Source organism: Sphingomonas sp. DC4900, assembly GCF_049896485.1.
Lineage (GTDB): Bacteria > Pseudomonadota > Alphaproteobacteria > Sphingomonadales > Sphingomonadaceae > Sphingomonas > Sphingomonas aquatilis.
On record NZ_JAFCUK010000017.1, the window covers coordinates 1 to 55,441 of the forward strand.

54 protein-coding genes, 1 tRNA gene and 1 pseudogene (1 of these 56 cut by a window edge) are annotated in these 55,441 nt (G+C 67.7%); 24 read left to right on the plus strand and 32 right to left on the minus strand.

The features are described from left to right. Positions 1 to 173: 173 nt before the first annotated feature. From lpdA to ACP690_RS15680, 4 genes are read right to left on the minus strand one after another with little or no spacing between them, the layout of a single operon-like run. Positions 174 to 1,568 (minus strand): dihydrolipoyl dehydrogenase, encoded by a 1,395-nt coding sequence (gene lpdA, locus ACP690_RS15665; protein ID WP_426261596.1) that lies wholly within the window; start codon positions 1,566 to 1,568, stop codon positions 174 to 176. Between the two features lie 47 nt (positions 1,569 to 1,615). Next, the gene (locus ACP690_RS15670) at positions 1,616 to 2,002 is read right to left on the minus strand and encodes an acyl-CoA thioesterase (RefSeq protein ID WP_063685853.1); all 387 of its coding nucleotides are present in this window, start codon (positions 2,000 to 2,002) and stop codon (positions 1,616 to 1,618) included. Then, positions 1,999 to 2,232, minus strand: coding sequence for a hypothetical protein (locus ACP690_RS15675; RefSeq protein ID WP_426261597.1), 234 nt, complete (start codon positions 2,230 to 2,232; stop codon positions 1,999 to 2,001). The genes ACP690_RS15670 and ACP690_RS15675 overlap by 4 nt, the downstream gene beginning before the upstream one ends. A 16-nt stretch (positions 2,233 to 2,248) precedes the next feature. Continuing rightward, positions 2,249 to 3,589 carry a pyruvate dehydrogenase complex dihydrolipoamide acetyltransferase gene (locus tag ACP690_RS15680; protein WP_426261598.1) on the minus strand — a complete coding sequence of 447 codons (1,341 nt, stop codon included), beginning with the start codon at positions 3,587 to 3,589 and terminating at the stop codon, positions 2,249 to 2,251. A gap of 110 nt (positions 3,590 to 3,699) precedes the next feature. Between ACP690_RS15680 and ACP690_RS15685 the strand changes: the two genes are divergently transcribed. The 3 genes from ACP690_RS15685 (at position 3,700) to ACP690_RS15695 (ending at position 5,781) form a co-directional block, all read left to right on the plus strand. Next, on the plus strand, positions 3,700 to 4,155 hold the full coding sequence (locus ACP690_RS15685) for a universal stress protein (RefSeq protein ID WP_426261599.1): 456 nt from the start codon (positions 3,700 to 3,702) through the stop codon (positions 4,153 to 4,155). A gap of 75 nt (positions 4,156 to 4,230) precedes the next feature. Further along, positions 4,231 to 4,380, plus strand: coding sequence for a hypothetical protein (locus ACP690_RS15690; RefSeq protein ID WP_426261633.1), 150 nt, complete (start codon positions 4,231 to 4,233; stop codon positions 4,378 to 4,380). 96 nt (positions 4,381 to 4,476) lie between these two features. Then, positions 4,477 to 5,781 carry a M28 family metallopeptidase gene (locus ACP690_RS15695; RefSeq protein WP_426261600.1) on the plus strand — a complete coding sequence of 435 codons (1,305 nt, stop codon included), beginning with the start codon at positions 4,477 to 4,479 and terminating at the stop codon, positions 5,779 to 5,781. Positions 5,782 to 5,796: 15 nt separating this feature from the next. On the opposite strand, the gene ACP690_RS15700 is transcribed toward ACP690_RS15695, so the two are convergent. The 4 genes from ACP690_RS15700 to ACP690_RS15715 form a co-directional block, all read right to left on the minus strand. Continuing rightward, entirely contained in the window at positions 5,797 to 6,648 is an 852-nt protein-coding gene (locus ACP690_RS15700) for a D-alanyl-D-alanine carboxypeptidase family protein (protein WP_244055987.1), read from the minus strand. A 14-nt stretch (positions 6,649 to 6,662) separates the two neighbouring features. Beyond that, positions 6,663 to 6,995: a hypothetical protein gene (locus ACP690_RS15705; protein WP_426261601.1), complete on the minus strand. Its 333-nt coding sequence runs from the start codon at positions 6,993 to 6,995 to the stop codon at positions 6,663 to 6,665. 15 nt (positions 6,996 to 7,010) lie between these two features. Next, a complete protein-coding gene (locus ACP690_RS15710; RefSeq protein ID WP_426261602.1) occupies positions 7,011 to 8,465 on the minus strand; it encodes a L,D-transpeptidase family protein in 1,455 nt (484 codons plus the stop codon). 267 nt (positions 8,466 to 8,732) lie between these two features. Then, positions 8,733 to 10,226 (minus strand): replicative DNA helicase, encoded by a 1,494-nt coding sequence (locus ACP690_RS15715; RefSeq protein WP_017979619.1) that lies wholly within the window; start codon positions 10,224 to 10,226, stop codon positions 8,733 to 8,735. Positions 10,227 to 10,300: 74 nt separating this feature from the next. On the opposite strand from ACP690_RS15715, the gene ACP690_RS15720 reads away from it, so the two are divergent. The 3 genes from ACP690_RS15720 to ACP690_RS15730 are packed head-to-tail and all read left to right on the plus strand — an operon-like array spanning position 10,301 to position 11,909. Next, entirely contained in the window at positions 10,301 to 10,783 is a 483-nt protein-coding gene (locus ACP690_RS15720; RefSeq protein WP_017979620.1) for a UPF0262 family protein, read from the plus strand. Positions 10,784 to 10,794: 11 nt separating this feature from the next. After that, a complete protein-coding gene (locus tag ACP690_RS15725; RefSeq protein ID WP_426289878.1) occupies positions 10,795 to 11,460 on the plus strand; it encodes a GH25 family lysozyme in 666 nt (221 codons plus the stop codon). Beyond that, positions 11,457 to 11,909 (plus strand): cytidine deaminase, encoded by a 453-nt coding sequence (locus tag ACP690_RS15730; RefSeq protein ID WP_063685871.1) that lies wholly within the window; start codon positions 11,457 to 11,459, stop codon positions 11,907 to 11,909. Before ACP690_RS15725 ends, ACP690_RS15730 begins: the two co-directional genes overlap by 4 nt. A 54-nt stretch (positions 11,910 to 11,963) precedes the next feature. On the opposite strand, the gene ACP690_RS15735 is transcribed toward ACP690_RS15730, so the two are convergent. The 4 genes from ACP690_RS15735 to ACP690_RS15750 all read right to left on the minus strand — a co-directional run bounded on the left by ACP690_RS15735 (position 11,964) and on the right by ACP690_RS15750 (position 14,911). Beyond that, positions 11,964 to 13,196 (minus strand): RcnB family protein, encoded by a 1,233-nt coding sequence (locus ACP690_RS15735; RefSeq protein WP_426261604.1) that lies wholly within the window; start codon positions 13,194 to 13,196, stop codon positions 11,964 to 11,966. A 111-nt stretch (positions 13,197 to 13,307) separates the two neighbouring features. Next, positions 13,308 to 13,790, minus strand: a complete 483-nt coding sequence (locus tag ACP690_RS15740; protein WP_426261605.1) for a GAF domain-containing protein — start codon at positions 13,788 to 13,790, stop codon at positions 13,308 to 13,310. 28 nt (positions 13,791 to 13,818) lie between these two features. Next, positions 13,819 to 14,244: an alternative ribosome rescue aminoacyl-tRNA hydrolase ArfB gene (gene arfB / locus ACP690_RS15745; RefSeq protein ID WP_426261606.1), complete on the minus strand. Its 426-nt coding sequence runs from the start codon at positions 14,242 to 14,244 to the stop codon at positions 13,819 to 13,821. A 10-nt stretch (positions 14,245 to 14,254) separates the two neighbouring features. Then, a complete protein-coding gene (locus ACP690_RS15750; RefSeq protein ID WP_063685876.1) occupies positions 14,255 to 14,911 on the minus strand; it encodes an RluA family pseudouridine synthase in 657 nt (218 codons plus the stop codon). 48 nt (positions 14,912 to 14,959) lie between these two features. Between ACP690_RS15750 and ACP690_RS15755 the strand changes: the two genes are divergently transcribed. Beyond that, positions 14,960 to 15,727, plus strand: a complete 768-nt coding sequence (locus ACP690_RS15755; protein ID WP_426261607.1) for a M15 family metallopeptidase — start codon at positions 14,960 to 14,962, stop codon at positions 15,725 to 15,727. 3 nt (positions 15,728 to 15,730) lie between these two features. Here ACP690_RS15755 and trmB read toward each other — a convergent pair whose 3' ends face one another. Further along, positions 15,731 to 16,411 carry a tRNA (guanine(46)-N(7))-methyltransferase TrmB gene (gene trmB, locus ACP690_RS15760; protein WP_426255242.1) on the minus strand — a complete coding sequence of 227 codons (681 nt, stop codon included), beginning with the start codon at positions 16,409 to 16,411 and terminating at the stop codon, positions 15,731 to 15,733. A 96-nt stretch (positions 16,412 to 16,507) separates the two neighbouring features. Between trmB and ACP690_RS15765 the strand changes: the two genes are divergently transcribed. The 3 genes from ACP690_RS15765 (at position 16,508) to ACP690_RS15775 (ending at position 18,108) form a co-directional block, all read left to right on the plus strand. Continuing rightward, a complete protein-coding gene (locus ACP690_RS15765; protein WP_426261608.1) occupies positions 16,508 to 17,323 on the plus strand; it encodes a formate/nitrite transporter family protein in 816 nt (271 codons plus the stop codon). After that, positions 17,320 to 17,685 carry a hypothetical protein gene (locus ACP690_RS15770; RefSeq protein ID WP_426255240.1) on the plus strand — a complete coding sequence of 122 codons (366 nt, stop codon included), beginning with the start codon at positions 17,320 to 17,322 and terminating at the stop codon, positions 17,683 to 17,685. The genes ACP690_RS15765 and ACP690_RS15770 overlap by 4 nt, the downstream gene beginning before the upstream one ends. An 81-nt stretch (positions 17,686 to 17,766) precedes the next feature. After that, on the plus strand, positions 17,767 to 18,108 hold the full coding sequence (locus ACP690_RS15775) for a PilZ domain-containing protein (RefSeq protein WP_017979631.1): 342 nt from the start codon (positions 17,767 to 17,769) through the stop codon (positions 18,106 to 18,108). 92 nt (positions 18,109 to 18,200) lie between these two features. Here ACP690_RS15775 and metK read toward each other — a convergent pair whose 3' ends face one another. Both metK and lnt read right to left on the minus strand, forming a co-directional pair. Then, complete coding sequence (gene metK, locus ACP690_RS15780; protein WP_063689693.1) at positions 18,201 to 19,418, minus strand: methionine adenosyltransferase; 1,218 nt, start codon at positions 19,416 to 19,418, stop codon at positions 18,201 to 18,203. 42 nt (positions 19,419 to 19,460) lie between these two features. Next, positions 19,461 to 21,002, minus strand: a complete 1,542-nt coding sequence (gene lnt / locus ACP690_RS15785; protein ID WP_426261609.1) for an apolipoprotein N-acyltransferase — start codon at positions 21,000 to 21,002, stop codon at positions 19,461 to 19,463. A 449-nt stretch (positions 21,003 to 21,451) separates the two neighbouring features. On the opposite strand from lnt, the gene ACP690_RS15790 reads away from it, so the two are divergent. Continuing rightward, on the plus strand, positions 21,452 to 24,208 hold the full coding sequence (locus tag ACP690_RS15790) for a [protein-PII] uridylyltransferase (RefSeq protein WP_426261610.1): 2,757 nt from the start codon (positions 21,452 to 21,454) through the stop codon (positions 24,206 to 24,208). Between the two features lie 140 nt (positions 24,209 to 24,348). On the opposite strand, the gene ACP690_RS15795 is transcribed toward ACP690_RS15790, so the two are convergent. The 5 genes from ACP690_RS15795 to ACP690_RS15815 form a co-directional block, all read right to left on the minus strand. Next, positions 24,349 to 26,112 carry a cation:proton antiporter gene (locus ACP690_RS15795; RefSeq protein WP_426261611.1) on the minus strand — a complete coding sequence of 588 codons (1,764 nt, stop codon included), beginning with the start codon at positions 26,110 to 26,112 and terminating at the stop codon, positions 24,349 to 24,351. A gap of 183 nt (positions 26,113 to 26,295) precedes the next feature. Continuing rightward, complete coding sequence (locus tag ACP690_RS15800; RefSeq protein ID WP_063685883.1) at positions 26,296 to 29,130, minus strand: TonB-dependent receptor; 2,835 nt, start codon at positions 29,128 to 29,130, stop codon at positions 26,296 to 26,298. Positions 29,131 to 29,347: 217 nt separating this feature from the next. After that, positions 29,348 to 29,881, minus strand: coding sequence for a translation initiation factor IF-3 (gene infC, locus ACP690_RS15805; protein WP_017979637.1), 534 nt, complete (start codon positions 29,879 to 29,881; stop codon positions 29,348 to 29,350). Positions 29,882 to 29,967: 86 nt separating this feature from the next. Continuing rightward, positions 29,968 to 31,965, minus strand: coding sequence for a threonine--tRNA ligase (gene thrS / locus ACP690_RS15810; protein WP_426261612.1), 1,998 nt, complete (start codon positions 31,963 to 31,965; stop codon positions 29,968 to 29,970). A 395-nt stretch (positions 31,966 to 32,360) separates the two neighbouring features. Beyond that, entirely contained in the window at positions 32,361 to 33,176 is an 816-nt protein-coding gene (locus tag ACP690_RS15815) for an LD-carboxypeptidase (RefSeq protein ID WP_294211926.1), read from the minus strand. 63 nt (positions 33,177 to 33,239) lie between these two features. Here ACP690_RS15815 and ACP690_RS15820 point away from each other — a divergent pair, with 63 nt between their 5' ends. The 9 genes from ACP690_RS15820 (at position 33,240) to ACP690_RS15860 (ending at position 41,323) form a co-directional block, all read left to right on the plus strand. Then, complete coding sequence (locus ACP690_RS15820) at positions 33,240 to 34,760, plus strand: glutamate ligase domain-containing protein (RefSeq protein ID WP_426261613.1); 1,521 nt, start codon at positions 33,240 to 33,242, stop codon at positions 34,758 to 34,760. Positions 34,761 to 34,782: 22 nt separating this feature from the next. After that, positions 34,783 to 35,019: a DUF6356 family protein gene (locus ACP690_RS15825; protein ID WP_426261614.1), complete on the plus strand. Its 237-nt coding sequence runs from the start codon at positions 34,783 to 34,785 to the stop codon at positions 35,017 to 35,019. A 68-nt stretch (positions 35,020 to 35,087) separates the two neighbouring features. Continuing rightward, on the plus strand, positions 35,088 to 35,522 hold the full coding sequence (locus ACP690_RS15830) for a hypothetical protein (protein ID WP_063685888.1): 435 nt from the start codon (positions 35,088 to 35,090) through the stop codon (positions 35,520 to 35,522). After that, positions 35,519 to 35,722, plus strand: a complete 204-nt coding sequence (locus ACP690_RS15835) for a helix-turn-helix transcriptional regulator (protein WP_017979643.1) — start codon at positions 35,519 to 35,521, stop codon at positions 35,720 to 35,722. The genes ACP690_RS15830 and ACP690_RS15835 overlap by 4 nt, the downstream gene beginning before the upstream one ends. A 1-nt stretch (position 35,723) precedes the next feature. After that, positions 35,724 to 36,626: an alpha/beta fold hydrolase gene (locus tag ACP690_RS15840; RefSeq protein ID WP_426261615.1), complete on the plus strand. Its 903-nt coding sequence runs from the start codon at positions 35,724 to 35,726 to the stop codon at positions 36,624 to 36,626. A 370-nt stretch (positions 36,627 to 36,996) separates the two neighbouring features. Next, the gene (locus tag ACP690_RS15845) at positions 36,997 to 38,091 is read left to right on the plus strand and encodes a YjgN family protein (RefSeq protein WP_017979645.1); all 1,095 of its coding nucleotides are present in this window, start codon (positions 36,997 to 36,999) and stop codon (positions 38,089 to 38,091) included. 4 nt (positions 38,092 to 38,095) lie between these two features. After that, positions 38,096 to 39,148 carry a M48 family metallopeptidase gene (locus ACP690_RS15850; RefSeq protein ID WP_426261616.1) on the plus strand — a complete coding sequence of 351 codons (1,053 nt, stop codon included), beginning with the start codon at positions 38,096 to 38,098 and terminating at the stop codon, positions 39,146 to 39,148. 361 nt (positions 39,149 to 39,509) lie between these two features. Beyond that, the gene (locus tag ACP690_RS15855; protein ID WP_426261617.1) at positions 39,510 to 40,790 is read left to right on the plus strand and encodes an ATP-binding protein; all 1,281 of its coding nucleotides are present in this window, start codon (positions 39,510 to 39,512) and stop codon (positions 40,788 to 40,790) included. Further along, positions 40,787 to 41,323, plus strand: a complete 537-nt coding sequence (locus tag ACP690_RS15860) for a response regulator transcription factor (RefSeq protein WP_426261618.1) — start codon at positions 40,787 to 40,789, stop codon at positions 41,321 to 41,323. Before ACP690_RS15855 ends, ACP690_RS15860 begins: the two co-directional genes overlap by 4 nt. A 264-nt stretch (positions 41,324 to 41,587) precedes the next feature. On the opposite strand, the gene ACP690_RS15865 is transcribed toward ACP690_RS15860, so the two are convergent. From ACP690_RS15865 to wrbA, 9 genes are all read right to left on the minus strand, one after another. After that, complete coding sequence (locus ACP690_RS15865) at positions 41,588 to 41,890, minus strand: polyhydroxyalkanoic acid system family protein (RefSeq protein WP_426261619.1); 303 nt, start codon at positions 41,888 to 41,890, stop codon at positions 41,588 to 41,590. Then, positions 41,887 to 42,318, minus strand: a complete 432-nt coding sequence (locus tag ACP690_RS15870; protein ID WP_426261620.1) for a VOC family protein — start codon at positions 42,316 to 42,318, stop codon at positions 41,887 to 41,889. Before ACP690_RS15870 ends, ACP690_RS15865 begins: the two co-directional genes overlap by 4 nt. Before the next feature lie 153 nt (positions 42,319 to 42,471). Further along, positions 42,472 to 42,834: a hypothetical protein gene (locus tag ACP690_RS15875; protein ID WP_426261621.1), complete on the minus strand. Its 363-nt coding sequence runs from the start codon at positions 42,832 to 42,834 to the stop codon at positions 42,472 to 42,474. Then, positions 42,831 to 43,250 carry a hypothetical protein gene (locus tag ACP690_RS15880; RefSeq protein ID WP_241769192.1) on the minus strand — a complete coding sequence of 140 codons (420 nt, stop codon included), beginning with the start codon at positions 43,248 to 43,250 and terminating at the stop codon, positions 42,831 to 42,833. Before ACP690_RS15880 ends, ACP690_RS15875 begins: the two co-directional genes overlap by 4 nt. Positions 43,251 to 43,279: 29 nt before the next feature. Next, the gene (gloB, locus tag ACP690_RS15885) at positions 43,280 to 44,008 is read right to left on the minus strand and encodes a hydroxyacylglutathione hydrolase (RefSeq protein WP_426261622.1); all 729 of its coding nucleotides are present in this window, start codon (positions 44,006 to 44,008) and stop codon (positions 43,280 to 43,282) included. Positions 44,009 to 44,012: 4 nt separating this feature from the next. Then, complete coding sequence (locus ACP690_RS15890; RefSeq protein ID WP_241890961.1) at positions 44,013 to 44,462, minus strand: VOC family protein; 450 nt, start codon at positions 44,460 to 44,462, stop codon at positions 44,013 to 44,015. A 406-nt stretch (positions 44,463 to 44,868) separates the two neighbouring features. Then, complete coding sequence (locus ACP690_RS15895) at positions 44,869 to 45,639, minus strand: tetratricopeptide repeat protein (protein WP_426261623.1); 771 nt, start codon at positions 45,637 to 45,639, stop codon at positions 44,869 to 44,871. After that, a complete protein-coding gene (locus tag ACP690_RS15900; protein WP_426261624.1) occupies positions 45,636 to 46,370 on the minus strand; it encodes an alpha/beta hydrolase in 735 nt (244 codons plus the stop codon). The genes ACP690_RS15895 and ACP690_RS15900 overlap by 4 nt, the downstream gene beginning before the upstream one ends. Before the next feature lie 254 nt (positions 46,371 to 46,624). Beyond that, positions 46,625 to 47,227, minus strand: a complete 603-nt coding sequence (wrbA, locus tag ACP690_RS15905; protein ID WP_024310391.1) for an NAD(P)H:quinone oxidoreductase — start codon at positions 47,225 to 47,227, stop codon at positions 46,625 to 46,627. Between the two features lie 135 nt (positions 47,228 to 47,362). On the opposite strand from wrbA, the gene ACP690_RS15910 reads away from it, so the two are divergent. Next, positions 47,363 to 48,268, plus strand: a complete 906-nt coding sequence (locus tag ACP690_RS15910) for a LysR family transcriptional regulator (protein ID WP_241890958.1) — start codon at positions 47,363 to 47,365, stop codon at positions 48,266 to 48,268. 240 nt (positions 48,269 to 48,508) lie between these two features. Here ACP690_RS15910 and ACP690_RS15915 read toward each other — a convergent pair whose 3' ends face one another. Beyond that, positions 48,509 to 49,258, minus strand: a complete 750-nt coding sequence (locus tag ACP690_RS15915) for an SDR family NAD(P)-dependent oxidoreductase (RefSeq protein ID WP_295562155.1) — start codon at positions 49,256 to 49,258, stop codon at positions 48,509 to 48,511. Positions 49,259 to 49,438: 180 nt separating this feature from the next. Between ACP690_RS15915 and ACP690_RS15920 the strand changes: the two are divergent. Then, a pseudogene (locus tag ACP690_RS15920) lies at positions 49,439 to 52,638 on the plus strand (TRCF domain-containing protein). Between the two features lie 105 nt (positions 52,639 to 52,743). Here ACP690_RS15920 and ACP690_RS15925 read toward each other — a convergent pair. Beyond that, complete coding sequence (locus tag ACP690_RS15925) at positions 52,744 to 53,553, minus strand: DUF1134 domain-containing protein (RefSeq protein WP_426261625.1); 810 nt, start codon at positions 53,551 to 53,553, stop codon at positions 52,744 to 52,746. Positions 53,554 to 53,715: 162 nt separating this feature from the next. On the opposite strand from ACP690_RS15925, the gene ACP690_RS15930 reads away from it, so the two are divergent. Together ACP690_RS15930 and ACP690_RS15935 are read left to right on the plus strand one after the other, a co-directional pair. Further along, positions 53,716 to 53,805: transfer RNA gene (locus tag ACP690_RS15930), tRNA-Ser, on the plus strand. Positions 53,806 to 53,944: 139 nt separating this feature from the next. Next, entirely contained in the window at positions 53,945 to 54,949 is a 1,005-nt protein-coding gene (locus ACP690_RS15935) for an HNH endonuclease (RefSeq protein ID WP_426261626.1), read from the plus strand. 316 nt (positions 54,950 to 55,265) lie between these two features. On the opposite strand, the gene ACP690_RS15940 is transcribed toward ACP690_RS15935, so the two are convergent. Further along, on the minus strand, positions 55,266 to 55,441 hold the 3' portion of the coding sequence (locus ACP690_RS15940) for a P-loop ATPase, Sll1717 family (protein WP_426261627.1). The gene runs 1,930 nt beyond the window's last position; 176 of the gene's 2,106 nt are visible here — the last part of the coding sequence; the start codon falls outside the window, past its right edge — the gene reads right to left on this strand; the stop codon is at positions 55,266 to 55,268.

Sequence of the window (55,441 nt, forward strand, 5' to 3'; positions counted from 1 at the left end):
TTATGAACGTCCAGACCAACGTATTTCACTGCCTCCGTCATGACTCGTCTCCGCTGCTGACAAATCCATCATCAGCATCTCAGATTCGAGCCTCCAAGGCTCCGGCAGTCATGGGGTCTCTGGATTGCTTCGCGTGCGCTCGCAATGACGGGAAATCTCGGCGTCTTACCGCCCTAGAAGTGCAGCGCGCGGCCGTAGGCGCTGAGCGTGCTTTCGTGCATCATTTCGCTCAGCGTGGGGTGCGCGAACACCGTTTCCATCAGTTCGTGCTCGGTCGTTTCCAGCTGGCGCGCGATGACATAGCCCTGGATCAGCTCGGTCACTTCCGCGCCGACCATGTGCGCACCCAGCAGCTCGCCGGTCTTGGCGTCGAACACCGTCTTGATGAAGCCTTCCGCCTCGCCCAGCGCGATCGCCTTGCCGTTGCCGATGAAGGGGAACTTGCCGACCTTCACGTCATGGCCCGCATCCTTGGCCTTCGCCTCGGTCAGGCCGACGCTGGCGACCTGCGGGCGGCTGTAGGTGCAGCCGGGGATGTTCCACGTCTCGAACGGATGCGGGTTCTGGCCGGCGATCTTCTCGACGCAGACGATGCCTTCGTGGCTCGCCTTGTGCGCCAGCCAGGGCGCGCCGGTGACGTCGCCGATCGCGTAGATGCCCTCGACGTTGGTGCGGCCGTAGCCGTCGACCTTGATGTGACCGCGCTCCGTCTCGACGCCCAGCGCCTCCAGCCCGATATTCTCGGTGTTCGGCACGATACCGATCGCGACGATCGCATGGCTGAATTCAGTGCTGGTGACCTTGCCGTCCGCGCCCTTGATCGCAGCGGTGACGCCGTTCGCGCCCGGCTCCAGCTTTTCGAGGCCCGACTTGGTGAGGATCTTGATCCCCTGCTTGGTCAGCGCCTTGGTCATGAATTCGCTGACTTCGGCATCCTCGACCGGCAGGATGCGGTCGAGCATTTCGACGATCGTCACGTCGGCGCCCATGTCGTTGTAGAAGCTGGCGAACTCGACGCCGATCGCGCCCGATCCGATGACCAGCAGCTTGGTCGGCATCACGTCGGGCACCATCGCATGGCGGTACGTCCAGATGCGCTTGCCGTCGGCCTTGGCGAACGGCAAGTCGCGCGCGCGGGCGCCGGTGGCGACCATGATGTGCTTGGCTTCCAGCTCGACGGTCTTGTCGCCCTGTTTGACCGACAGCTTGCCCTTGCCGGTCAGCGTGCCGAAGCCCTCGACCACCGTGACCTTGTTCTTCTTCATCAGGCCTTTGACGCCGGCATTGAGCTGCCCCGCCACCTTGCGGCTGCGATCGACGATCTTGCCAAGGTCGAAGCCGACATTGTCCGCCTTCAGCCCATAGGCATCGGCGTGGGTCATGTAATGATAGACCTCCGACGTGCGCAGCAGCGCCTTGGTCGGGATGCAGCCCCAGTTGAGGCAGATGCCGCCGAGCCGCTCACGCTCGACGATCGCGACCTTCATGCCGAGTTGGCTGGCACGGATCGCCGAGACATAGCCGCCGGGGCCGGAGCCGAGGACGATGAGATCGTAGGTGTCAGCCATGGTCGTTCCCTGGGGAAAGGAGTTTGGAGAGAGAAGAGATCAGAGTATCAGGCCGGCAACGGCGCGACGCGCCGGGGCTGGCGGTTGGTGTCGGTGGCGACGAAGACGAAGCGGGCCTGCGTCACCTTGCACGCGTCGTTGGCGTGCCGGGCGCGGCGCCAGGCCTCGACCTCGATCGTCATCGACGTGTTGCCGACCGCGACGAGGCGGGCATAGACCGACACCTCGTCGCCGACGAGCACCGGTGCGTGGAACTTCATCGCGTCGCAGGCGATCGTCACCGCCCGGCCGCCGGCATGGCGCGAGGCGACAGAGCCTGCGGCCAAGTCCATCTGTCCCATCAGCCAGCCACCGAAGATGTCGCCATAGGGATTGGCGTCGGCAGGCATTGCGGTGACGCGGATCGTCGGCGATCCGTCCGGCAGGCCGCTCATGCGCTCGCCCGATCGGCGGCGCGGGCACGGCGCAGCGGGCCGATGCCCATCAGCACCGTCGCGACCATCGCGGCGGCCCCGCACCACCAGATCACCTCACGGCCCAGCGGATAGGACCAGGCGGCGGCCCAGGTCATCGCCACGGCCGCGATCAGGCCCGCCACGATGGAGATCACCTCCATCGCCGCGCGCGAGATCGGCAGGCGGGACAGGAAAGCCAGACGCGTCATCGCAGGCGTTTCCCGGTCAGGCGAGCATGCCGAGCGGACGCTCGACCAGATCCTTGAACACCTTCATCAGCTCGGCGCCATCGGCCCCGTCAATCGCACGGTGATCGAAGCTGCCGGTCGCCGACATGACGGTCGCAACCGCCAGTTCGCCGTTGACGATATACGGGCGCTTCTCGCCCGCGCCGATCGCCATGATCATGCCCTGCGGCGGGTTGATGACCGCTTCGAACTGCTTGATGCCGAACATGCCCATGTTGCTGATCGACGCGGTGCCGCCCTGGAATTCCTCGGGCTTCAGCTTGTTGTCCTTGGCGCGCGCGGCGAGGTCCTTCACTTCCGTGGAGATCGCCGACAGGCTCTTGGTGTCCGCGCCGACGACGATCGGCGTGATCAGGCCCGACGGCGTCGACACCGCGACCGAAATGTCGGCGCGCTTGAAGCTGATCAGCTGATCGGGCGTGAACATCACGTTGCACTTGGGCACCGCGATCAGCGCCTGGGCCAGCGCCTTCACCAGCATGTCGTTGACCGACAGCTTGACGCCGCGGCTTTCCAGGCTGGCGTTCAGCTCGCCGCGCAGCTTCAGCAGCGCATCGAGCTGGATATCCACCGTCAGGTAGATATGCGGCACCGTCTGCTTCGATTCGGTCAGGCGGCGCGCAATCGTCTTGCGCATGTTGCTGAGCTTGGTCGCCTCGTGCGGGATATCCGGCACGGTGGCGGGCTTGGGCGCAGCGGCCGGCACCGGAGCGGCGGCGGTGGGGGCGGCGTCGGCCTTTGCGGCGGCAGGCGCAGCGCCGGGCTTGGCGCCCTCGACGTCCGCCTTCACGATGCGGCCGTTCGGCCCGGAACCGCTCAGGCCGGACAGGTCGATGCCCTTGTCCGCGGCGATACGGCGCGCGAGCGGGCTCGCCTTGACGCGACCGCCCTTGTCGGACGCGCCGGCATCGGCGGGACGGCCATGATCCTCCGCCTGCGTAACGGTGCGTTCGACGGGCTTCGCCTCGCTGCCGGTCTTGTTGGGATCGGCGGGGTTGGGCTTGGCCTCCGATTCCTTGGCGGCCGGCTGCGGCGTCTCGCTCTTCGTCGGGGCGGATACGGAGGCGGCGTCTTCGCCTTCTTCGGCCAGGATCGCGATCACCGCGCCGACCTTCACGCCGTCGGTGCCTTCGGCGATCAGGATCTTGGCGATCGTGCCTTCGTCGACCGCCTCGAATTCCATCGTCGCCTTGTCCGTCTCGATCTCGGCCATGATGTCACCGCTCTTGACGGTGTCGCCTTCCTTGACGAGCCATTTGGCCAGCGTACCCTCCTCCATCGTCGGCGACAGCGCGGGCATCTTGATCTCGATCGACATGCAGGTCCTCTTGCCTGGGGAGCGGATTGCTCCTTCGCGCCGCAAAGCCGGGGGGTCAACCCTTGCGCGCGCTTCATCCACGCGGCACGTAACGGAAAAGGGGAGCAGCCATGCGGATCTACCTGGTCGTGATCGACGATAGCCCGGAGGCGGAGATCGCGCTGCGCTTTGCCGCGCGCCGCGCCGTGAAGACCGGCGGCGGCGTCGAAATTCTCACGCTGATCCCGCCGCAGGAGTTCATCGCCTTCGGCGGCGTGCAGGCGACGATCGAGGACGAGGCGCTGCAACACGCCGAAGGACTCGTCACGGCAGCCGCGGGCACGCTGGTCGCCGAATCCGGCCTGAAGCCGGCGATCACCGTCCGCCAGGGCGACGGCCCGCGGATCATCCGCGAAATCATCGCCGCCAACCCCGATATCGCCGCGCTGGTGCTGGGCGCGGCGGCCGGCGGCGCACCGGGCAAGCTCGTCGCACATTTCACCGGCACCGACGCAGGCGCCCTGCCCGTACCGGTCATGATCATCCCCGGCTCACTGACCCGCGAGGCGATCGATCGCCTCAGCTGAACCCAATGAAAAAACAATGGAAATTTGCTTTTGAATAGCATAAAATAGGACATCTTGGAGACCAGCATGATACCTGTGGCGCGATACATCGACACGCTGGCGCTCTTGATCCAGGCGTTGCAGACGCTCGACGAACTCGGCGAAGGCATCGCCGCCGCGCATCTCAGCGGCGTGATCGACATGATCAGCCAGCGCGGCGACGCCCCCTCGCACCTGCACCACTGACGATTCGGACGGCGCACCGGCCAAGCCGCTGGTGTGCCGGATAAATCCGCGCCTTCCCTCTTGAGCCGACCCGCGCGGCGGTCCAAACCATCGGCCATGATCCTCGTGCCGCTCCTCGCCGCCGCCGCTGCGGCCGCCACGCCCCCCGCACCGCCCCCCGCACCGCCGATGCCCAGCGCCACCCGCCTGCGCGGCGACGTGACCGCGCTGGTCGGCTTCGGCACGCGCCACACGCTGTCATCCACCACCGACCCCAAGCGCGGCATCGGCGCCGCACGCAACTGGATGGCGGCGCAGCTGACCGCGATCGGCAAGAATTGCGGCGGCTGCATCCGGGTCGAGCGGATCAGCCGCCGTTTCACCGGTCCGCGCGCACCCAATGGCGTCGTGGTCGAGGATGTGCTGGGCATTCAGCCCGGCCGCGATCCCAATCGCGTCATCATCGTCGGCGGCCATATCGACAGCCGCGTTACCGACGTGATGGACGCGACACGCGACGCCCCCGGCGCCAACGACGATGCCTCGGGCGTTGCGCTGGTGCTGGAAACCGCGCGCCTGCTGTCGAAGCGGCAATTCGACGCGACGATCATCTACGTCGCCTTCTCGGCCGAGGAACAGGGGCTGTGGGGCGCCGAACTGCTCGCCGACACCGCGCAGCAGCGCGGATGGCAGGTCAGCGCGATGCTCAACAACGATATCGTCGGCAATTCGATCGGCCAGGGCGGCGTGAAGGACGCCGGCCGCGTCCGCGTCTTTTCCGAAGGCATTCGCGCCGCCGAGGACCTGCCCGGCCAGATGCGCCGCCGTGGCGATGGCGGCGAGGATGACGGCCCCAGCCGCGCGCTCGCCAAGGTGATCGACGGCATCGCCCGCCGCATCCCCGGCGGCCTCGACGTGGTGATCGACCGCCGCCCCGATCGCTTCGGCCGCGGTGGCGACCACGAACCGTTCCTGAAGCGCGGCTATCCCGCGGTCCGCTTCTCGGTCGGCGCGGAGAATTGGGACGCGCAGCATCAGGACCTGCGCACCGAAGCCGGCGTGACCTATGGCGACACGATCGACCGGATGGACTTCGCCTATCTGGCCAAGGTGACCGCGATCAACGCCGCGACGATCGCCCGCCTCGCCGCCGCTCCCGCTGCACCGGCCGCCGTGACGCTGTCGGGCGACTTGTCGCGCGACACGAAGGTCAGCTGGACGCCGGTGCCGGGCGCCGCGGGCTATCGTGTCCGCTGGCGCGCGAACGACACGCAGGACTGGAGCACCGCGCGCGACGTGCAGGGGGATCAGACGACGATCACGCAGGTGCCGGTCGACGACACCTTCTTCGCCGTCTCCGCGCTGGCGACGGACGGCAGCGAGAGCGTGCCGACCTTCGGGGGGCGTGCCGTCCGGCGCTGACCGGACGGCCGGCGATCAGCCCTTCGCGCCGCCCTTGCGCGCGTCGGCGATCTCCGCAAACCCCTGGTCGAGCAACCGCTCGACCCGCCGGTCGCGCGCCTGGATCGATCGTTCGCCGATCACCACTGCGATCAGCCGACGGCCGGCGCGCTTCGCCGATGCGGCCAACGCGAATCCGGCCTCGGCGGTATAGCCCGTCTTGATCCCGTCCGCGCCCTCGAACGCGCCGAGCAGATGGTTGTGATTCTGCACGCGCCGCCCGGCCCAGCTGAACGAGCGCGTCGAAAACACCGCATAGCGTTTGGGATGTTCGCGCAGCAGCGCCAGCGACAGTTTCGCCATGTCTTCGGCGGTGCTGAGGTTCGCGCCGGGCAGGCCGGTCGCGTTGGTGAAGGATGTGTCCGTCATGCCCAGCGCCCGGGCGCGTTCGGTCATCATCCGCGCGAACCGATCCTCTGTGCCGCCCACCGCCTCTGCCAGCGCCACCGCGACATCGTTGGCGGAGAGCACAGCAACCGCGCGAATCGCGTCCTCCACCCCCATGCGCGCGCCCGGCTTGAACCCGACGCGCGAGGGTCGCTGGCTGGCGGCATAGCGCGAGATGCGGATCGAACCGCTCGGATCGAGCTTGCCGTCGTCGATCGCATCGAACGTCAGCAACAGCGTCATCATCTTGGTCAGCGATGCCGGCCGCCGGACGATCCCGGCATTTTCCGCATACAGGATGCTGCCGTCGCGCGCGTCCATCACGATCTCGGACACCGGACGCGGCGCCGCCAGCGCCGGCACGCTGCCGCCGACGAGTCCCGTCAGGGCCAGCGCCACGCCCCAGCGATGAAGCGCGCGCCGGTTCGGCATCCGCGTCATGGCGCGACCGTCGCTTATTGCGGCGCCGCGTCGTTGCCCGCGGCGGCCGGCGCATCGTCGCGCGAGACGCGCGCCGTCATGCCCGTCGCGTCGGCATCCTCGATCATCTGCGCATCGGGCGCGACCGGCTTTTCGGGCGGCACGTCCGCGACATTGGCGATCGGCGTCGGCGTGGCGACCGGCTCAGCGGAGGGCAACGCCTCGGGCGTCGCATCCGCGGTCGGCATGGTCTCGACCACATTGTCTTCCCCAGCCGGCTGCTCCGGCTCGGGGCGCGAGCAGCCGGCCAGCACCAGCAGTCCTGCCGTCGCCAGCAGCGTCGTCGTCCGAATCGTGCGTCGTGTCATCTGCGTCGTTCCTCGTCAGCGGCTGGCCAGAACGGCGCGCGCCGAGCGCGCCTCGATCTTCGCGGCGAGTGCCGCATCCCAGCCATAGGGATCGTCCCGGAAGTTCATCTGCCCGTTGCCGCTGGCAAAGGCAGTCCAATAGAGCAGGTATACGGCCACCGGCTTGGGCAGCCGCGCGCGGACCGTCTCGCCCTTCTGGACCTGCGCGGCGATCGCCTCGGGCGTCCAGGTCGGATCGCCCTTCAGCAGCAGGTCGGCGAGCTGCTCCGGCTTTTCCAGCCGCACGCAGCCATGGCTGGCGAGCCGGCTGAAGCTCGCGAACTTCGCCCGCGACGGCGTGTCGTGCAGATAGACCGAGAAATTGTTGTCGAAGTCGAACTTGAAGCGGCCGAGCGCGCTCTGGTCGCCCGCCTGCTGCTGCAGCCTGGTGCCGTCGATCACCTTGAAGCCGTTGCGCTTCAGATAACCGGGGCTCTTCTTTTCCTTCGGCCACAGCTCTTTGGTCGCGATCGACGTCGGCACATTCCACGGCGGATTGATGACCACGCTGTGGATCATCGACGACAGCATCGGCGTCTCGTCGCCCGGCCGCCCCGTCACCGCTCGCATCGACAGCACGGGGGCATCGCCGTCGAACACCGTCATCACCGCGGCGGCGATATTCACCTGCACGCGATCCTTGGGCAGCTCCTGCGGCAACCAGCGCCAGCGTTCCATATTCGCCATGATCTGGCGTACGCGCGCGATCGCAGGCACGTTGAGTGCCGCCAGCGTCTGCCCGGCGACGGTGCCAGTGGGATTGAGGCCATAGCGGCGCTGCGCCCGGCGAACCGCCTCCAGCAACGCCGCGTCGAAGGTGTTGCCGCTGGTCGAGACGTCCTTGTCCTCGACCGCCAGGCGCTGGCGCAGCGCAATCACGCGCGCACCGCTCGACCCCAGTGTCAGGTCCTGGCCCGCCGCCAGCGTCGGCCAGCCGCCGGCCGCGACGATGGCGCGATAGCGGACGAGGCCCGCCTTCAGCCCGTCATAGCCGGCATAAGGTGGTGGTAGCGATGCGATCCACGCTGCGATTCGGTCGGTGCGCACGGCTTCGGCGAATCCCGGCAGCGGGTCATAGGCCGGTGGCCGCAGGCCCCAGTCGCGCTGGAAATCCTCTTCGGCGAGCCGCCCCGAATGCACGGCGCGCGCATGATCCAGCGCATCACGTACCAGCTGCTCGCGCGCCGCCGGGTCCTCGGGACGCGGGTTCAGGCTCAGCCCCTGGGCGATCGTGTCGGCGGGCAGCAGCGCCGCCAGCTGCGTCGCCTGCGCTTCGCTGATCTGCGGCAGCACCACCGGCGCCGCGGCACTGGCGGGCACCGGCACCTGCTGGATCGTGGGCTGTACGGTCGGGGGCGCCACCTGCGCCGCCGCGGGCAGTGCAGACAGGATGGTGGCCGCCATGGCAGCCGCCGCGATCGTTCGTCTCATGTCGTGTCCCTACGGGGTATGCGTCACCGGCGCTGTCGCACCGGCTACCTCGCTCTAGGCTGAACGCGATGCGCGTGGCCATGGCTTGGGCATGGTTTATTTTGCCGGCGGAGTTGGCGAACCACCCGCCCCACCCCTCCCGTCACCCCGGACTTGGTCCGGGGTCCACTCCGCGGCGAGGGGGACGGCTATAGCCTCTTGTCATCCCCTCGCGGCCCGGTGGACCCCGGACCAAGTCCGGGGTGACGAAGAAATGAGGAGCTTGCCTCAGTACCCCGCGTAATCGCTGAACTTCGTGATCGTCGGATCGAACTTCAGCACCACCTTGCCGGTCGCACCGTGACGCTGCTTGGCAACGATCATCTCGGCCAGGCCATAGACTCGCTCCATGTCGCTCGCCCATTTGGCGTGATCTTCGAACACCTTGGCTTCGTCGCCTTCCATGGGGCGCTTGGGCTCGCGCTGCGCGGTGTAATAATCCTCGCGGAACACGAACCACACCATGTCGGCGTCCTGCTCGATCGACCCCGATTCGCGAAGGTCGGACAGCATCGGCCGCTTGTCCTCGCGGCTTTCGACCGCGCGGCTCAGCTGCGACAGTGCCAGCACCGGTACGTTCATGTCCTTGGCTAGCGTCTTGAGCCCACGCGAAATCTCGGAGATTTCCTGCACGCGGTTTTCCTTGCCGCCCTTGCCGCCGCTGGTCAGCAGCTGGAGATAGTCGACCACGACCAGGCCGATCTGGTTGTTGTGCCGCCGTTGCAGGCGCCGCACGCGCGTGTGTAGCGCGCTGATCGACAGGCCGCCGGTATCGTCGATGAACAGCGGCAGCTTTTCGAGCTCGGCCGCGGCGGCGGCGAGCTGGCCGAACTCGGCCTTGCTGATCTTGCCCATGCGCAGCGATTCGGAACTGATCTGCGACTGTTCGGCCAGGATACGCGTCGCCAGCTGGTCGGCGCTCATTTCCAGGCTGAAGAACACGACCTTCGCACCGACCGATTCGCTGGGCGGGATGCCATCCTCCATGTCGCGCATCCAGCGCCGCGCCGCGTTGAACGCAATGTTGGTGGCGAGCGAGGTCTTGCCCATGCCGGGGCGTCCGGCGAGGATCATAAGGTCGGAATGGTGCATGCCGCCGATCTTGGCGTTGACCGAATCGAGGCCCGTGGTGACGCCCGACAGGTTGCCGCCGCTGTTCAGCGCACGCTCGGCCATCTTGACCGCCATCGTCGTCGCCTGCGCGAAGGTCTTGGTGGCATTCTCCGCGCCGCCATCGCCCGCGACCTTGTACAGCTCTTCCTCGGCCAGCTCGATCTGCGCGCGCGGATTGACCTCCTCGGACGTGTCCATCGCGCGTTCCACCAGCGTCCGGCCAACCTGCACCAGCGCGCGCAGCATCGCGAGGTCGTAGATCTGCGTCGCGAACTGGCGCGCACCGATCAGGCCTGCGCCCGATCCGGTCAGGCTGGCGAGATAGGACGGGCCGCCCAGCTCCTTCATCCCCTCGTCCGCTTCGAACATGGGCCTGAGCGTGACGGGGGTCGCCAGCATGTCGTTGACGCGCAAGGTCTTGATCGCGGCGAAGATGCGGCCGTGGACGGGTTCGTAGAAATGCGCGGGTTCCAGCCGGTCGATCAGGTCGTCGGCCAGCCGGTTGTCGATCATCATCGCGCCCAGCATCGCGGCTTCGGCTTCGACGTTACGGGGCAGCTGCAGGGGTTCGGCGGGGGCCGCCGGGGTCGGAAATGCTAGAGTCGCCATGGGAGACGCTCTTACCCGAAATTTCGCGCGACGACACGATTTGTCGGATCGCCTCAACCCGACTATCGGACCGTATGGCCGACCCGCGGATCATCGACATCACCCTGGACGAGCACAGCATCGGCTGGCGCTCGGCCGATGTCGAGCAGGAACGGCGGATCGCGATCTTCGACCTGTTGGAGGGCAATCACTTCGCCCCCCAGCGCCAGCACGCGGACGGCTATGCCGGCCCCTACAAGATCAAAATCGAATCGGCGGAGGGTCGCCTCGGCATCCACATCCATCGCGCCGACGATACGCATCTGGAGACGCTGGTGCTGGCGCTCGGCCGCTTCCGGCGCGCGATCAAGGACTATTTCGCGATCTGCGACAGCTATTACCAGGCGATCCGGGCATCGACGCCGCAGCAGATCGAGACGGTCGACATGGCCCGCCGCGCCATCCACAATGATGCCGCCACGTTGCTGCGCGAACGGCTGGAGGGAAAGATCGACGTCGATTTCGATACTGCACGCCGCCTGTTCACATTGATCTCCGTCCTGCACCTGCGCGGCTGATGGCGTACGGTATGTTGAAAGCGGTGGGGGCGATGGTCGTCGCCGGTGCGATCGGTATCGGTGGGTGGAGCTATGCGACGGCCTGGCATCCCAAGACCAGCCAATATCCGTTGCAGGGCATCGATCTGGACGAGCGCCCCGGACCGATCGAATGGGGCACGGTGCGTGCGCGCGGCGCCGACTTCGCCTATCTCGTCGCCACCTCTGGCGCCGATCGCCGCGATCCGGGGTTCGAGGCGAATTGGGCGGCGCTGCCCGATGCCGGGCTGCGCCGTGGCGCGATCCATCTGTATTCGCTCTGCCAGCCGGCGAAGGATCAGGCGAACGCGGTCAACGCCTTCGTGCCCCGCACCGCCGACGCGTTGCCGATGGCGGTCGATGTCAGCTTCCGCGGCGATTGCACCGCCCGGCCGGATCGCGACGCGCTGATCGCCGACCTGAAGACGTTCATTCATATGGTCGAGACGCACACCGCCAAGCCGGTGATGCTGCGGGTCAGCAAGCCCGTCGAATCGAACTATCAGCTCACCACCGCGATCGAGCGCCCGATCTGGGCGATGCGCACCTTCTTCGCCCCCACCTATCCGGCCCGCCCGTGGCAGATGTGGCGGGCGAGCGATGTGCGCCGCATCGACGGCATCGAAGGCCCCGTGAATTGGGACGTAGTCGCGCCATGACCGAAACCACCCCCGCCGATCTGATCGCCGCTGCACGCGAAGCGGCGACCCGCGCCCATGCGCCGTATTCGCGCTTTGCGGTCGGCGCGGCGCTGCTGATGACCGACGGCAGCCTCGTCACCGGCGCGAATGTCGAGAATGCGAGCTACGGCCTGTCGCTCTGCGCGGAGACGGTGGCGATCGCCACGGCCAGCGCGGCCGGGCGACTGCGCGAGGTCGTCGCGGTGGGCGTGATCGGCGGCGCGATGGACGCCGACGGCCGTGCGACGGGCACCGCCCCCGTCAGCCCGTGCGGCCGCTGCCGCCAGGTCCTCAACGAAGCCGCACAATTGGGCGGCCGCGACCTGCTCGTTCACTGCGGCGCGGCCGAGGGTGACGCGATCGCGACCTACCGTCTGTCGGAACTGCTGCCCGCCGCATTCGGACCGGCGGACCTGGGGATCGGGTAACCCTTTAAGAGAAAGCCGGCGCGATGCGGATCGCCGCATCGCGCCGTCCTTCGCTTACTGGCAGGCGCAGGTCGGCGCCGGGCGCCAGACACGCTTGGTCTTCGTATGCGCCGCGATCGGACGCCGCACGGCCCTGGCGCGGCGGGTGTAGGTTACCGCGTCTTCATAGGTTTCCGTCGTCGTGGTCGTGGTGACCACGGGCGCGGTCTGCACCACGACCGTCGTGGTCGTCGCGCCGGGGTAATAATAGCCGCCCTGGTAATAACCCGAGCCGCCCGCGCTGGTCGTCACCGTGGTGACACCATCAGCCGAGCGCCATGCGCGACCGTTATCGACATAACCGACCGGCGGGGGCGGGGCATAAGCGGGCGGCGGGGGTGGCGGCGGGGCATAGGCCTGCGGCGGCGGGGGCGGCGGATAATCCGGCGCGACCGGGATCGCATAGCCACGATCGTCGCGGCGATGGCGGCGGCCGCGGTCCTCCGCCTTGTCGATTGCATAGCCCGCTGCGGCCCCAACGCCCGCGCCGATCAGCGTGCCCCCCAGGCGATTGCCGCGCCCGGCGATCAGATTGCCCGCGACACCACCGACGACGGCGCCCGCCACGGCACCACCGACGCCATTGTCGCGGTGCTCATAGCCACGGGGATCGTAGCCGCTATCCGCATAGACGCGGTCGTCGCTGGCATAATAGTCGCTGTCATAGGCATCCCAATTGATGCCGGGCCGCGTGTCGTAGACCGCGCCGCGCCCGTCGACGAGCACCGCATCGTCGTAATAACGGACCCAATTATAGCCCGCCGTCGGCTGTGTCAGGCCATAGGTCTGCCAGTCGGTGATGTAGAAGCGGGGCGACACCCAATAGCTGGGCAGCGCATAGCCCCGATACGGCCGGCGATAGGCCCGCCAGCCGCCGGGCGCGTTCGCCCCGCCCCACCAGCGGCCATCTACCTTGCTGCCCCAGCGCGACCGGCCAAGCTGTACCCGCGGCGGCTGACCCGCCGGACCGTTCCACTGCGGCTGTGGCTGCGGAGGCACTGGGCGTACCGCGGGCGCCGGTCCGGGCTGCCCCGGATAGCCACCGCGCTGCCACGGCGCCGGCTGCCACGCACCACGCCCCTGGATCGCCGGAGCCGGTGCCATGCCGGCGCGCGGTGCCGGGAAGTTCGCCCCCGGTCCCTGCATCACCACGCGCTCCTGCGCGCTCGCACCGGTAGCGGTCAGCGCCAGAGTTGCGGTCGCGATCAGCACGCTGCGCATCGTCGTCTCCCTGTTGCCGAGGCGCATGCCTTCGCCCCGGATATTAACACGTTATTCACCTTGCGGCGTATCACGCGCCAAACGGAGTCGCCAGAGCGCGGGTTCCCTGCGCTGTTGGGTGGCCTGTCCCGATTCGGTTCAGGCGATCCGCGCGGCCAGCCGCGCGCACAGCGCCTCGCACCCTGCCGCGTCCTCCGCATCGAAGCGGGCGGGCTCGGGGCTGTCGAGGTCGAGTACGCCGATCAGCCGCCCCTCGTGGACGATCGGCACGACCAGTTCGGACCGGCTTGCCGCGTCGCAGGCGATATGGCCGGGAAAGGCATGGACATCCTCGACCAGCTGCGTCTCGCGCGTCGCCGCAGCGGTGCCGCACACGCCCTTACCCAACGGGATCCGGATACACGCCGCCTTGCCCTGGAACGGCCCCAGCACCAGCTCGCCCCCGACCATGCGGTAGAAGCCCGCCCAATTGAGGTCGGGCAGATACTGCCACACCAGCGCGGCGGCATTGGCCATGTTGGCGATGGCGTCGGGTTCGTCGACGGTCAGCGCGTCGAGCGCCCCCAACAGGTCGCGGTACAGATCGGCCTTCGAGCCGGCGGTGATATCGAACTGGTACATGGCCCGCGATGTAGGCAAGCGCCGCGCATCAATCCAGCCGCACGCGACCGCGGTTCGCCTTCACCGTGCTGCGGCCCTTCTTCTCGTCGACGCGCTTCGCCTTGGCCGATCGGCTGGGCTTGGTCGGGCGGCGCTTCTTGGGGACGATAGTCGCCTCCTGGATCAGCGCGACGAGCCGTTCGCGAACCTCGCGCCGGTTCAGTTCCTGCGACCGCGATCCGTCGCCGCGCAGCGTCAGCACGCCATCCTTGCTGAGCCGCGATCCAGAGAGCACGGACAGACGCTGCTTCACCAGATCGGGCAGATTGGGCGATCCCCACACGTCGAAGCGCAGCATCACCGCGCTGTCGGTGGTGTTGACGTGCTGCCCGCCGGGACCGGACGCACGGGTGAAGCTTTCCTCCACCTCGCGCTCGTCGATCGTGATGGCGCGGGTGACGTGGATCAGCGGCACGGGGGCACCGTCAGGCCTCGGCGAGATCCGGCCAGGCGCCGAACCGCTCGGGCAGCGGCGCCTCGGCACGCACCGGCTCTTTATTGGCGCGCGGCACGGTCAGGGCGGCGGCGTGCAGCATCATGCCGCCCGTCTCGCCCGCGCCGTAGACCGGATCGCCGACCACCGGCAGACCCAGACCGCTTGCCGCGTGGACGCGGATCTGGTGCGTGCGCCCCGTCGTCGGCCGGAATTCGACCAAGGCGCGCCCGTCCCGCACCGCGAGCGTCCGCCATGCGGTATGCGCAGCCTTGCCGGCCGGATCGGCGACCATGCGCCAGCCCGTTTCACGCGTGCTGACCTTGGCGAGCGCCAGATCGATCTCGCCCGCCGATTCGCGCGGCACACCTGCCAGAATGGCGAGATAGCGCTTCTCGACCTCGCCGCGCTCGAACGCCTGCTGCAAACGCGCATGCGCTTTCGGATTGCGCGACAGCAGCAGACAGCCGCTGGTGTCACGGTCCAGCCGATGCACCGCCTGCGGCCAGCGCTGGAAGCCGAACTTCAACGAATCGAGATGGTTCTCGAGACTGAGTGAGCCGTCACGGGGCTTGTCCACCGGCAGCCCGGCGGGCTTGTCGATGACCAGGGCCTCGCCGTCGATGAACAATACGCGGTCGCCATGCATGCGAAACGCCTTGCCACTCCATCGGTCTTCGCGCCAGAGGCAGCCGCGATGCGCCTCCCCGCCCTTCTCGCTTTACTGTGTTTGGCTTCGCCTGCCGGTGCGCAGGTCTGTGCCGGTGCCGCAGCGGCGATGGCGAACGATGGTCGCGTCTATGGTCACCTGGCCTATGGCGACGCGCCGCCGGACGATTTGGTCGAGGCGCCGCGCGGCTTCGGGCTGCACGGCTGCCTGTTGCGGCGCGACGTCATCCCCGATCTCGAACGCCTGCTCGCAGCGGCAAAGGGCGATCCCGCGGTGATGGGCACGCTACGTGGCCTGTCCTGCCATCGTTCGATCCTGCGCCAGGCATCGGTGTTCTGTCGCGAACATCCCGACAGCGCCGTCAACGCCGATGCCACGCGTGCGATTTCGGTCGCCCCGCCCGGGCATAGCGAACACGCGACGGGATATGCGCTCGATTTCGCGGTCCGCCCGGCGAATGGCTGTCCCGATGCCGAAGCATGTATGGCAGCGACCCCGGCCGCGCGTTGGCTGCTCGCCAATGCGCCACGCTTCGGGTTCGAGCTATCCTTCCCGGGCGGCAATCGTCAGAATGTGAAGTGGGAGCCGTGGCATTGGCGTTGGGTCGGCACCAGCGCGACCGCGCCAGGCGCCGCGCGCGCCCGCTTCCTCTTCGCCCGCGCGCGCGACCAGTTCCCCGCCGACCCCGCGGTCGACCCGGTCAGGACGATCGCCCGCGTGACGCCGGTGGTCTACGTCGCCGTGCCGACCTGGGTCGCCCCACCGCAAAAGGGAAAGACGAAGCGCCGCCGCTGACGCCTACCGTCGGATGTAGCGGAAGTACCACACCTCGTGACCCTGCCGGCGCGCCTTGCGCTCGTAGCGGGTTTCGGGCCAGTCGTCGGGACGGACCAGGAAGTCGGCTGGCTCGCGCGCCTGCCATTCGAAGTCGCGGCGCTGGTCCATCACCATCATCGCCCAGCGGCAATAGGTGGGATCGTCAGTGCCCAGCCGGAATTCGGCGCCCGGCTTCAGCTTGGCAGCGATGGCGTCGAGCGGGCCATGGTTGACCATGCGACGCTTGGCATGGCGCGCCTTACGCCATGGATCGGGGTGGAGCAGATAAACGCGCGACAGGCTGGCATCGGGCAGTCGCTCCACCACGTCGAGCGCATCGCCCATGTGCAGCCGCACGTTGGTGAGGCCGCCATCGCGGATATGACCCAGTGCGCCGACCACGCCGTTCAGGAACGGTTCGCAGCCGATGAAGCCAGTGTCCGGCCGCATCGCCGCCTGCCCCGCCAGATGTTCGCCCGCGCCGAAGCCGATCTCCAGCTCCAGCGGCCGGTCGTCGCCGAACAGCGCCTTGCCCTCGATCGGCCCCGTCTCGGGAACGCTGAGCGCGTCGAGCGTCTCCTCGACCAGCGCGGCCTGACCGACGCGCAATTTGTGGCCCTGACGGCGGCCGTACAGGCGGCGGATGGTGGCGGGATCGTTCATGGCGCCGCGCCCTAGAACAGATGGGGGAAGAGGGAAACGCCCCAATCGCCCTGACACGCGGGAGCCAAGCGCCATCACCGACCGTTGCACGTCACGATGGACGCACCTTCAGACACCTCCGGCGATGACGATCTGAAGGCGGCCGACGCCAAGGACTTGCACCGCACCGTTCGTGAAGAGGGTGAGGAGGAACTGCGCCGCCCGATCCGGTCGCTGTTCTTTTCCGGGCTGGCGGCGGGCATTGCGATCACCGTGTCGCTGCTCGCCGAGGCCGCGTTACATGCGGCCTTGCCTGCCATGCCCTGGCGCGAATTGGTCGTGGGGCTTGGCTATCCAGTCGGGTTCATCGTCGTCATCCTCGGCCGGATGCAGCTGTTCACCGAAAGCACGATCACCGCGATGCTCCCGCTGGTCACGCGGCCGTCGCGTTGGGCGCTGGGGCGAACGCTGCGCCTGTGGGGCATCGTGCTCGCCGCCAATTTGTGCGGGACCGCCATCGCCGCCTTCGCAATCGCCAGCGGCGCCATGGGCAATGCGGCGATTCACGATGCGGCACTGACCATCTCACAGGGGATTACCGAGCTGTCGCCGGGGCGCACCTTCGTCAATGCGGTGCCGGCCGGCTTCCTGATCGCCGTCCTCGCCTGGGCGCTGCCCAATGCGCGGGAACAGAGCGTCACGGTCATCGGCATCTTCACCTATGTTCTTGCGATCGGCAGCTTCAGCCATTCGATCGTCGGGTCGGCGGAGGCGTTTCTGTTATGGTTCGCCGGTCAGACCGGGGCGTGGCAGACGCTGGGCGGATTGATCGCGCCGGCCGTGCTTGGCAATCTGTTCGGCGGCGCCGGCATATTCGCACTGCTCGCCCACGCACAGGTTCGTGGCGAAATGCCACAGGGAGACAATCGGTGAGCCACGCTATCGTACCGGCAAACGACACCACACGACGTCTGCCGGCATTTCTGGGCGATGTCGCGCAGCAGCCCCAGTTGGTGGCGGCATCGGTCGGCACGATCGCCGCCGGGCTGGTTACCCGCCGGCCTGACCTGATTCGTGGCGGGGCGCGGATGCTCGCGGTGCATGTCGTCGCCAGTGCGGTCCGAACGGCGATGCGGCAGCGAACGCATGCCCCGAAGCATGCGGCGGATACCGCTGGGTCGCCCTCGCCGCTGTCGGAAGCGATCGTGGCGGGCCTGGTGGGATGGGTTGCGGAAGCCGCGATCGATAGCGCGCTCAACCACTTAGTCCCGGACCGCGAAACAGCGCCGAAATAGCCCCATTTGAGGGGCAATCACCCCACATCGGGTCGTTTACAAACCGGTGACTAATCTCTGTCAGATCGATCCGCGCACGCCATGGAACCGATACCCGAACCCACGCGCGAAAAGCGCAACAGTGTCATCGTCCGCGCCATCGTGATGACCGCCGATGGTCGATCGCGCGAACGCCGCGTCCGCAACCTGTCGCGCCATGGCGCCTGTATCGAACACGACAACGACCTCACCACCGGCGCGACGGTCATGCTGCACATGGGTTCGATGCCCGATCTGGTCGCAACGGTGCGGTGGGTCAGCGATCGGCTCGCCGGACTGAGCTTCAACGAGCTGATCGACCTCGACGAGGCGCGCAAACCGCGCGGCGTCGGCGTCACGCCCCGTGCCGGCTGGATCGCCGAACTCAACAATCCCTACCGCTGACACCTAGGGCGTCTCGGGTCCCGAACCGAAACGCCCTCCCCCATCGCGAGACGGGGAAGGGCGCTGTCATGCAACCGTAGGATGCGTGATCGTCAGGCGACGGCAGCCTTCAGCGCGTCGACCAGATCGGTCTTTTCCCAGGTGAACAGATCGCCTTCCGGCTCGCGGCCGAAGTGACCGTAAGCGGCCGACTTGACGTAGATCGGCGCGTTCAGCTTCAGATGCTGGCGGATGCCCTTGGGGGTCAGGCGCACGAGCTGCGGCAGCACCGCTTCCAGCTTGTCCTCGGCGACCGTGCCGGTGCCGTGGGTGTCGACATAGACCGACAGCGGCTCGGCGATACCGATCGCGTACGACAGCTGGATCGTGCAGCGCTTGGCGAGGCCGGCGGCGACGACGTTCTTGGCGAGATAGCGCGCGACATAGGCGGCCGAGCGGTCGACCTTGGTGGGATCCTTGCCGCTGAACGCACCGCCGCCGTGCGGCGCGGCGCCGCCGTAGGTGTCGACGATGATCTTGCGGCCGGTGAGGCCTGCGTCGCCGTCCGGGCCGCCAATTTCGAACGCGCCGGTCGGGTTGATGTACACCTTGGTGTCGTCGGTGACGAAGCCGTCGGGCAGAACGTCGGTCAGCACGCCGGTGACATAGGCGCGCAGTTCCTCATACTTGGCCGGATCGGCGTTCTGGCCCTGCAGGCAATAGCCCGCCTTGTGCTGCGTCGAAACGACCAGGGCGGTCGCGCGGACGGGCACGCCGTTTTCATACTGCAGCGTGACCTGGCTCTTCGCGTCCGGCTCCAGGAACGGCGCCTTGCCCGAATGGCGGTCGGCCGCCATCGTTTCGAGGATCTTGTGGCTGTAGTAGAGCGTCGCTGGCATCAGGCCCGGCGTTTCGTCGGTCGCGTACCCGAACATGATGCCCTGGTCGCCCGCGCCCTCGTCCTTGTTCGAGCCTTCGTCGACGCCCATTGCGATTTCCGCCGACTGGCCGTGCAGGTTGTTTTCGAACGTGAACTCGTTCCAGTGGAAGCCCGACTGTTCGTAGCCGATGCGCTTCACCGTCGCGCGGACCGCCGCCTCGATCTCGGCGAGCGCGCCGTCGGCCCAGGCGTTGTTCTCATACACGCCCTTGCAGCGGATTTCGCCGGCCAGCACGACGAGATTGGTCGTGGTCAGCGTTTCACAGGCGATGCGCGCTTCCGGGTCCTTCGACAGGAACAGATCGACGATCGTGTCGCTGATCTGGTCCGCGACCTTGTCCGGATGACCTTCCGAAACCGATTCCGACGTGAAGATGTAATTGCCGCGCATCATTGCCTCATAACGATATAAAGATACCTTTATATGTCGTCCTTACCGCGCTGAACGGCGGTTGGCAATTGCCGCCACCAGGAAGGCGAGCGCGACGATCAGCGCCGCCCAATTGCCCAGCCGGCTGAACAGCGTGGGCGGCAGCGCGGGCGGCATCCGCACCTCCACCACCCCTGCCCGCTCGTGCGGGATCGTCGCGACGAGCCGCCCGTCGGCGGCGATGACGGCGCTGATTCCGGTGGGCGTCGCACGGACGATCGGCAGCCCCTCCTCGATCGCGCGCATGCGGGTCTGCGCCAGGAATTGCGGCGATCCCCAGCTGCCGAACCACGCGTCGTTCGACGGATTGAACAGCAGCCGCGGGCGGTGGCCCGGCTCGATCAGCTCGCCCGAGAAGATCGTCTCGTAACAGACCTGTACGCCGATGGCGCCGAAGCCGGGCAGGCTCAGCGTCCGCGGGCCGGGGCCGGGCGTGAAGTCCATGTCGCCGGGCACCAGCCGGGCGAGACCCAGCGGCCGCAGCAGCCAGGGCATCGGCAGATATTCGCCGTACGGAACGAGGTGCGCCTTGTCGTAGCGGCCGACGATCCGGCCGACGGAATCGATCGCAAGCACGGAATTGGCGGCGCCGGACACCTCGCCGCGCGCGTCGAAGGACAAGGTGTCGGCGCTGGTCATCAGGATGTCGCCCGGGCGCAGCGCGGCGGCGATCCGGCGGCGCGTCCACGACGACGGCCGATCGCCATAGACCCAATAGGGATAGCCGCTTTCCAGCAGGTCGCGCAGCAACCCTTCAGGCCACAGGACCAGCCGGGGCGCACCGGCGGGGTGACGCGTACCGCGCAGCAGCGTCGCCAAAGCATATTCGCCCGCATTCTCGCCGCGCACGTCGTTGCCGATATTGGGCTGGACGATGCGCAGGATCGGCGCATCTGGTGCCGCCGAGGGCGCATGGGTCCAGAGCGCGGACAGCGCGGCGCCGGCCAGCACGACCGAGAGGCCCGCCGCCAGCCGCCAGCGCCGCCGCACCGCCATCAGCAGCGCTACCGCGAACAGCACGGTCACGCCGGACAGCGCATAGGTGCCGATCCACGCCGACAGCCGCGCGACGCCGATTACCGGCACCCAGATCACGCCGATCGGGTCCCATGCATAGCCGGTGAACAGCGTGGCGCGCAGATATTCGCTGCCGATCCACGCCGCGGCGAAGACCAGGGCGAAGGCCGCATCCACCCCGCCGCGACCCCGGAAGCGCCAGCCGACCAGCGACGCCAGCATTGGAAAGATCGCCAGATACAGCGCCAGCCCGACCGCCGCGAAATAGCCGAGCACCGGCGGCATCTTGTCCTGAAAGTCGAAGGCGTGCTGGAACCAATTGTTGTTGATCGTGAAATGCCCAACGCCCCAGCACCAGCCGATCCACGCGGCGCGGCGGCCGGTGGGCGCAGCCTGCACCAGCGCGGCGAGGCCGGCGAGGCCGAGGAGCGTCAGCGGCCACAATTGCAACGGCGCAAAGCCGGTGGCGGCGACGGCACCGAGCAGGAGGGCGGTTAGCGCGGGACGGCGGGACACAGCGGCGATCATGCGCGGCGCTTTACTGTACCGCTGGTGGCTTGTCCCAGGCCTTTCCTTCCCGCCGTCACCCCGGACTTGCTCCGGGGTCCACTCTGCGGCGAGGGGGGCGGTTCGAGCCTCCGGCCACCCCCTCGCGGCCCGGTGGACCCCGGAACGAGTCCGGGGTGACGGGGGGTTTGTGGATACGTGGCGCGCTCATCGGGCGCCGATTCGGACCTCGCCCGACGCTCTGCGCATCGCGGAAGTGGACGAAGTGGACGGTACGTAATCGTCGGAATGCCCTCCCGTCCGTTGGCACGCGCAAAAGCCGGCTTCACGGTATCAAAGAGCGATGGGAGGGTAGGCACAATCGGGTCGTGTAGGACAGCGAAAAATGCGGACGTTGCCGGCGCGAGGCGTCCGGGACAGTCGACCGCGACCACCCACCAACACCATGTCGCGTTAACCCTGTCTCCGCTATGACCGCCGCCATGCAGGGCCGTTTCGACCACATCCCCAATCGTCGCGCGATCATCGATCGGCGCGCTCTTGCCGAGCGGATCGCGGCGATCGATGCCGCCGATGCGCCGTTGCGCGCGCAGGCGACGCAGCTGCTGAAGGCGGCGCTCGCCGACGGCCGGACCGAAATCCAGCGCCGTCTCGCCGCGCATCCCTCGCGCGGGCTGGAGGCATCGAACGCGCAGGCGTATCTGACCGACCAGCTGCTGCGTCTGCTCTACGATCTCGCGACGCAGCGGCTGCATCCGCTCGCCAATCCCACCGCGGGCGAGCGGATGACGCTGATCGCGGTCGGCGGCTATGGCCGTGCCGAGATGGCGCCCTATTCGGATGTCGATATCGGCTTCCTGACGCCGGGCAAGCAGACGCCCTGGGCCGAGCAGGTCATCGAATCGATGCTGTATGCGCTGTGGGACCTGGGGCTAAAGATCGGCCATTCCAGCCGCTCGCTCGACGAGATGGTGCGCCAGGCCAAGGCCGATGTGACGATCCGCACCGCGTTGCTGGAGGCGCGCTACGTCATCGGCGACCAGTCGCTGTATGACGAGGCGGCGCGGCGCTTCAAGGCGGAGGTGCAGCACGGCACCGAACGCGAGTTCATCGCCGACAAGCTCGCCGAACGCGACGCGCGCCACCGCAAGATGGGCGACACGCGCTACGTCGTCGAACCCAACGTCAAGGAGGGCAAGGGCGGCCTGCGCGATCTGCACGCGCTGTTCTGGATCGGCAAATATATCTACGACGTGCAGCGCGGGGCGGACCTCGTCGGCGTCGGCCTGCTGACGCCGGAGGAGTATAAGCTCTTCCACCGCGCCGACAATTTCCTGCAAGCCGTGCGCTGCCACCTGCACAGCATCACCCGCCGCGCGGAGGATCGCCTGACGTTCGACGTGCAACGCGAAGTGGCGGCGCGGATGCGCTTTTCCGACCGGCCGGGCAAACCCGCGGTCGAGCGGTTCATGCAATATTACTTCCTGCAGGCGCGCACCGTCGGCGACCTGACCGGCGTGTTCCTGGCGCACCTGGACGAGCGGTTCGCGGCGCGCGGGCGCCGGTTCGGCCTGCCGACCATCCGGCGCCGTCCGGGCAAGCTGCACGGCTTCGTCCTCGATCGCGGACGCCTCGCACTGCCCCGCGACGACTATTTCGCCGAAGACCCGGTGCGGCTGATCGAGATCTTCCAGCTCGCCGACCTGCACGGCGTCGAGATTCACCCGCTGGCGATGCGCGCCGCCAAGCGCGATGCCAAGCTGATCGACGGGCACCGCCGCGATGCGCGCGCCAACGCCTTCTTCCTCGACGTGTTGACGTCGCCGCGCGATCCCGAACTGGTGCTGCGCTGGATGAACGAGGCGGGCGTCTTCGGCCGCTTCGTGCCCGATTTCGGCCGCGTCGTCGCGCAGATGCAGTTCGATATGTACCACCATTATACGGTGGATGAGCATACGATCCGCGCGATCGGCCTGCTGAGCCGGATCGACAAGGGCGAGCTGAAGGAGGACCATCCGCTGTCCTCCGCGATCATCAAGCACATCATCTCGCGCCGCGTCCTCTATGTCGCGGTGCTGCTGCACGACATCGCCAAGGGGCGTGGCGGCGACCATTCGATCCTGGGCGCGGAGGTCGCCGAGCGGTTGTGCCCGCGCTTCGGCCTGTCGCCCGCCGAGACGGAGACGGTGGCGTGGCTGGTGCGCTGGCACCTGCTGATGTCGGCGACCGCGTTCAAGCGCGACCTGAGCGATTTCAAGACGATCCTCGATTTCTGCGAGGTGGTGCAAAGCCCCGAACGCCTGCGCCTGCTGCTGGTGCTGACCATCGTCGACATTCGCGCGGTGGGGCCGGGCACGTGGAACGGCTGGAAGCGGCAGCTGCTCGCCGATCTGTTCGAGGCGGCGGAAGAGGTGCTGCGCCTGGGCCACAAGCAGCGCGGCCGCGCCGAGCGGATCGCGACGCGGCAGGAAACGCTGCAGGCGACGCTGGGGTGGGACGATGCTCGCTTCGCCGCCTTCGTCCGTCGCTTTCCCGAGGCCTATTGGATCGCCGAGCCGGACGACGTGCTGGCCCATAACGCGCGCTTCATCGATGCCGCCGGCGACGCGCAGCTTTCCATCGATGCGCAGGTCTATGCGACGCGCGGCGCGACATTGGTGACGATCTATGCCGCCGACCATCCTGGGCTGTTCTATCGCATCGCCGGCGCGATCCATGTCGCGGGCGGCAACATCATCGATGCGCGCATCCATACGACGCGCGACGGCATGGCGATCGACAACTTCCTGGTGCAGGACCCGTTCGGTCGCCCGTTCGACGACGCCAGCCAGCTGACGCGACTGACGATGGCGATCGAGGATGCGCTGGCCAATCGCGGCAAGCTCGCCGACCGCCTCGTCGCCAAGCCTGCGGCGCGGACACGGGCGGATGCGTTCGAGATCGTGCCGAACGTGCTGATCGACAATCATGCGTCGAACCGTTTCACGGTGATCGAAGTGAATGCGCGCGACCGGCCGGCGCTGCTCAACCAGCTGGCGCATGCGCTGTTCCAGTCGAAGGTGACGCTGCATTCGGCGCATGTCGCGACCTATGGCGAGCGGGCGGTCGACACGTTCTACGTCACTGATCTGACGGGCGACCGCATCACCCAGCCGGCGCGATTGAAGACTTTGGAACGGCGGCTACGCACCGCGGCGGCGGGAGAGACGGAGGACGTGACGGCTTAGATTCGATTCCCTAGCCCATCGTCTCGTCACCCCGGACTTGATCCGGGGTCCCGCTTCTTCTGCGGGAAACAGCGGGACCCCGGATCAAGTCCGGGGTGACGGAGGTTTGTAGGGAACCGCTGTATGACGAAGGTGTCCGGTTACACCGGTTCGGGCGGGGCGAAGGTGAGCATCGTGTCGCCCGGCTCCACCACCGGCCGCTGCGTCGTCGAGAAGAGCAGCAACCGGCGGTCGGGCTTCATCACCGCGACCGGCTCTGCCTCGGGGGCGAGGCGTGCGCGATAGGCTTCGTAGGGGAAGACGCTGGTGATTCGCGTCCGCCCGAACGCCCAGCCGGCGGCGACGCGCACCTGTAATTCGTCTACCGTCTCGCCGCCTTCCAGCAGCATGCGCGCGCGGCGGCGGCTGAGGCGCGTTTCGTCGACGCCGGTCTGGGTCAATTTGTCCTGCCCGACTTCGGGTCCGAGGTCTGCGCAGACGAGGCTGTTGTAGGAATCGTTGTCGGTGGCGGCGATGACGTGCTGGAACTGCTGCATGTCGAGCGTGTCCTGCGTCACTTCGTCCAGGATGTCGCCCTGATGGACGTCGAGCGACTGTTTGCGCGCGGCACGGAGCGCGAACTTGGCGGTGTCGGCGATCATCACCGTCAGCCCCATCTTCTGCAACGCGCCGCCAAATTCGGTGGTGAAGGCGTTGGCGCCGACCAGCAGCACGCCCTCGCCCTTCCCCTTGTCGATGCCCAGCCGCCGCGCGACCCAGCCCGCCGAAAAGCCGTGTGCGAAGATCGTCGCGACGACGACACCGAACACCAACGGCACCAGCGCGTCGGCATCCTTCATGCCGAAATCCTCCAGCCGCAGCGCAAACAGGCTGGTGACGGCGATGGCGACGACGCCGCGGGGCGCGATCCACGCGACGAACAGCCGCTCGCGCCACGGCATGCCCGAAAAGGCGAGGCTGGCGATGACGGTCAACGGCCGCACGACGAACAGCAGCAGGAAGAGGAAGATCAGGAACCGCGCCTGGAAGCGCTCCACCACCTCCCATTGCAGCGTCGCGGACAGGATGACGAAGACGCCGGAGATCAACAGGACGGCGAGGTCTTCCTTGAAATGCTTGAGCGCGGCCGTCGACTGCGTCTGGCGATTGCCCATGACGACGCCCATCAGCGTGACGGTGATGAGGCCGGTTTCGTGCTTGATCAGGTCTGCCGCGACGAAGCCGGCGATCACCGCGACGAGGACGGTCGGCGCCTTGAGATACTCCGGGATATAGGCGCGGCGGAACGCAGTCGTCAGCCCGAAGCCCAGACCGACGCCGATCGCGCCCGCGACCAGCGTCGCCGCGGCGACGTCCAACCCGATCGCGATCGCGCTGCGGTCCGGCCCGACATAGGTGATATAGGCGTAGATCGCGACGGCAAGCAGCGCGCCGATCGGATCGTTGACGATGCCTTCCCATTTCAGCGTGTCGCGCACCCGTGCGGGGACGCGCAGGGATCGCAGCATCGGCCCGATTACCGTCGGGCCGGTGACGACGAGGATGCCGCCGAACAGCGCCGAGATGCCGAGCGGCAGTCCTGCGCCGTAGAAGGCCGCGGCGGTGCCGAGCACCAGCCCGACCGGCACGCCGATCACCACGAGCCGCAGCACGGCCGGGCCGGCGTGGCGCAGATCGCGGAAGTTGAGGCTGAGGCCGCCTTCGAACAGGATCACCGCCACGGCGAGCTTGATGATCGGCTGTTGCAGCGCGCCGAAATCGCGTTGCGGATCGATCAGGCCCGTCACCGGCCCCGCCAGCACGCCGGCGATCAGCATCAGCGCGATGGCGGGCTTGCCCGTCCGCCACGCGATCCACTGCGCGCCGATGCCGAGCAGGCCGATCAGCGCGAATTTGACCAGCATCGATTCGAAGATCAGCGATCGTCCCCTTCATCGCTCCAATCGGCGATAGCGGGTGCCGGTTCCCTGCCCCCCGTCAAAACGCTTGCGGTACGACGAGCCTGCGGCCGGGTCAGCCGTGCCGCATACGAAAGGGCCGGCGCGCATCGCTGCGGCCGGCCCAGGTGTCGTTGCCTTGGCTTGAGGTCAGAAGCGGGCGCGGATCGTCGCACCATAGGTGCGCGGTTCGGCGAGATATTGCGAGAACAGCTGGCGGCCGCCCGGATATTGCGGATCCTGGAACGCCGCGGTCGCAGCGCCTTCCTGGAACGGCGAGTTGAACGCGACCTGCGCGTAATTCACGTTGGTCAGGTTCTGCGCCCAGAATTCCAGGCTGAACTTCTCGTCCGGCGTGCGCAGCCCGATGCGGGCGTTCACGATCGCATAGCCGTCCTGCACCTTCTGCGGGAACAGATCGGACCCGGTGTTATAGTCGCTGGTCATACGCGTATCGACGTAGAACAGCGCCGAATAGCCACCGCCGAGCTGCGGCGTCCACGCCGCCGACGCGGTCGTCACCACGTCCGCCGAGTTGGACATGCGATTGCCCGGCAGCTTGCGCAGCGCCTGGTCGAGCGGCGCGCCCGCATCGGTGCCGACCAGCTGGTCGCGATAGCTGGTGTCGGTGAGCGTCAGGCCCAGGGTCACGCGGAAGTCGCGCGCCGGGACCAGCGAGGCCTCCAGCTCGACGCCCTTGGAGCGGACGCCCCAGCCCACGTCGCCCGACGGGCAGACGCCGGTGGTCGCCGCCGCGGCATTGTAATTGCCGGCCGCCGCAAACTTGCTCTGGTCGCGATCGCCGCCGTTGAGGTTCGACGAGCAGCCGTTGATATTCTGGACCAGGAAGACGGTGCCGTTGAACGTGTTGAGCTGGAAGTTCTTGAAGTCCTGCAGGAACGCCGCGGCGGTCAGCGTGAACGGTCCGGTCGCGTATTTGGCGCCGATTTCATAGGCGTTGACCGTTTCCGGCGCGAATTGCAGCGCATTGACCAGCGCCTGCGCACCACCCGATGCCGAGAAGGGCAGGATCGGCGACTTGAGCGCCGAGCGGTCGAGGTTGAAGCCACCCGCCTTATAGCCGCGCGAATAGCTGCCGTAGACGAGCAGGTCGTCGATCGGCTTCCACGACAGCACCGCCGTGCCGGTGAACTGGTCTTCCTTGCGGACGCTGTTGATCGACACGCCGTTGAGCTCTGCGGTCGAATTGCCCTGGCACGACAGGCCGATGATGCCGCCTGCGGTGGCGGCGAGGCCGGCGTTCGACAGGAAGGGCAGCAGCGCGCGCTGGTTGGCGACGCAGCCGACGTTGTCGTTGGTGAAGGTCGCGTCGAAGCGCTTGCGTTCGTTGGTGTAGCGCAGGCCCAGCGTCAGATCGACGGTGCGGGTAACGTGGAAGATGTTGTGCGTGAACAGCGCCCAGTTACGGCTGTTCTGGTTGTAGACGTCGCGCGTCGCACCCTTGTCGTTGATCGCATCCAGCGTGTCGATCGCGCCGACGATCGTCGGACCCGCCGCACCGAAGGGCGATGCAACGCCCGGCACCACGCCGCTGAGCACCGCCCGGCCCGTCGCGCTCAGGCAGCCCGCATTGCCCGGCGCATAGAATTGCGCGAGCGCGCTGCCCGACACCAGACGGCAGGTCGCGAAGCGGCCGTACTGGCTGCCGAAGCGCAGGTTATCGAGGACGCGCAGGTCTTCGTTGGCGAAGAAGCCGCCGACCAGCCAGTCGAGCTTGTCGTTGAACAGCGAGCCGTTCAGGCGGACTTCCTGCGTGAAGGTGCGGAAGCGGCGCGCCGAATTGCCGTTGGCGGCGCGGTACAGGATGTCGACGCGGCTATAGTCGGTGTCCGACCCCTGGCTCGAATCGTAATCGCGATAGGCGGTGATCGAGGTCAGCTTGGTGCCGCCGATATTCCAGTCGAGCTGACCGGACACGCCCCAATCCTTGGTGATGCCGGCAAAGCTGCGACCGGGGCTGACCGACACGTCGCGGCTGTAGCCGGCGGCGTTGACGTAGTTTAGCGGCTGGCCAAGGTCGCGGATGACGTTGACGATGTTGTTGCCGTTGCTGCCCGCGGCGAGGCCCGCGTTCACCGAAGCGACCGGATCGTTGAGGTTGCCGACGGCTTCGTTGACCGAGCGATCGACATAGGTCGCCGCGCAGCACTTTTCATCGCGATGCGTATAGTCGCCGATCAGGCGGAAGGTGACGTCGCTGCTCGGTTCGAACAGCAACTGGCCACGCAGGAAGTAGCGGTCGCGGTTATTGACGTCGGTGTTGTTGGTGTAATCGCGGTAGAAGCCGTCGCGCTTGACGTAGACGCCATCGACGCGTGCCGCGATCGTTTCGCTCAGCGGCAGGTTGAGGTTCCCGGCGAAGCGGTAGAAATTGTAATTGCCGTAGGTCGCTTCCGCGCCGCCGCTGAAGCCCGAGAAGGACGGCGCCTTGCTGACGATGCTGATCAGGCCCGCAGACGAGTTGCGGCCGCCGAGCGTGCCCTGCGGGCCGCGCAGCACCTCGACCCGGTCGATTTCACCGAGTTCGGTGAGGCCGATGCCGGAGCGCGAGCGATAGACGCCGTCGATGAACACCGCGACCGAGCTTTCGAGGCCGGGGTTGTCGCCGACCGTACCGATTCCTCGAATGCGTGCCGAGCCGTTGGCTTCCGATCCGGTCGAGGAGACCAGCAGCGACGGCGCGAGCTGGTTGAGCTGGCGGATGTCGCTGGCGCCCGAATTCTGCAGCGTTTCGGCCGAGACGGCGGAGATCGCGACCGGCACGTCGGCCAGCGCCTGGGCACGGCCCTGCGCGGTGACGACGATGTCCGCCCCCATCTGGTCGTCCTGCGTCACCGACCCTGCGGCGGTGGGCGTCGTCGTCTGCGTCGCCGCGCTCGAGGGTTCGGGGCTGTTGTTCTGGGCCATCGCGGGCGAGGCGATGGCGATCGTCGCTGCCGACAGCAGGTACGCGGTAAGGCGCATGGGCTTCCTCTCCAGATCGATTTCGATTGTTTTCGAATATCGGGTTTTCTTTTGAGGCTAGGTGGTCGCAGGCGTGAGCGTCCACTATTTTCATAATGGCGTCATGCTTTTCGAATGCACTGTCTCCCATACGCAACACCGGGCCCGTTGCCGGACCCGGTGTTCAAAAAGGCAGATTTTAGATGACGCTACGGAAAGCGCCGATCCGGCCGGATGCTTATTTCGGCGCGAGCACCATGAGCATCTGACGGCCTTCCATACGCGGATAGGCTTCGACCTTGGCGATCTCCTGCACCTGCTCCGCGACGCGCTGCAGCACGTTCATGCCGAGCTGCCCGTGGCTGAGCTCGCGACCGCGGAAGCGCATGGTGACCTTCACCTTATCGCCATCCTCGATGAATTCGGCGACCTTCTTCATCTTGGTGTCGTAATCGTGGTCGTCGATGTTCGGACGCATCTTGATCTCCTTGATCTCCTGCGTCTTTTGCGACTTCCTCGCGAGGTTCGCCTTCTTCTGCGCCTCGTACTTGAACTTGCCGACGTCGAGGAACTTGGCGACGGGCGGATCGGCGTTCGGCGACACCTCGACCAGATCCAGGCCGACTTCCTGCGCCTGCGCCATCGCCTCGCGCGTGTACATCACGCCAAGATTCTCACCCTCATGGTCGATGACGCGGACCTTGGGGCTCTGGATCCATTCGTTGAAACGAGGACCGTTCATCGGCGGCGCCTGGTTCGGCCGGCGCATCATGGGAGGACGTATGGGTATTGCTCCTGTGGTGGTTTGCGAACGTATATAAGGGATCGGCGCGCCTTTTGAAAGACGCGCCGTCTCCTTCAGCCGCGCATGTCCGGCGCCAGTGCCTCGTCGCGGAGCATAACGAGCGCTTCGTCGACGGTCACGATCTGCTGCGCCTGGCTGCCCAAACGGCGGATGGCGACCTTGCCCTCCTCCGCTTCGCGCTTGCCGACGACGAGCAGGACCGGGACCTTGGCGACGGAGTGTTCGCGGACCTTGTAGTTGATCTTCTCGTTGCGGAGATCGATTTCGACGCGGAGGCCCGCCTTTCGCAGCGTCGCCGCCACCTCTTCGGCATAATCGTCGGCATCCGAGACGATCGTCGCGACGACCGCCTGCACCGGCGACAGCCAGAGTGGGAAGCGGCCGGCGTGGTGTTCGATCAGGATGCCGATGAAGCGTTCGAACGTGCCGAGGATCGCGCGATGGAGCATGATCGGACGGTGACGGTTGCCGTCCTCTCCAACGTAGCTCGCATCGAGCCGGTCGGGCAGCACGCGGTCGGACTGGATGGTGCCGACCTGCCACGTCCGGCCGATCGCGTCGGTCAGATGGAATTCGAGCTTGGGCGCGTAGAAGGCGCCCTCGCCCGGCAGTTCCTCGAACTTCGCCTTGATGTCCTCAGGGAGGTTCGACGCCTGCACCGCGTCGCGCAGTTCCTGTTCGGACTGGTCCCACATTTCGTCAGAGCCGAAGCGCTTTTCGGGGCGCAGCGCCAGCTTCACCGCATAATCGGTGAAGCCGAGGTCCTGATAGACCGAGTGGAGCAGCTCGCAGAACTTGCGGACCTCCTCGACCAGCTGGTCCTCGCGCACGAAGATATGTGCGTCGTCCTGCGTAAACTGGCGGACGCGCATGATGCCGTGGAGGGCGCCGTGCGGCTCGTTGCGGTGGCAGCAACCGAATTCGGCCATGCGGATCGGCAGGTCGCGGTACGATTTGATCCCCTGTTTGAAGATCAGAACGTGCGCGGGGCAATTCATCGGCTTCAAAGCCATCAGGTCGGCATCGCCCGACAGGATTGCGCCCTCGTCCTCGGTGTTCGGAATCTCGTCCGGCACCACGAACATATTTTCGCGATACTTGCCCCAGTGGCCCGACTGTTCCCACTGGCGCGCGTCCATCAGCTGCGGCGTCTTCACCTCGGCATAGTCGGCGGCGTCGAGACGGCGGCGCATATACGCTTCCATCTGCCGCCACAGGACGAAGCCCTTGGGGTGCCAGAAGACCGAGCCCTGCGCCTCCGACTGGAGGTGGAACAGGTCCATCTCCGCGCCGATCTTGCGATGGTCGCGCTTGGCGGCTTCCTCCAGCATGAAGAGATGCTGGTCGAGCTGCTTCTTGTTGAGCCAGCCGGTGCCGTAGATGCGGCTGAGCATCGCGTTCTTCTGGTCGCCGCGCCAATAGGCGCCCGACACGCGCGTCAGCTTGAACGCGTTGGGATCAAGCTTGCCGGTCGAAACCATGTGCGGCCCGCGGCACATGTCGAGCCATTCGCCCTGACGATAGATCGTCAGTTCCTCGCCCTCGGGCAGTTCGGCGGCCCATTCGGCCTTGAAGGTCTCGCCTTGGCGTGTCCACGTCTCGATGAGCTGTTCGCGGCTCCACACTTCGCGCGTGAACGGTTCGTTCTTCGCGATGATGCGGCGCATCTCAGCCTCGATCGCGGGCAGGTCGTCCTCGGTGAAGGGACGGTCCTTGGGCGCAAAGTCGTAGTAGAAACCGTCGTCGGTGGCGGGTCCGAAGGTGATCTGCGTGCCCGGGAACAGATGCTGCACCGCCTCGGCCATCACGTGCGCGAGATCGTGGCGCACGAGTTCGAGCGCGTCGGCTTCGTCCTTCGCGGTCACCAGTGCGAGCTGCGTGTCGCCGTCGAACGGCCGGTTGAGATCGCGCACCTGCCCGTCGATGCGCGCGGCGAGCGCCGCCTTGGCGAGGCCCGGACCGATGGCGGCGGCCACGTCCGCGGGGGTAGTCCCCGGCGCAACCTCGCGGACGGAACCGTCGGGCAGCGTGATACGGAACATGACAGACATGGGTTCAGGGCTTCCTTGGGTATTGAGAGCGCGGCTTATGCACGCGGGGGAGCGAAGGACGCAAGGCGAGTCGCGGGGGCGATTCGGGGGCGCGGCGGCCGTTCGGGGCGCTGGAAGTGGACGAAGTGGACGATAGGTTATGGTCGGAAGCGCCACCCGTGCTGTCCCAACGCGGCGGTGCCGGCGTGATGGGCGGAGGCACGACGTGGGCCATCGCGGGGAGCTTAGGCATAAATGGGGCGTGTAGGACAGGGCCTCTTTTCGTCACCCCGGACTTGGTCCGGGGTCCACTCTGCGGCGAGGGGAGTGGTTAGAGCCTCTTGCCGTCCCCGCGCGGCTCGGTGGACCCCGGACCAAGTCCGGGGTGACGGGGACAGTGGGGCGGGCGTCGCGCCTCAAACGATCCCGAACGGGACCACGCGGTTGGTTTGGGTGTGTCCGACGTCGGCCCTCCCCAAATAGGGCACGCCGAGGTCGGCGCACCAGCGACGGACCATATATTCGATGTCCTCATTCCACTGCGGCTCGTTCGGGGTCACCGCGGTGACACTGCCGAGGCGGACGCCGGCGATGCCCTTTAGCTGCGTCGCATGGCCCATGTGGAACAGCAGCCGGTCGATATTGTACATGGGTTCCGACACTTCCTCGATGATGAGGACGTGGTCGGTAAGGTCGGGCAGATAGGGCGTGCCGATCAGCGCGCCGAGGATCGACAGGTTGAACGCCGCCGCCGGGCGACCGTCAAGCCCGGGCTCCAGCCCCTGCCGGTCGCCGCGCGCCAGCCACCCGAGCGAGCGCGCGATCGTCTGGTCGCCATGGGTGCGGCGGATATCGCTCGCCATCGGACCATGGACCGGCCGGCCGATCCGCCGGGCGTAGAGCGCGCCGAGCAGGAAACCCATGTCGGAATAGCCAAGATACGTCTTGTGCCGCGCCGCCGGCCCCAGCTGCGGCATGACCAGCGGCAGGATGCGGTTCGAACCATAGCCACCGCGCAGGAACCAGATCGCGTCGAAGCCGGGATCGTTGGCGAATTCCAGGAAAGCGTCGGCGCGGCGGCGGTCGCTACCGGCGAAATGGCCGTCCGTTTCCCAGCATTGCGGGTGAACGATCAGGTCGACCTCGGGATAGGCCAAAGCGGTGAAGGCGATGAACGGCGCCTCGGCATCCTTGTTGCCGATGCTCGCCGGCGCCACCACTCCAATCCGCATGCGCGTATCCCCGCTCGCCGACAGAGCCTTGTGCCTGCCGATGCCCGGCGATAGCGCGGGCCGATGGCGAACGGCAACATTTCCGAGACGGTACAGGGTCAGCGCTTCTTTCTGGTCGGCATCGGCGGATCGGGCATGCTGCCGCTGGCGACGATCCTGGCCGGACGTGGCGCGATCGTCGAAGGATCGGATCGCGGGCTGGACCAGGGGCGCGTACCCGCGAAGTTCGACAGCCTGATCGCGCGCGGCATCCGCCTGCATCCGCAGGACGGCAGCGGCATCGTGTCGGCCGAGCAGATCGTCGTCGCCTCCGCCGCGGTCGAAGACACGGTGGCGGATATCGTCGCCGCGACGCGGCTGGGGTGCGCGCGGATGAGCCGTGCCGAGCTGCTGAGCGCCCTGTTCAACGCGAGCGAGCTGCCGATCGGCATCGCAGGCACCAGCGGCAAGTCGACCGTGACGGGCATGATCGGCTGGATCCTGCACGCGGCGGGGCGCGACCCCACGGTGATGAACGGCGCGGTGATGAAGAACTTCGCGGCCCCGGATGCGCCGTTCGCGAGCGCGCTGGTGGGGGCCAATAGAAAGGAGGGGGGCGATGCCTTCGTCAGCGAGGTGGACGAAAGCGACGGGTCGATCGCGCGCTACGTGCCGCGGGTTGCGGTGCTGAACAACGTCAGCCTGGATCACAAGGCGCTGGACGAATTGCGGCGCCTGTTCGCCGACTTTGCGGGCAAGGCCGAGGTGGTCGTCGCCAATGTGGGCGATGCGGAAACGGCGGCGCTGGTCGCCGGCATGGCGAATGTGGTGACCGTCGCGGTGGAGGCGGAGGCGGATCTGCGCGCCGAGAACCTCAAGCCGGAGCCGTTTGCGATTGGGTTCGATCTCGTGATCGCCACACCCTCACCCTTCGGGCGCTTCGCGCCCTCTTCCCTCTACCGGCGGGAGAGGGAGGGAGCGCCGGAGGCGCGGAAGGGTGAGGGTGAGGCGCCGTTGCGGGTGCAACTCGGCGTACCCGGCCGGCACAATGTCGCCAACGCGCTGGCCGCGATCGCCGCCGTCGTGGCGGCTGGCATTCCGCTGGAGCAGGCGGTGGAGGCGATCGGCGGCTTTACCGGCCTGAGGCGCCGGTTCGACTTCGTCGGCGCGGCGGGCGGGGTCGCGGTGATCGACGATTTCGGGCACAACCCCGACAAGATCGCCGCGACGCTCGATACGTTGCACGCCTTTCCTGGGCGCCTGCGCATCCTGTTCCAGCCGCACGGCTATGGCCCGCTGAAGGTGATGCGACGCGAGCTGGTCGAGAGCCTGACGCAGCGGCTGCGGCCCGACGACCTGCTCGTCCTGCCCGACCCGGTCTATCACGGCGGCACGGTCAACCGCGAGGTGACAAGCGCCGACATCGTCGCGGACCTGACCGCCGCCGGCCGCGATGCGCGCCATGTCGCAAACCGGGCGGAGGCGGCTGCGCTGCTGGTCGCCGAAGCGCGGCCGGGCGATCGAATCGTCGTGATGGGCGCGAGAGACGACACGCTGAGCCTGCTCGCCGCCGAGATGCTGGAAAGCCTGCGCGCGAAGGGATAGCATCCGGGGCAGGAGGTGTCCGATGAACCCCTTTACCCACCACCCCGCCTCGGTCGGCGAAAGCTATACGCAGCATCTGGGCGTCGCGACCCGTTTCGGCCTGCGCATGATCGCGGGCGGGCTCGGCGCGCTGGTGCATGGCGTCTTCCCGTTCCTGTTCACCACCACCGGCAGCCGCACGATCAGCGCGCTCCACGCCGAAATCGTCGCCAAGCGCGCCGACGAGGCGCAGCGCCGATCGGTGGAGTTCGTCATCTGATGTAAAGCGCGCTTGACGTAAAGCGAGCTTTCCATGTAAAGCCTCCTTCACATACGAAGGAGGCTGTGATGTTCTCGATTCGACGCAGCGAAAAGCTGAACCCGGCGCAGCGCCGCTATCTGCGCCGCTTTTTCCCAGCGATGACGATGTACGTGCTTGTGCTGTTCGCCTGCACGGCCATGATCCGCGATCAGAAGCCGCAGGGGGCGCTGCTCGCGCTTCTGTCCGTAGCGCCGGCGCTGCCGATCGTGGCGGCGATCCTGGTGATGGGCGCCTATCTGATCGAGGAGCGCGACGAGTTCATCCGCACGCGGCTGGCCACGGCGATGCTGGGTGGGCTCGGCGTCATGCTGGTCATCACCACCGTCTGGGGGTTTCTGGAGAACGGCGGCGCGGTCGGGCACTTCCCGACCTTTCTGACCTTTCCCGTCTGGTGCGGCTGTTTCGGCCTGTGGCAGTGCGCGATGGGGCTGCGCGACCGCTTTGCCGGGGACGGCGCATGAACAACCACCTGCGCGCGCTGCGGGCGACGCGGGGGTGGAGCCAGCAGCATCTCGCCGAACAGCTGGAGGTCAGCCGGCAGAGCGTCAATGCGATCGAGACGGGGCGCTACGATCCCTCGCTCCCCCTCGCCTTCCGCATCGCCGAGCTGTTCGAACTTGCCATCGAAGACGTCTTCGTCAGTCCGTCCAAGGAAAAGTAATATGATCCGGTTTCTTGGTATGCGCCTTGCCGCCTCCGCTCTGACGCTGGGCGTCGTCCTGCAGCCGGCGCCGAGCCATGCCGCGACGCCTGCGGCCGAAACGCGGATGCCGCATATCTCGGTCGTGGTGACCGGCAAGGGCAGCCCGGTGATCCTGATCCCCGGCCTGTCCTCCCCGCGCGCGGTGTGGGACGGCGTGGTGCCGGGCCTTGCGAAGACCCATCGCGTCTATGTGGTGCAGGTCAACGGCTTCGGCGGCGATGCGCCAGGGGCGAATCTGGCGCCGGGGGTGCTGGACGGCGTGGTCGCGGACCTGCATGCGCTGATCGCCGAGGAAAAGATCGCAGGCGCCGCGGTGGTCGGCCATTCGATGGGCGGGCTCGCCGCGCTGATGCTGGCGAAGGCGCATCCCGGCGACGCGGGCAAGCTGATGATTGTCGATTCGCTGCCGTTCATCGGCACGCTGTTCGCGCCGACCGCGACCGTCGCGATGATCGAACCGCGCGCAAAGGCGATGCGCGACATGCAGGCGGCGAGCTATGGCAAGCCCGCCGATGCCGCCTCCGCGACCGCGATCGCCGACCGGCTGGCGCTGCGCCCCGAGGCGCGTGCGAAGGTGACGGCCTGGGCGATGGCCGCCGATCCGCGCGTTTCGGCACAGGCGATGTACGAGGACATGATCACCGACCTGCGTCCTGCCATGAAGGCAATCGCGACGCCGATCACGCTCGTCTATCCCTGGGCGGCGTCGGGGCCGAGCGAGGCGCAGGCGAAGGCGCTGTACACCGCGGCCTATGCAGGTGCGCCGAACGTGCGGTTCGTGGGGATCGGCGATGCGGCGCATTTTGTGATGCTCGACCAGCCCGCGGCGTTTCAGGCGGCGATCGAGGGGTTTGCGGGGTGATGCTGGTTCGGTGTTGATGTGCGCGGCCGTGGTGAAGAAGCGGGACCCCGGATCACGTCCGGGGTGACGGAGGGGGTTTGGGGGGCGGTCCGTTTTCGCCAGCGCGCCCGTCATCCCGGCCTTGAGCCGGGATCCCGCTTCTTCTCTTGGGGGCGAGAAAGCGGGACCCGGGACCCGAGCCGTCGTCCCGCTTCGGTGGCAAAAAATGCTGGATCATGATCCGGGCGACGAAGGCGAGCGTGGTGAGGGGCTTAGGCGCCGGCTTGCCGTGCGGGGCGGCGCGTCGGCGGGGGATTGGCCAACCCTCGCCCCAGATTGTCGTTGACCCGCCCTCGGCGCTCGGCTCCACTGCTTCGCGAGGGGGACGGACATGAGCGACGAACAGGCAGCGACGCGGGCGTTCCGCTTCACCGGGCGGTGGCAGGATTATGCGCCGATCGCCTTCACCAACCTGTTGCTGACGATCGTCACGCTGGGCGTCTACGTCTTCTGGGCGCGGACGCGGACGCGGCGGTATCTGTGGAGCCGGACACAGTTCATCGACGACCGGCTGGAATGGACGGGCACGGGGCTGGAGCTGTTCGTCGGCTATCTGCTCGCCTTCGTCCTGTTCGTCCTGCCGCTCGGCATCATCAACCTTGTGTTGCAGGGCGTGATGATGCGCGGGCATCAGGGTGCGGCGGGGCTGATGGTGGGGCTGCTCTATCTCGCGATCCTCTACCTGTTCGGAGTCGCGCGGTTCCGGGCGCTGCGCTACCGCCTCAGTCGGACCTTATGGCATGGCATCCGGGGCGGCAGCGACGACCAGGGCGTTGCCTATGGCTGGAGCTATTTCTGGCGGACATTGCTGTCGTTCCTGACCATCTATCTGATGACGCCCTGGGCGATGGCCAGGCTGTGGAACCAGCGGTGGAACGCGATGAGCTTCGGCTCGCTGCCCTTCCGCAGCGAGGCGCGCTGGCAGCCGGTGTTCAAGCGATTCCTGCTGTTCTACGTCGCCCCGATCCTCATCGTCGTGGCGGCCGGCATCCTGGGCTTCCTGTTCGCGGGGGCGTTTGCCGGGATGAAGCCCGGTACGCCGCCGACGGCGGGCGTGATCGCGACAGTGGTGCTGGCCGTCGTCGGCTTCTACGTGCTGTTCTTCGGCGTGCTCGGCCTGATCGCCATGGCCTTCTACGCCGCCTTCTTCCGCGAGGCGATCGGCGCGACGTCGCTGGGCAAGCTGGAGTTCGGGTTCGAGGCGTCGACGATGGACTGGGTGAAGCTGTACCTCGGCAACTTGGGGCTGACGGTCGTCACCTTCGGCGTCGGCTATATCTTCGTGCCGTACCGCAACTGGGCGTTCTTCATCCGTCACCTCGCGGCCTATGGCGAGGTGGAGATCGACACGCTGACCCAGTCGCGCACACGCGAACCGGGCCAGGGCGAAGGGCTGCTCGACGCGTTCGACGTCGGCGCGTTCTGACCCCATGCGCGCAGGCGTCTGGCATTACGACGGCGTCACCGCGCTGCGCCGCCGGGTGGAGCTGGTCGCCGAGGGCGACGGCTTCACGCTGGTGGACGACGGGCAGGCCGGCGCGCGGGTGGCGTTCGCCGAGCTGACGCCGGGCGACGGCGACGCCGGCCATGCGAGCTTCGGGCGCAAGGGGCACCCCGGCTGGCGGATCACCTTCGACGGCGCGGTGCCGGCCGATCTAGCCGCGGCGCTGCCGGGCGCGCATCGTTACGGGCGCTGGGTCGATCGGCTAGGGCTGTGGCGCGCGGTCGGCGTCTTTGCGGTGCTGGCGGCCATCGTCGTGGTCGTCGTCCTGCGCACCCCTGCCCTGCTCGCGCGGCTGATCCCCGCGTCGGCCGAACAGCGGCTGGGCGACGTGATGATGGGCGATTTCGGCCGCAAGGGCTGTTCCGATCCCGCCGGACGCGCCGCGCTGGCGACGCTGGTGCAGCGCATCGACCCCGACGATCGCACGCTGGAGGTGCATGTCGTCAAGTTGCCGATGGTCAATGCGGTGACGCTGCCCGGCGGGCGGATCGTGGTGTTCGACGGGCTGATCCAGGCGGCGCAGTCGCCCGACGAGGTGGCGGGCGTGATCGCGCATGAGATCGGCCACGTCCGCGGGCGCGACGTGATGGAATCGCTGCTGCGGCAGATGGGCCTGTCCGTCCTGCTCGGCGGGATGGAGGGGCATGTCGGCGGCTATACCAACGCATTGCTCGCCACCGCTTATTCGCGCGATGCGGAGGCGCGGGCCGATGGCCGGGCGATCGAGATGCTGCGCGATGCGAAGCTGTCGCCGGTGCCGACCGCGCGCTTCTTCGACCGGCTGGGCAAGGGCGCGGGCGGGACGGAGCGGATGTTCGCCTATATCGCCAGCCACCCGATGTCGGCGGACCGGGCGAAGCGGTTCCGGGCGAGCGTCGTGAAGGGCGCGGTGTATACGCCTGCGCTGGACGCGCGCGAGTGGGCGGCGTTGCGCGGGATCTGCAAGGGCGAGACGGATAGGGTCGACTGGCGGTTCTGAGGGGGGCGTCGTTTGCTCCGTTGCTCCGGGGTTTCTGCGGCGCGGGGGAGTTGGAGGCTCTGGCCGTTCCCATGCGGCGCGGTGGACCCCGGACCAAGTCCGGGGTGACGCGGTGGGTGGGTGGGACCGGGTGGCGGCGTAGGCTGCCGTCTGAGCGGTGCGTTTCCTCATACGCTCCGTCACCCCGGACTTGGTCCGGGGTCCACTCTGCGGCGAGGGGGAGCTGGCGGCTCTGGTCGTCCCCGTGCGGCGCGGTGGACCCCGGAACGAGTCCGGGGTGACGGACCGGGTGAGGCGTGCGTTCCGGCCCTTTCCTGTGCGCCGGGATGACGGGCGGGGCGGCGCGCGCTACCACGGGGCTATGAGCCACGCCGTCCGCCTGCCGCCGCCTGCGCCCGAGGATGCCGCGGCGCGTAATATGCGGCAGCTGGTGCTGTTGCGCTGGATGGCGGTGGGTGGGCAGCTCGCGACGATCCTGACGGTGCATTACGGCTTCGGCATCACGCTGCCGATCGCGCAGATGTTCGTCGTGCTCGCCGGGCTGGTGATGCTGAACGTCATGACGTGGTTGGGGCATCCGCATTGGCCGGTCACCAATTTCCAGCTGTTCGGCACGCTGGTGTGCGACGTCTTCGCGCTGTCGGTGCAGCTGTATCTGTCGGGCGGTGCGAACAATCCGTTCGTGTCGCTGTACCTGTTGCAGGTCGTGATGGGCGCGGTGCTGCTGCATGCCTGGTCGAGCTGGGCGCTGGTCGGGTTTACCGCCATCGCCTTTGCCGTGGTCGCGGCGGTCAGCCCGCCGCTGGCGTTGCCGCCGTGGTTCGCGACGCATCTGTCGCCCGTCTACGTGCTGGCGCTGTGGTGCAATTTCGTGCTCGCCGCGGTGCTGCTGGTGCTATTCGTGACGCGGATCGCCGCCAATCTGCGCGAGCGCGACGCCTATCTGGCCGATCTCAGTCGCCGCGCCGCCGAGGAGGACCAGATCGTGCGCATGGGCCTGCTGGCCAGCGGCGCGGCGCATGAGCTGGGTACGCCGCTCGCGTCGATCGCGGTGCTGCTGGGCGACTGGAAGGCTGATCCGGCCGTCACGCACGATCCCCGCCTCGCCGCCGAAGTCGCGGAGATGCAGGCCGAGGTGATGCGCTGCAAGACGATCGTGTCGGGCATCCTGTTCGCCGCGGGCGAGGTGACCGGCGTCGCGCCTGAACGCACGACGGTGCGCCGGTTCCTGCGGCAGTTGATCGACGCGTGGCCGGGCACCGTCGCCTTCCACGATGCGTTATCCGACGACACGCCGATCGTGGCCGATCGCGCGCTGGGGCAGGCGCTGACCAATCTGCTCGACAATGCGGTCGAGGCGGGGGCGGAGCAGATCGCGCTGACGGCGCGGATGGAGGAGGCGATGCTGGTGCTGACGGTGCAGGATGACGGCAGCGGCTTCCCCCCGCAGGTGCTGGACAGCCTGGGACGGCCGTACAACACCAGCAAGGCGCGACGCGGCGCCGGGCTGGGCCTGTTCCTCGCGACCAACGTGTTGCGGACGCTGGGGGGGACGTTGCAGGCGCGCAACCGGGCGGAGGGCGGCGCGGAGACGGTGCTGCGCCTACCGATCGCCAGCCTGGCGCTGGAGGCGCGCGGATGAGCGAGGCGCGCCGCCTGCTGATTGTCGAGGACGACGCCAATTTCGCGCGCACGCTGGGCCGATCGTTCGAGCGGCGCGGCTATGTGGTCGCGATGATCGACGGGCCGGACACGCTGGAGGCGACGGCGACCGCGTTCAAGCCCGACCATGCGGTGGTCGACCTGCGGCTGGGTGGGGCGTCGGGCCTGACCTGCGTCGCGGCGCTGCATGCGCTCGATCCGGGGATCAAGATCGTCGTCCTCACCGGCTTTGCCAGCATCGCGACCGCGGTGGAGGCGATCAAGCTGGGCGCGACCAACTATCTGACGAAGCCCGCCAATACCGACGATATCGAGGCGGCGTTCGCACGCGTCGAGGGCGATGCCGACGCGACGATCGCCCCTGCCCCGCCGACGTCGATCAAGACGCTGGAATGGGAGCATATCCACCAGACGCTGGCCGATGTAGACTTCAACATTTCGGAAGCCGCGCGACGGCTGGGCATGCACCGGCGGACGTTGGCGCGGAAGCTCGACAAGCGGCACATGGGGTGATCCCGGTCCTCCCCCGCCAGGGGGAGGTGGCACCGCGCAGCGGTGACGGAGGGGGAGGTAAGCGGCACGCGTGACAGGGCGGTGCGCCGTTTACCTCCCCCTCCACCATTCGGCTGACGCCGAACGGTCCCCCTCCCCCTGGCGGGGGAGGACTTTTGAGCGGCGGTGAATGAGGGGGCAGCCCTGAGCGCCGCGCTCGTGGAAGGGCCCCTCCACCATTCGCTGCGCGAACGGTCCCCCTCCCCGCTGCGCAGGGAGGAATTTTTATCTGAGCAGCTTGGGTGCTTCCTGCTGGATGACGTCGCGGATCTTGCCGGCGAACAGGCCGAGGAAGCCGGGCAGGTCGACGATCGCATGGACGTTGCTGTCCGACACGGTGGCGCGGCAGCCGATCTGCTGGCCCATCGCGCCGACGGTGAAGTGCATCGTGTCGCCCTCCCACCGGTGATCGACCTGCGCGCCGCCGGGGATCAGCCGGCCGATCTTGCCGATGCCGCCGTCCAGCCGGTCGCGGACGCCCTGCTTGCCGAGCTGGTGGGGGATGTTGATCTCGATCGGCGCGGTCATGCGGGGTCCTTCATAGTGGCGAACAGCATCGCGTCGTCAGCAAACGCCTTGAACTCCAACGCGTTGCCCGAGGGGTCGTAGAAGAACATCGTCGCCTGCTCGCCCGGCTGGCCGACGAAGCGGACATGCGGAGCGATGCCGAACTGCGTGCCCGCCGCGACGAGGCGGTCACGCAGGGCTTCCCAGGCCGCCATGGTCAGCACCACGCCGAAATGCGGGACCGGCACGTCATGGCCGTCGACGGCATTTTCGACGCGCACCGCGCGCGCGGCGGGATCGAGGTGGGCGACGATCTGATGGCCGTACAGGTCGAAATCAATCCAGGCGTCGCTCGAGCGCCCCTCCGCGCAGCCCAGGGTGCCGCCGTAGAAGGCGCGCGCGGCGGCGAGATCGTGGACGGGAAAGGCGAGGTGGAAGGGGCGTATCATGCCGGCACGATAGGGGGATCGTGGTGCCGGTGCCAGCGTCGCTATCATCCGATCCGGCCGTCATCCCGGCATAGGCTGGGATCGTTCGGTTGAGACGCGGGGCAGGAGCCGCGAATGACCCCAGCCTGCGCTGGGGTGACGTCTACAGGTCAATCAGCGCTGTTCCGGCAGCGTATAGGGCGTGAAGCGGGTGAAGCGGCAATAGGCCGAGGGGATCGACGTACCCGGCGTCAGCACGCGGAAGCGATCGTTGCGGCAGAGTTGCCCGCCCCATACGTCGACGATCAGCGTGTTGAACGGCGCGAGCGACGGGCAGGCACCGACCGGCCCCGTCTTCCACACCGTGCGACCCGCACCCTGGCGATAGAGGATGGTGTGCGCATCGACGATCTCCGGGCCGTTGGTGCTCGACAGCGAGATGCAGTCGGCCGGCGTCCCCGCCACCCGCTCGGCAAGCGGGTCCGACCGGGCCGCCATCAGCGGCAGCGCGAGGGCGAGCAGCGCCAGCGCCTTCATCGCGCCGGCCGCTCGTAGCGGACGAATGGACCGAGCGAGCAACTGCCCGACATCATCCGCGATCCCTGGTCGACCGTGGTCGCGATATCGCCCTGGCACGCCTGGCTCATCGGACTTTGCGTGACGAGGATGTCGCCGCGTGCGACGCGCTCGCAGCCGCCCGACGTATCGGTGCGGTATTTGAGCGTACGGCTGACCGAATAGACCAACGTCGGGCCGAACGCCTTGACCTGCGTGTTGTTGAAGCGCGGCATGCACGCCATCGGCTGACCGGGGGTGAGGCCGGCGAGTTCCTTCTGCAAGCCGCTGGCCGCGGCGGCGCTGTCCTGTTCGGCGGCAAGGCGTTGCTGCGGCGTCTGGGCACAGGCCGCGGCCAGCAGCAGCGTCGCCATCGCAAGGGGTGTCCTGATCGCCATATGTCGCTCCTGTCGCCGGGTGAAATGTCTCAGCCTTTGAAATTGTCCTTGCCGGCCCGCAGCGTGGCAAATTCCTCCGCGTCCCTCGCCCGCAGGAACGGGTTGGTCGCGCGCTCCAGGCCGATGGTGGTGGGCACGGTCGCCTCGCCCGCCGCGCGGGCTGCGTCGACCGCGCGCATCCGCTCGATCAGCGCCGCATTGTCCGGCTCGACGCTGAGCGCGAAGCGGCCGTTGCTTTGCGTATATTCGTGGCCGCAATAGACGCGCGTCGCGTCGGGCAGCGCGGCGTAGCGCTGCATGTTGGCGAACATCTCTGCCGGCGTGCCTTCGAACAACCGCCCGCAACCGAGCGCGAACAATGTGTCGCCGGTGAAGATCGCCTGATCATCGGCGAGGTGGAAGGCGATGTGGCCGGCGGTGTGGCCGGGGACGTGCAGCACCTGCGCGACCGATCCACCGATGCGCACCACGTCGCCTTCGTCCACCGTCGCGTCGAGCGTCGGGATCTTGGCGGCCTCGCGCGCCGGACCGGTGATGCGGGCACCCGCCGCCCGCAACGCCTCGTTGCCGCCGACGTGATCGGGATGCCAGTGCGTCGTCCACACCTGATCGATCCGCCAGCCACGCTGCGCGGCGGCAGCCTGCACCGGCGCCGCCTCGCCGGGATCGACCGCGACCGTCTCGCCGCTGGCATCGTCATGGATCAGCCAGGCGTAATTGTCGCTGAGCACGGGAACGCGGACGATCTCCAGCGTCATGGCGTCACCAGCTGCCGGTGTTGGGCATCGACGCCCAAGGTTCGGCCGACGGCAGCGGGTCGCCCGCCTGCAACAGCTCGATCGAAATGCCGTCGGGCGTCTTCACGAACGCCATGTTGCCGTCGCGCGGCGGGCGGTTGATCGTGACGCCGTGGTCCATCAGCGCCTGGCAGCTGTCGTAGATATTATCGACGCGATAGGCGAGGTGCCCGAAATTGCGGCCGCCGGTGTAGGTTTCGGGCGCACTGCCGTCCTGTGCCGGCCAATTGTAGGTCAGCTCCACCTCGGCACGGCGTTCGCCGAGCTTGGCGTCTTCGGGCGTCGCGAGGAAGATCAGCGTGAAGCGGCCCTGCTCGTTGTCGATCCGGCGGACTTCGTGAAGGCCGAGCACGTTGAAGAAGGCGATCGTCGCGTCGGGATCGCTGACGCGGATCATCGTGTGGAGGTAATGCATGCCTTGCCCTTGGACTTGGGGAACGATCGTGCCCCAACGCGTAAGGGACGGCGTCGGTGCCGTCGAGGGGGGGCACTTCGTCACCCCGGACGTGGTCCGGGGTCCACCGGGCGGCGGGGGGACGGCAAGAGGCTTTGCCGTTGCCCCCGCGGGGCAGTGGACCCCGGAACAAGTCCGGGGTGACGGAGTGGGGGTGGCGACCTTGTTCCTCCCCCGCCAGGGGGAGGTGTCGCCGACGAAGTCGGTGACGGAGGGGGAGGAAAGGACGGTCTCGAGCGATGAAGCTTCACCCTTACCTCCCCCTCCGTCATGCCTTCGGCATGCCACCTCCCCCTGGCGGGGGAGGACTTAGGGCCACGCGGATCGTCAATCAGCCCTTCTGCTGCATGACGGAGTGGGGCTGGCCTCAGCGGCCCACCGGCGCCGCCTTTGCCGCTGGCACGTCGCCGAACTGGGCGAGCGCGGCGCGGGCTTCCTTGCCGGCGGGGGCGTTGGGGGCGAGGCGTGCGGCTTCGGCCCAGGCGGCGCGGGCGCCGGCCTCGTCGCGGGCGAGTGCGGCGATATTGCCCGCCTCGAGTTGCACCGAGGCATCGTCGGCGGAGCGTTTCAGCGCCTCGGCGATGTCCGTCTTGGCGCGGATCACGTCGCCCTCACGCCGTGCCAGCGTCGCGGACAGCAGCCAGGCGAGCGGATCGTCGCCCGCGGTCTTGAGCGCCATATCGATATCGCGACGCGCGCCCTCGGGCTCGCCGGCCGCGACCAGCACGCGGGCGTGGTCGAGCTGCGCCTCGCCGAGCGCCAGCCCTTCCAGCGTCCCCGCGATCAGCGCGGTGTCGAGGTTGGACCGCGCCTTGGGCACGTCACCGGCCGCGAGCCAGGCGTTGCCCGCCTGCGCACGGTAATTGGCGGCGCGTTTATCGTGCGCGGTTTCCGCGGCCTTGGCCGCCGCTTCGAATTCGACGGCGGCGGCGGGGAAATTGCCCTCCTGCGTGTAGGCGAGGCCGGCGCATTGGCGCGCGAACCAGGCGCCGCCGCTGGCACCCCAGCGCACTGCTTCCGCGCGGGCGGCGGCGGGATCGGTGCGGGCGAGCGCGACGCAGCGGTCGAAGCGCGCCTCGCGCGGGTCGGCAGGTTGGGCGGTGGCGGCTTGCAACGCGGCGGCGAACAACAGGATCATAAGCGGCTCAGCACGTCCTCGACCGCACGGACGATCAGCGCGACGTCGGTGTCGCGCGACAGGCGGTGGTCGCCGTCCTTGACCAGCCACGTCTGCACGTCGGCTGAACGGATCAGCTCGGCCAGATGCACGGTGCGATGCCAGGGCACGTCGGGGTCCGCCTGCCCCTGCACCAGCCGCACCGGACCGTCGAAGGGAATGGCGCCGAACATCAAGCGGTTAGCTTCGCCCGACTGGAAGAAGCCGCGGGTATAGAGCGTCGGTTCGGGGCCATAGGGGTTGGCGCGCTCCAGCTTGCCCTGCTGCAGGATCACCATTTTTTCGTCGAGCGTGAAACCCCAGTCGGTGAAATCGGGGGCCGGCGCGATGCCGACGAGGCCGCGCACGCGATCGGGCCGTGCCCTGGCGGCGAGCAGCATCAGCCAGCCCCCCATCGACGAGCCCACAAGCACCACCGGTCCGGCGACGATCTGGTCGATCATCGCCAGCGTATCGTCGCGCCAGCCGGCGAGCGTCTGGTCGGCGAAGTCGCCTTCGCTCGCGCCGCACCCGCCGTAATCGAAGCGCAGGAACGCGCGCCCGGTGCGGCCCGCCCAGGCCTCCAGCGCCAGCGCCTTGGTGCCGGTCATGTCGGAGGCGTAGCCGGGGAGGAAGACGATCGTCGGACCGATGCCCGGCGTGTGGTTAAAGGCGAGACGGGGGCGTGGGGGGTGTGTGGGGGCTTGGGTCATGCGCGGGTGGTAGCGCGGTGGCGGGCGGGCGTCATCCTGGTGGTGCGCGTGACGCGTGCCCCCGAATACCCCGTCACCCCGGACTCGTTCCGGGGTCCACCGGCCCGCAAGGGGGAGGCTGGACTCTCCAGCCTTCCCGTTGCAGCGCATCGGCATAGTCCTCCCCCTGGCGGGGGAGGAATGAGCGCACAGCCAAATCCGGACCTTCACGGGCAGCCCCCCGGAACAGGGTGGCGGGGTGGGTTTGGCCGCCGTTACGCCTTCAACTTCGCCGCCGTCTCGGCGATACGCTTGCCCTGGTAGCGGGCGCCGGCGAGTTCTTCGGCGTGGGGTTGGCGCGAGCCGTCGCCGCCGGCGATCGTGGTGGCGCCGTAGGGCGAGCCGCCGCGGACTTCATCGACGCCCATCTGGGCCTGGAAGCCGTAATCGAGGCCGACGATCGCCATGCCGTGGTGCAGCAGGTTGGTGATGAGCGAGAAGAGCGTCGTTTCCTGACCGCCGTGCTGGCTGGCGGTCGAGGTGAAGGCGCCGCCGACCTTGCCGATCAGCGCGCCCTTGAACCACAGGCCGCCCGTCGTGTCCCAGAACGCCGCCATCTGGCTGGGCATCCGGCCGTAGCGGGTCGGCGCGCCGACGATGATCGCGTCATAGTCGGCGAGCGCATCGGGGCCCTCGATCAGCGGGTGCGCGGTGTCGGTCTTGAAGCCGGCCGCCTTGACGATCTCGTCCGGCGCGGTTTCGGCGACGCGGCGGATGGCGACCTCTGCCCCACCTTCGCGCGCGCCCTCGGCGACGGCGTCGGCCATCTTCTCGATATGGCCGTAGGAGGAATAATAGAGCACCAGAACCTTGGTCATCGCGAAGTCTCCATCTGTCTTGGCCGCCAAGATGGCGTCGGCTCATCGGCGCGTAAACGGAAACGCTGGAAACCGATCGTTTCCTCAAGCGGTTCCTTTGGGTAAGGCTGGCGGCTGCAACCTGTGGGGGGATCGATGCGACTGCCGGATCTGGAAGCGTGGGCGATCTTCGCCGCGGTGGTGGAGCATCGTTCGTTCAGCGGCGCCGCCGACGCGATCGGGCTGAGCAAGGCGACCGTGTCCAAGGCGATCAGCCGGCTGGAGGCGCATATCGGCCAGTCGCTGTTCCACCGCACGTCGCGTCGGCTGGCGCTGACCGAGGCGGGGCGACCGCTCGCCGACCATGCGACGCGCATCCTGGGCGAGGCGCGCGCGGCGGAGGAAGCGGCACGCGATGCCGCGAGCGTACCGACCGGGCGCGTCCGGCTGGCGGCGCCGATGAGCTTCGGGATCAGCAACGTCGCGCCGCTGCTCGCGACGTTCCTGAAAGAGCATCCGGGCGTCGAGATCGACCTGCATTGTTCGGACGCGCGGGTGGATATCGTCGCCGAAGGGTTCGACGTGGCGCTGCGCATCGGCGAGCTGGCCGACAGCAGCCTGCGCGCGCGGCGGCTGGGCGATATCGCAGCGCATCTGGTCGCATCGCCTGCCTATCTGGCGGAGCATGGCACGCCCGCGCACCCGGCGGAGCTGTCCGCCCATCGGCTGCTCGGCTATTCGAACGTCACTGGGCCGTGGCATTTCCAGCACGCCGACGGCAGCGACGTCGCGATCCGACCGCAGGGGCCGCTGATCGCCAACAGCGGCGAGGCGCTGGTGCCGACGTTGCTCGCCGGCCTGGGGATCGCGCGGCTGCCGGCCTTCATCGTCGGCCCGCATCTGGCCAGCGGCGCGCTGGTGCCGCTGCTGGCGGACTGGGCGCCGGCGCCGATCGGGCTGCACATCGTCACCCCGCCCAGCGCGTTGCGCCCGGCGCGGGTGGAGGCGCTGATCGCCTTCCTGTCGCAGCATCTGCGCGATCCGTGCGCGGGGCGGGATTGAGGTTCCTCCCTCACCGTTCGCCCTGAGCTTGTCGAAGGGCGGGTCGCCACGGGGAGGACGCGCGCTCGCGGCCACCAGCCCTTCGACAGGCTCAGGGCGAACGGTGGGTTGGTGGGCAGATCGGCGATACTCCCCGTTCGTGCTGAGCTTGTCGAAGCACAGGTTTCCGCAAGAACCGGGACCGCGCGGAGCACCCAGCCCTTCGACAAGCTCAGGGCGAACGGCGTTTTTGGTCGGCCCCTACCCCTTCCGCGCGACCTGGAAGCCGGCGAAGGACTGGCTGACCGGCATCAATTCCAGCCGGTTGATGTTGAGGTGCGGCGGCAGCGTCGCGACCCACAGCATCGTTGCGGCGATATCCTCCGCGGTCATCGGGTCGGCGCCCTTGTACAGCGTGTCGGATGCCCCCTGATCGCCGCCGGTGCGCACGACGGTGAATTCCGTTTCCACCATGCCCGGCTCGATCGAGGTGACGCGCACGCCGGTGCCGTGCAGGTCCGAGCGTAGCCCCAGCGAGAATTGCTCCACGAACGCCTTGGTCCCGCCGTAGACGTTGCCGCCGGTATAGGGATAGGTCGCCGCGACCGACGACAGGTTGATGATCGCGCCCTGGCGTTCGATCAGGCCGGGGAGCAGCCGGTGCGTCAGCGCGACGAGCGCAGAGACGTTGGTGGCGATCATCGTGCGCCAATCGTCGAGCTTCGCCTCCTGCGCGGGCTTGGTGCCGAGCGCGAGGCCGGCGTTGTTGATGAGCAGATCAATGTCGCGCCAGTCCGCGGGCAGGCTGTCGATCGCGGCGGCGGTCGCGGCGTCGTCGGCAATGTCGAAGGCGAGCGTATGGACCGCATCGCCCAGCTCGGCCTTCAGCGCGTCCAGCCGGTCGGCGCGGCGGCCGGTAGCGATGACGCGCCAGCCGGCGCCGACGAATTCCTGGGCGGCGGCGGCACCGATGCCGGCGGTGGCGCCGGTGATGAGGGCGGTCTGGGTCATGGCGTCTCTCATGAAAGGGAGGAGTGTCTGCGGGTCTGATGCCGCGACGCGGGCGCGCTGCCAACGATCATCTGCGCGGGGCGATCCGTGACGACGCGGGCGATCTTCTTTTGCCCACGTGCGGAACGGCGATGGGCGGGCGGGTGTTTCCGGGTATCCTTCAACAGGATGCCCCAGTTCATGCGTACGCTGTCCGCCGCGGAGATCGCGACCCTCGCCCCGGGCGACGACCGGCCCCACGGGCGGCTGGGCATTGCCGAAACCGCGGCGGGGCTTGCTGGCCTGCTGCGCAAGGGCGACGTGCTGGCGGCGGAAGCGGACGAGGTGCGCGCGGCAGCGCTGGCCCGTGCGCTCGCCGCGATGATGCCCGCGGCGACGGTCGTGGTCTGTCCCGGCACCGACGCGCTGCCCGGGGACGAGGCGCCCGCCTCCCCGCCAATGTCGGGCAGCGCGTATCGGCCTTGCGTACCGTCCGCTGCACGCTCGCCAAGCGCCAGCGGCCGCGGATCGCGCTGATCACGACGGGTGAGGCGCTCGCCCGCGCCTGCCCTGCCCCCGCAGCCTTCGATGCCGAACCGCCGCGGGTGACGGTCGGCAGCGCATGCGATCTGGCGACGTTGGCCGAGGCACTGACCGACCTTGGCTATATCGCCGACGAGCGGGTCGACGAACCAGGCGAGCTGGCGCTGCGCGGCGCGGTGCTGGACGTGTTTCCCGCGGACGCCGACGCACCGCTGCGGATCGAGGTGGGCGATGGCCACGTCGTCGCGATCCGATCCTACGACCCCGCCGACCAGCGCAGCACGGGCGAAGTCACGCAGCGCGAGCTGGGCCGCGTCGCCGAACCGCCGCTGGGCGAGGAACGCTGCACGCTGATCGACCATCTGCCCGATGCGACGATCGTCGTGTCGCCAGCGGCGGACGACCGCCGCCGCCGCCTGCTTCTGCTGAGCGCGGATGCCGCCGCCCGGGGTGCCCGCCGGGCGGCGCGCGAGGTGGTGGATGACGACGCCTGGACCGCAGCGATGGCAGAGCGGACCGTCAAGACTCTGCCCAAGGCGGGCGATCCGCCGCCCCGCTTCGTCGAACAGCGCGGGCCGATGCGCGCCTTCGCCAAGGTCGCCAAGGCGGCGCTGGCCGCGGGCACGCGGGTCGTACTGCTCGGCAGCGCGCGCGACCTGCGTTTCCTGACCAAACGGATCGAGAAAGCGGTGGACGCGAGCGCGACCGCGCTGGACGACTGGGCGGCCGTGGCCAAGGCGCCGAAGGGATCGCTGCTCACGCTCGCCGCCCCCGCCGATCGCGGGTTTGCGACGAAGGGCGTGCTGGCGGTCGCCGCCGCTGACCTGATCGGCAGCCGTGCGGATCGCGATGACGGGGCGGTGCGGCGCGTCGACCCGGACCTGCTCCAGACGACCGAGATCCGCGTCGGCGATACGGTAATCCATGAGGATCACGGCATCGGCACCGTCGCGGGGCTGGAGTCGCTGGCGGAAGACGGGGAGACCGGCGGCGACGCGATCAAGCTGGTCTATGCGCGCGACGCGGTGCGGCTGGTGCCCGTCGCCGACGCCGACCGGCTGTGGCGCTATGGGGCCGAGGACGATGCGGTGAAGCTCGACACGCTCGACGGCAAGAGCTGGCACGAGCGCCGCGTCGGGATCGACGCCGCGATCGCCGAAACCGCGCGCGGCCTGACGAACCTCGCCGCCGAACGCGGCGAGCGGACGGCGCCGGTGCTCGATCCCGATCCCGCGGCCTATGAACGCTTCGCCGCGGGCTTCCCCTTTTCCGAAACGCCCGACCAGCTGCTCGCGATCGAGGCGGTGCGCAGCGACCTCGCCTCCGGGCGGCCGATGGACCGGCTGGTGATCGGCGACGTCGGCTTCGGCAAGACCGAAGTCGCTCTGCGCGCCGCCGCCATCGCCGCGCTGTCGGGCAAGCAGGTCGCGCTCGCCGCGCCGACGACGGTGCTCGCCCGCCAGCATCTCGACAGCTTCACGCAGCGCTTCGCCGGCACCGACATCGTCGTCGCCGGCCTGTCGCGCCTGTCCACCGCCGCCGAGGCACGTCGGGTCAAGGCAGGGCTGAAGGACGGCAGCATCCATATCGTGATCGGCACGGGCGCGGTTGCCGGCAAGGGCGTCGCCTATCGCGACCTGGCGCTGGTGATCGTCGACGAAGAGCAGCGCTTCGGCGCCGCGGACAAGGCGAAGCTGCAGGCGTTGTCGGCGGGCGATGGGTCGGCGGGCCATGTGCTGACGCTGTCGGCGACGCCGATCCCGCGCACGCTGCAAGCGGCACTCGTCGGCCTGCGCCAGCTGTCGGTGATCGCGACGCCGCCGGCGCGCCGCCAGCCGATCCGTACCGCCGTGTCCACCTTTGCGCCCGAGACGCTACGCGCGGCCCTGCTGCGGGAGCGCGCGCGCGGCGGGCAGAGCTTTGTCGTCGTGCCGCGCATCGCCGACATGGCGCCGCTCGCGGACCAGCTCGCCAAGCTGGTGCCCGAACTGGAGCTGTTGCAGGCGCATGGCAAGATGCCGGCCGCCGAGATCGACGAGGCGATGGTGCGCTTCGGCCGCGGCGACGGCGACGTCTTGCTCGCCACCAACATCATCGAGGCGGGGCTGGACGTGCCGCGCGCCAATACGATGGCGATCGTCCATGCCGACCGCTTCGGCCTTGCCCAGCTGCACCAGTTGCGTGGGCGAGTCGGGCGCGGGCATCGGCGCGGGCAGGTGCTGCTGTTCACCGATGGCGAGCATGCCATCGCGCCGCGCACGTTGAAGCGCCTCAGGACGCTTGAGGCGTTCGATCGGCTGGGCGCGGGGTTCGCGATCAGCGGGCGCGATCTCGACATGCGCGGCGCTGGCGACCTGCTCGGCGAGACGCAGGCCGGGCATATGCGGCTGATCGGCGTCGAACTGTACCAGCAGCTGCTCGAAGGCGCGCTGCGCACCGCGCGCGGCGAGACGGTGGAGCGCTGGACGCCCGAACTGCATTTGGGGCTGGAAGGGCAATTGCCGGCCGACTGGATTCCGGACGAGGATTTGCGGCTGTCGCTCTACGCCCGGCTCGCGCGGCTGCGCGATGTGGAGGATGTCGAGGCGTTCGAGGAGGAATTGCGCGACCGGTTCGGCGACGTGCCCGATGCGGCCATGCGGCTGATCGCGCTGGCCCGGGTGCGCGAACTGGCCCGCGCGCATGGCGTCGCACGGATCGATGCCGGCCCGGCTGCGGTGGCGCTGACGCCGCGGGCGGACAGCGATATCGCCGGGCAGGTCGACGGGCTGGAGACAAAGAACGGCCGGCTGATCCTGGCCGAACGGATCGCCGACGCTGGCGAACGGATGGAGCGGATCGCGACGCTGCTCGCCTGAGCTTCTCTGCAAAAGGCTACGCCGAACCCCTATCGTCAGTGCGAGGCAGCTCAGGGGTACGGGTGGAGCGTCGCTGCGACGTACGTGCAGCGCTCGCCCGACCGGTCAGAACGGCAGCCACTTCGCCTTGTGCGTGATCTTCATATAGCCGACGTTGACGCCGGCGCGGTAACCGACGCCGAGGCGGATCGGAATCAGCACGATGTTGCCGCGGCGCAGATAGGTCGCGGCGAAGCCGCCGACCAGATACAGCCGCCCCTCCACCGCCGGGAAGCGGCGGAACAGCTCTTCGGTATCGTAGAGGTTGTAGACGAGGACGAACACCTTGTTGGCGTCACCGCCGACGTCGAAGCCCACCGACGGGCCGGTCCAATAGACGGGCTGCTGTCCCTCCACCTTGTGGCTCATGATCCCCGAGCCATAGCGCACGCCCAGCACGAACGCGCCCGCCGCCTCACGGCCCGCGATATAGGCGTTGGGCTCGCCCTGCTCCTTCAGCACCTTTTCCAGCATGCCCGCGAGGCCCGCGGCACCCTTGCCGAACACGCCCTCGCCCGCGGCGAGCAGGTCTTCGCGCTGATAGGTGGAGGCGGCCTTCAGCGTGGCGTCGGCCTGCGCCTGCTGCTGCGCCTCGGTCGTCTGGCCGGCATAGGCGGGTGCGGGGGCCTGGGTGAAGCCGGCACCGGACGCGCCGGCCGTGGTCTCCGGCTGCGCTGCCCAGTCCCGCTCCACGGAGGGAGCCGGGGTCGGCGTGGGGCGCGGCGCGCTGCGCGGGGTGGAGGATGTCGTCCGCCCCTGCGTCGACAAATCGCCGTCGATCGCGCGATTGGGATCGATCGTCGTCACCTGTGCGGGCGCACTTGCTGCCACCAGCGCACTCGCCGCCAGCGCGAAACCGATCACCCGCATCACCATTCCCCCTCGTCGCGCCACACGGCGCCGCCCCTCGTTAACCACCCCGGCGCTTGCCCGGCAATGAACGAACGGCGGGCGGCGCCGAAATTACGATCGAATGCGGGCCTCAACCCCGTTGATCCCCCGAAAGACCCTCGCTATAGCCGCCCGACGCCGCAGCTCGGAGACGTGGGTGAGTGGCTGAAACCAACGCTTTGCTAAAGCGTCGTACGGGAAACCGTACCGAGGGTTCGAATCCCTCCGTCTCCGCCACCTATGCTGCTAACCCCCTGATTCGGTTTACTTTTTGGCGTCCGTCGGCGTATCGGCCCACAATCCGCCCAACAATCGATTTTGCCTTGTTATTGCGTGGCGAGCCAAAGATGCTGGTACGTAAGGGAGGGGAAACGATATGGCAGCAGCCGATATAAGCGAATCCGGCGTGCTACAGGCGATGGCCGAATATGACCGGATTGGAGAGCGCGCATTCTTCGACAAATACGGATTCGAAGCCGCATCAAAATATTGGATTATCAAAGACGGTCGGTCGTACGCCTCAAAAGCAATAGCGAACGTCGCACAGGCTATCGGAATGAACCGGCCTTACGCTCGGGACATTCGTCTAGCTGGCGGCGAAGCTACAGTAGTCGGTCGGTTACGGACGCTTGGATTTCAAATCCAGGACAGGAGACGCAATCCCGCATGGAATCGTGACGAACTCATCCTTGCGCTTGACCTGTATCGGACAAACCCGGTCAGTCCTCCTGGCAAAGAAAGCGCTGCCGTTGCGATGCTTTCCGACCTGCTAAATAAGATGCGTCGCCTTACCGGCGAAACAACAAGCGACACGTTCCGCAACGCCAACGGCGTTTACATGAAGATGATGAATCTTCGTGCGCTCGACCCGGCCTTTACGGCACAGGGGAAGGTGGGGATGAAGGCCGGCGGCGCGTTAGAGAGGGTGGTGTGGGCTGAATATCAGGGTCAATGGGATGCCCTCGCCATAGATGCCGAAGCGATTCGTAGCGCGGTTATAAACGCGGACGAAGCCAACACCATCGGTCAGCCCAGCGGCGAGCCGTATGAGGGCGAAGAGGGCGGCGTCATTATGCGCCTTCACAAGCGATATGAACGCGACCCAAAGCTAGTTTGGGAGAAGCGTAAAGCAGCGGCGCTGGCAGGAACGTTGGCTTGCGAGGTTTGTAGTTTCGACTTCGCACAGGCTTATGGCGAATTAGGTGCAGGGTACATCGAAGTACACCATACTAAGCCCATCCATACACTGACACAGGGCACCAAGACCAAGCTTACTGACTTGGCACTGCTGTGTGCCAACTGCCACCGCATGGCGCATAGGAAACGCGAGCCGCTTTCTATAGAAGCGATCCGCCGGTCAGCAAAGAACATCAGGGGATAGAAAGCTGATTTCCAGTCGATCTCTAGTTTCAACCCATATCAGCCTTTTACGCCCAGAATACATGCACCCAGGTTCTAATCTGCCACGCCTTCACGATCGCAACGTATCGCCGTTTAACCGCAAATACCTAACGAGACTACACGTTCCACACGGTATAGAAGATACCTTGGCCCGTAATCCGGTTCTAGAAATGCACGGCGTGATTTACAGAGGATTCTCCCATCTTGCCGCACGTCGGGGAATCGCGAATACAGCCTTCCGCAAGGCTCTGCCTGATCAATCAGCAGATTAATGACATGTTGTGCAACCATAATAGCTAGGAAACCAATCCAACGTGCAAGGCAGGATTTATAGTCAAAGAGGGGTCTTCTCCAAGCTGGATAATAGCAGCTTTTAAACGTTTCATATTATAAAGGTAGTCATAGATAAACTTGTCCCCCTCGTCATCAACCGCCGGAACGCCTAAAAGCCCATACCAAAGCATTAAGTCTA

Bases quoted from the DNA above. Each gene is read 5' to 3' on its own strand.
- ACP690_RS15880 (WP_241769192.1), bottom strand. From the start codon at position 43,250: ATGGCGATCAGGACACCCCTTGCGATGGCGACGCTGCTGCTGGCCGCG.
- ACP690_RS15800 (WP_063685883.1), bottom strand. From the start codon at position 29,130: ATGCGCCTTACCGCGTACCTGCTGTCGGCAGCGACGATCGCCATCGCC.
- ACP690_RS15700 (WP_244055987.1), bottom strand. From the start codon at position 6,648: ATGACGCGGATGCCGAACCGGCGCGCGCTTCATCGCTGGGGCGTGGCG.
- ACP690_RS15830 (WP_063685888.1), top strand. From the start codon at position 35,088: ATGTTCTCGATTCGACGCAGCGAAAAGCTGAACCCGGCGCAGCGCCGC.
- ACP690_RS15820 (WP_426261613.1), top strand. From the start codon at position 33,240: ATGGCGAACGGCAACATTTCCGAGACGGTACAGGGTCAGCGCTTCTTT.
- ACP690_RS15895 (WP_426261623.1), bottom strand. From the start codon at position 45,639: ATGATCCTGTTGTTCGCCGCCGCGTTGCAAGCCGCCACCGCCCAACCT.
- ACP690_RS15900 (WP_426261624.1), bottom strand. From the start codon at position 46,370: ATGACCCAAGCCCCCACACACCCCCCACGCCCCCGTCTCGCCTTTAAC.
- ACP690_RS15740 (WP_426261605.1), bottom strand. From the start codon at position 13,790: ATGTACCAGTTCGATATCACCGCCGGCTCGAAGGCCGATCTGTACCGC.
- ACP690_RS15680 (WP_426261598.1), bottom strand. From the start codon at position 3,589: ATGTCGATCGAGATCAAGATGCCCGCGCTGTCGCCGACGATGGAGGAG.
- ACP690_RS15815 (WP_294211926.1), bottom strand. From the start codon at position 33,176: ATGCGGATTGGAGTGGTGGCGCCGGCGAGCATCGGCAACAAGGATGCC.
- ACP690_RS15855 (WP_426261617.1), top strand. From the start codon at position 39,510: ATGAGCCACGCCGTCCGCCTGCCGCCGCCTGCGCCCGAGGATGCCGCG.
- ACP690_RS15705 (WP_426261601.1), bottom strand. From the start codon at position 6,995: ATGACACGACGCACGATTCGGACGACGACGCTGCTGGCGACGGCAGGA.
- ACP690_RS15675 (WP_426261597.1), bottom strand. From the start codon at position 2,232: ATGACGCGTCTGGCTTTCCTGTCCCGCCTGCCGATCTCGCGCGCGGCG.
- ACP690_RS15850 (WP_426261616.1), top strand. From the start codon at position 38,096: ATGCGCGCAGGCGTCTGGCATTACGACGGCGTCACCGCGCTGCGCCGC.
- ACP690_RS15775 (WP_017979631.1), top strand. From the start codon at position 17,767: ATGGAACCGATACCCGAACCCACGCGCGAAAAGCGCAACAGTGTCATC.
- gloB (WP_426261622.1), bottom strand. From the start codon at position 44,008: ATGACGCTGGAGATCGTCCGCGTTCCCGTGCTCAGCGACAATTACGCC.
- ACP690_RS15795 (WP_426261611.1), bottom strand. From the start codon at position 26,112: ATGCTGGTCAAATTCGCGCTGATCGGCCTGCTCGGCATCGGCGCGCAG.
- ACP690_RS15825 (WP_426261614.1), top strand. From the start codon at position 34,783: ATGAACCCCTTTACCCACCACCCCGCCTCGGTCGGCGAAAGCTATACG.
- ACP690_RS15835 (WP_017979643.1), top strand. From the start codon at position 35,519: ATGAACAACCACCTGCGCGCGCTGCGGGCGACGCGGGGGTGGAGCCAG.
- ACP690_RS15870 (WP_426261620.1), bottom strand. From the start codon at position 42,318: ATGATACGCCCCTTCCACCTCGCCTTTCCCGTCCACGATCTCGCCGCC.
- ACP690_RS15790 (WP_426261610.1), top strand. From the start codon at position 21,452: ATGACCGCCGCCATGCAGGGCCGTTTCGACCACATCCCCAATCGTCGC.
- wrbA (WP_024310391.1), bottom strand. From the start codon at position 47,227: ATGACCAAGGTTCTGGTGCTCTATTATTCCTCCTACGGCCATATCGAG.
- ACP690_RS15915 (WP_295562155.1), bottom strand. From the start codon at position 49,258: ATGACCCAGACCGCCCTCATCACCGGCGCCACCGCCGGCATCGGTGCC.
- ACP690_RS15840 (WP_426261615.1), top strand. From the start codon at position 35,724: ATGATCCGGTTTCTTGGTATGCGCCTTGCCGCCTCCGCTCTGACGCTG.
- ACP690_RS15755 (WP_426261607.1), top strand. From the start codon at position 14,960: ATGCGCCTCCCCGCCCTTCTCGCTTTACTGTGTTTGGCTTCGCCTGCC.
- ACP690_RS15765 (WP_426261608.1), top strand. From the start codon at position 16,508: ATGGACGCACCTTCAGACACCTCCGGCGATGACGATCTGAAGGCGGCC.
- ACP690_RS15670 (WP_063685853.1), bottom strand. From the start codon at position 2,002: ATGAGCGGCCTGCCGGACGGATCGCCGACGATCCGCGTCACCGCAATG.
- ACP690_RS15860 (WP_426261618.1), top strand. From the start codon at position 40,787: ATGAGCGAGGCGCGCCGCCTGCTGATTGTCGAGGACGACGCCAATTTC.
- thrS (WP_426261612.1), bottom strand. From the start codon at position 31,965: ATGTCTGTCATGTTCCGTATCACGCTGCCCGACGGTTCCGTCCGCGAG.
- ACP690_RS15865 (WP_426261619.1), bottom strand. From the start codon at position 41,890: ATGACCGCGCCGATCGAGATCAACATCCCCCACCAGCTCGGCAAGCAG.
- ACP690_RS15910 (WP_241890958.1), top strand. From the start codon at position 47,363: ATGCGACTGCCGGATCTGGAAGCGTGGGCGATCTTCGCCGCGGTGGTG.
- ACP690_RS15890 (WP_241890961.1), bottom strand. From the start codon at position 44,462: ATGCATTACCTCCACACGATGATCCGCGTCAGCGATCCCGACGCGACG.
- infC (WP_017979637.1), bottom strand. From the start codon at position 29,881: ATGATGCGCCGGCCGAACCAGGCGCCGCCGATGAACGGTCCTCGTTTC.
- ACP690_RS15730 (WP_063685871.1), top strand. From the start codon at position 11,457: ATGACCGAAACCACCCCCGCCGATCTGATCGCCGCTGCACGCGAAGCG.
- ACP690_RS15725 (WP_426289878.1), top strand. From the start codon at position 10,795: ATGTTGAAAGCGGTGGGGGCGATGGTCGTCGCCGGTGCGATCGGTATC.
- ACP690_RS15925 (WP_426261625.1), bottom strand. From the start codon at position 53,553: ATGGTGATGCGGGTGATCGGTTTCGCGCTGGCGGCGAGTGCGCTGGTG.
- ACP690_RS15685 (WP_426261599.1), top strand. From the start codon at position 3,700: ATGCGGATCTACCTGGTCGTGATCGACGATAGCCCGGAGGCGGAGATC.
- ACP690_RS15715 (WP_017979619.1), bottom strand. From the start codon at position 10,226: ATGGCGACTCTAGCATTTCCGACCCCGGCGGCCCCCGCCGAACCCCTG.
- ACP690_RS15935 (WP_426261626.1), top strand. From the start codon at position 53,945: ATGGCAGCAGCCGATATAAGCGAATCCGGCGTGCTACAGGCGATGGCC.
- metK (WP_063689693.1), bottom strand. From the start codon at position 19,418: ATGCGCGGCAATTACATCTTCACGTCGGAATCGGTTTCGGAAGGTCAT.
- lnt (WP_426261609.1), bottom strand. From the start codon at position 21,002: ATGATCGCCGCTGTGTCCCGCCGTCCCGCGCTAACCGCCCTCCTGCTC.
- ACP690_RS15750 (WP_063685876.1), bottom strand. From the start codon at position 14,911: ATGCATGGCGACCGCGTATTGTTCATCGACGGCGAGGCCCTGGTCATC.
- lpdA (WP_426261596.1), bottom strand. From the start codon at position 1,568: ATGGCTGACACCTACGATCTCATCGTCCTCGGCTCCGGCCCCGGCGGC.
- ACP690_RS15845 (WP_017979645.1), top strand. From the start codon at position 36,997: ATGAGCGACGAACAGGCAGCGACGCGGGCGTTCCGCTTCACCGGGCGG.
- trmB (WP_426255242.1), bottom strand. From the start codon at position 16,411: ATGAACGATCCCGCCACCATCCGCCGCCTGTACGGCCGCCGTCAGGGC.
- ACP690_RS15710 (WP_426261602.1), bottom strand. From the start codon at position 8,465: ATGAGACGAACGATCGCGGCGGCTGCCATGGCGGCCACCATCCTGTCT.
- ACP690_RS15735 (WP_426261604.1), bottom strand. From the start codon at position 13,196: ATGCGCCTCGGCAACAGGGAGACGACGATGCGCAGCGTGCTGATCGCG.
- ACP690_RS15720 (WP_017979620.1), top strand. From the start codon at position 10,301: ATGGCCGACCCGCGGATCATCGACATCACCCTGGACGAGCACAGCATC.
- ACP690_RS15695 (WP_426261600.1), top strand. From the start codon at position 4,477: ATGATCCTCGTGCCGCTCCTCGCCGCCGCCGCTGCGGCCGCCACGCCC.
- ACP690_RS15875 (WP_426261621.1), bottom strand. From the start codon at position 42,834: ATGAAGGCGCTGGCGCTGCTCGCCCTCGCGCTGCCGCTGATGGCGGCC.